This window comes from Nonomuraea sp. PA05, from assembly GCF_008086045.1.
In the GTDB taxonomy this organism is placed as follows: domain Bacteria; phylum Actinomycetota; class Actinomycetes; order Streptosporangiales; family Streptosporangiaceae; genus Nonomuraea; species Nonomuraea monospora.
This window is the reverse complement of sequence record NZ_VSEY01000037.1, coordinates 1-55,660: the sequence shown is the minus strand read 5'-3', so window position 1 is coordinate 55,660 and position 55,660 is coordinate 1. Positions and strand designations below refer to the sequence as shown.

General features: G+C 69.3%; 56 protein-coding genes and 1 pseudogene (1 of these 57 cut by a window edge). 28 read left to right on the top strand and 29 right to left on the bottom strand.

The window, feature by feature from the left end:
• Together FXF51_RS43800 and FXF51_RS43795 are read right to left on the bottom strand one after the other, a co-directional pair.
• A protein-coding gene (locus tag FXF51_RS43800; RefSeq protein WP_148440702.1) for a tRNA adenosine deaminase-associated protein crosses the window boundary here: on the bottom strand, positions 1 to 386 show its 5' portion. 91 nt of this gene lie to the left of the window's left edge; the window shows 386 of its 477 coding nt (coding positions 1-386); the start codon lies at positions 384 to 386; its stop codon lies off the left edge, out of view.
• Between the two features lie 18 nt (positions 387 to 404).
• Complete coding sequence (locus tag FXF51_RS43795) at positions 405 to 920, bottom strand: tRNA adenosine deaminase-associated protein (protein WP_411268426.1); 516 nt, start codon at positions 918 to 920, stop codon at positions 405 to 407.
• 193 nt (positions 921 to 1,113) lie between these two features.
• Between FXF51_RS43795 and upp the strand changes: the two genes are divergently transcribed.
• The 5 genes from upp to FXF51_RS43770 all read left to right on the top strand — a co-directional run bounded on the left by upp (position 1,114) and on the right by FXF51_RS43770 (position 5,121).
• Positions 1,114 to 1,752, top strand: coding sequence for a uracil phosphoribosyltransferase (gene upp / locus FXF51_RS43790; protein ID WP_148440700.1), 639 nt, complete (start codon positions 1,114 to 1,116; stop codon positions 1,750 to 1,752).
• A 143-nt stretch (positions 1,753 to 1,895) separates the two neighbouring features.
• Positions 1,896 to 2,120 carry a hypothetical protein gene (locus tag FXF51_RS43785; RefSeq protein WP_148440699.1) on the top strand — a complete coding sequence of 75 codons (225 nt, stop codon included), beginning with the start codon at positions 1,896 to 1,898 and terminating at the stop codon, positions 2,118 to 2,120.
• Between the two features lie 252 nt (positions 2,121 to 2,372).
• Positions 2,373 to 2,906 carry a PH domain-containing protein gene (locus FXF51_RS43780; RefSeq protein ID WP_148440698.1) on the top strand — a complete coding sequence of 178 codons (534 nt, stop codon included), beginning with the start codon at positions 2,373 to 2,375 and terminating at the stop codon, positions 2,904 to 2,906.
• Positions 2,907 to 3,002: 96 nt separating this feature from the next.
• Positions 3,003 to 4,346 carry a helix-turn-helix domain-containing protein gene (locus FXF51_RS43775; RefSeq protein WP_148440697.1) on the top strand — a complete coding sequence of 448 codons (1,344 nt, stop codon included), beginning with the start codon at positions 3,003 to 3,005 and terminating at the stop codon, positions 4,344 to 4,346.
• Positions 4,347 to 4,446: 100 nt separating this feature from the next.
• Positions 4,447 to 5,121 carry a FadR/GntR family transcriptional regulator gene (locus tag FXF51_RS43770; RefSeq protein WP_148440696.1) on the top strand — a complete coding sequence of 225 codons (675 nt, stop codon included), beginning with the start codon at positions 4,447 to 4,449 and terminating at the stop codon, positions 5,119 to 5,121.
• Here the strand turns inward: FXF51_RS43770 and FXF51_RS43765 are convergent.
• Positions 5,108 to 5,965: an SDR family oxidoreductase gene (locus FXF51_RS43765; protein ID WP_148440695.1), complete on the bottom strand. Its 858-nt coding sequence runs from the start codon at positions 5,963 to 5,965 to the stop codon at positions 5,108 to 5,110. The two genes, FXF51_RS43770 and FXF51_RS43765, sit on opposite strands and share 14 nt — an antisense overlap.
• Before the next feature lie 100 nt (positions 5,966 to 6,065).
• Here FXF51_RS43765 and FXF51_RS43760 point away from each other — a divergent pair, with 100 nt between their 5' ends.
• On the top strand, positions 6,066 to 6,515 hold the full coding sequence (locus FXF51_RS43760; RefSeq protein WP_148440694.1) for a MarR family winged helix-turn-helix transcriptional regulator: 450 nt from the start codon (positions 6,066 to 6,068) through the stop codon (positions 6,513 to 6,515).
• A gap of 11 nt (positions 6,516 to 6,526) precedes the next feature.
• Here FXF51_RS43760 and dnaN read toward each other — a convergent pair whose 3' ends face one another.
• The 3 genes from dnaN to FXF51_RS43745 all read right to left on the bottom strand — a co-directional run bounded on the left by dnaN (position 6,527) and on the right by FXF51_RS43745 (position 9,783).
• A complete protein-coding gene (gene dnaN / locus FXF51_RS43755) occupies positions 6,527 to 7,624 on the bottom strand; it encodes a DNA polymerase III subunit beta (protein WP_148440693.1) in 1,098 nt (365 codons plus the stop codon).
• 81 nt (positions 7,625 to 7,705) lie between these two features.
• Positions 7,706 to 8,356 (bottom strand): response regulator transcription factor, encoded by a 651-nt coding sequence (locus FXF51_RS43750; RefSeq protein ID WP_148440692.1) that lies wholly within the window; start codon positions 8,354 to 8,356, stop codon positions 7,706 to 7,708.
• A complete protein-coding gene (locus tag FXF51_RS43745) occupies positions 8,356 to 9,783 on the bottom strand; it encodes a sensor histidine kinase (protein ID WP_148440691.1) in 1,428 nt (475 codons plus the stop codon). The genes FXF51_RS43750 and FXF51_RS43745 overlap by 1 nt, the downstream gene beginning before the upstream one ends.
• 109 nt (positions 9,784 to 9,892) lie before the next feature.
• Here FXF51_RS43745 and FXF51_RS43740 point away from each other — a divergent pair, with 109 nt between their 5' ends.
• Both FXF51_RS43740 and FXF51_RS43735 read left to right on the top strand, forming a co-directional pair.
• Complete coding sequence (locus FXF51_RS43740; RefSeq protein WP_148440690.1) at positions 9,893 to 10,798, top strand: ABC transporter ATP-binding protein; 906 nt, start codon at positions 9,893 to 9,895, stop codon at positions 10,796 to 10,798.
• The gene (locus FXF51_RS43735) at positions 10,795 to 11,523 is read left to right on the top strand and encodes an ABC transporter permease (RefSeq protein WP_148440689.1); all 729 of its coding nucleotides are present in this window, start codon (positions 10,795 to 10,797) and stop codon (positions 11,521 to 11,523) included. The genes FXF51_RS43740 and FXF51_RS43735 overlap by 4 nt, the downstream gene beginning before the upstream one ends.
• A 35-nt stretch (positions 11,524 to 11,558) precedes the next feature.
• Here FXF51_RS43735 and FXF51_RS43730 read toward each other — a convergent pair whose 3' ends face one another.
• Positions 11,559 to 12,473, bottom strand: coding sequence for an SMP-30/gluconolactonase/LRE family protein (locus FXF51_RS43730; RefSeq protein WP_148440688.1), 915 nt, complete (start codon positions 12,471 to 12,473; stop codon positions 11,559 to 11,561).
• A gap of 56 nt (positions 12,474 to 12,529) precedes the next feature.
• Between FXF51_RS43730 and FXF51_RS43725 the strand changes: the two genes are divergently transcribed.
• Entirely contained in the window at positions 12,530 to 12,961 is a 432-nt protein-coding gene (locus FXF51_RS43725; RefSeq protein WP_148440687.1) for an Lrp/AsnC family transcriptional regulator, read from the top strand.
• A gap of 21 nt (positions 12,962 to 12,982) precedes the next feature.
• Positions 12,983 to 13,480, top strand: coding sequence for a redox-sensitive transcriptional activator SoxR (gene soxR, locus FXF51_RS43720; RefSeq protein WP_148440785.1), 498 nt, complete (start codon positions 12,983 to 12,985; stop codon positions 13,478 to 13,480).
• Here the strand turns inward: soxR and FXF51_RS43715 are convergent.
• Positions 13,477 to 13,932: a universal stress protein gene (locus FXF51_RS43715; RefSeq protein WP_148440686.1), complete on the bottom strand. Its 456-nt coding sequence runs from the start codon at positions 13,930 to 13,932 to the stop codon at positions 13,477 to 13,479. The two genes, soxR and FXF51_RS43715, sit on opposite strands and share 4 nt — an antisense overlap.
• A gap of 176 nt (positions 13,933 to 14,108) precedes the next feature.
• On the opposite strand from FXF51_RS43715, the gene FXF51_RS43710 reads away from it, so the two are divergent.
• Complete coding sequence (locus FXF51_RS43710; RefSeq protein ID WP_148440685.1) at positions 14,109 to 14,594, top strand: GtrA family protein; 486 nt, start codon at positions 14,109 to 14,111, stop codon at positions 14,592 to 14,594.
• A 33-nt stretch (positions 14,595 to 14,627) separates the two neighbouring features.
• On the opposite strand, the gene FXF51_RS43705 is transcribed toward FXF51_RS43710, so the two are convergent.
• The 3 genes from FXF51_RS43705 to FXF51_RS43695 form a co-directional block, all read right to left on the bottom strand.
• Positions 14,628 to 17,366, bottom strand: a complete 2,739-nt coding sequence (locus tag FXF51_RS43705) for a helix-turn-helix transcriptional regulator (RefSeq protein WP_222871729.1) — start codon at positions 17,364 to 17,366, stop codon at positions 14,628 to 14,630.
• Positions 17,367 to 17,584: 218 nt separating this feature from the next.
• The gene (locus FXF51_RS43700; protein ID WP_222871728.1) at positions 17,585 to 18,823 is read right to left on the bottom strand and encodes an FAD-dependent monooxygenase; all 1,239 of its coding nucleotides are present in this window, start codon (positions 18,821 to 18,823) and stop codon (positions 17,585 to 17,587) included.
• A gap of 100 nt (positions 18,824 to 18,923) precedes the next feature.
• Positions 18,924 to 21,572: a replicative DNA helicase gene (locus tag FXF51_RS43695; RefSeq protein WP_187414908.1), complete on the bottom strand. Its 2,649-nt coding sequence runs from the start codon at positions 21,570 to 21,572 to the stop codon at positions 18,924 to 18,926.
• 296 nt (positions 21,573 to 21,868) lie between these two features.
• Between FXF51_RS43695 and FXF51_RS43690 the strand changes: the two genes are divergently transcribed.
• A complete protein-coding gene (locus FXF51_RS43690; RefSeq protein WP_148440683.1) occupies positions 21,869 to 23,170 on the top strand; it encodes an MATE family efflux transporter in 1,302 nt (433 codons plus the stop codon).
• A 67-nt stretch (positions 23,171 to 23,237) separates the two neighbouring features.
• Positions 23,238 to 24,710, top strand: a complete 1,473-nt coding sequence (locus tag FXF51_RS43685; protein ID WP_262380225.1) for an APC family permease — start codon at positions 23,238 to 23,240, stop codon at positions 24,708 to 24,710.
• Here the strand turns inward: FXF51_RS43685 and FXF51_RS43680 are convergent.
• The 7 genes from FXF51_RS43680 to rpsF all read right to left on the bottom strand — a co-directional run bounded on the left by FXF51_RS43680 (position 24,707) and on the right by rpsF (position 29,113).
• A complete protein-coding gene (locus FXF51_RS43680) occupies positions 24,707 to 25,450 on the bottom strand; it encodes an amino acid ABC transporter ATP-binding protein (protein ID WP_148440682.1) in 744 nt (247 codons plus the stop codon). The two genes, FXF51_RS43685 and FXF51_RS43680, sit on opposite strands and share 4 nt — an antisense overlap.
• A complete protein-coding gene (locus tag FXF51_RS43675) occupies positions 25,447 to 26,313 on the bottom strand; it encodes an amino acid ABC transporter permease (RefSeq protein WP_148440681.1) in 867 nt (288 codons plus the stop codon). The genes FXF51_RS43680 and FXF51_RS43675 overlap by 4 nt, the downstream gene beginning before the upstream one ends.
• Positions 26,310 to 27,104 carry an ABC transporter substrate-binding protein gene (locus FXF51_RS43670; protein WP_262380224.1) on the bottom strand — a complete coding sequence of 265 codons (795 nt, stop codon included), beginning with the start codon at positions 27,102 to 27,104 and terminating at the stop codon, positions 26,310 to 26,312. The genes FXF51_RS43675 and FXF51_RS43670 overlap by 4 nt, the downstream gene beginning before the upstream one ends.
• A 310-nt stretch (positions 27,105 to 27,414) precedes the next feature.
• Positions 27,415 to 27,861 (bottom strand): 50S ribosomal protein L9, encoded by a 447-nt coding sequence (gene rplI / locus FXF51_RS43665; protein WP_148440679.1) that lies wholly within the window; start codon positions 27,859 to 27,861, stop codon positions 27,415 to 27,417.
• Positions 27,862 to 27,875: 14 nt separating this feature from the next.
• Positions 27,876 to 28,112, bottom strand: a complete 237-nt coding sequence (gene rpsR / locus FXF51_RS43660) for a 30S ribosomal protein S18 (RefSeq protein WP_020543048.1) — start codon at positions 28,110 to 28,112, stop codon at positions 27,876 to 27,878.
• A gap of 64 nt (positions 28,113 to 28,176) precedes the next feature.
• Positions 28,177 to 28,743 carry a single-stranded DNA-binding protein gene (locus tag FXF51_RS43655; protein ID WP_148440678.1) on the bottom strand — a complete coding sequence of 189 codons (567 nt, stop codon included), beginning with the start codon at positions 28,741 to 28,743 and terminating at the stop codon, positions 28,177 to 28,179.
• A gap of 79 nt (positions 28,744 to 28,822) precedes the next feature.
• The gene (gene rpsF / locus FXF51_RS43650) at positions 28,823 to 29,113 is read right to left on the bottom strand and encodes a 30S ribosomal protein S6 (RefSeq protein WP_026214314.1); all 291 of its coding nucleotides are present in this window, start codon (positions 29,111 to 29,113) and stop codon (positions 28,823 to 28,825) included.
• Between the two features lie 191 nt (positions 29,114 to 29,304).
• Between rpsF and FXF51_RS43645 the strand changes: the two genes are divergently transcribed.
• Positions 29,305 to 29,622, top strand: a complete 318-nt coding sequence (locus tag FXF51_RS43645; RefSeq protein ID WP_262380223.1) for a hypothetical protein — start codon at positions 29,305 to 29,307, stop codon at positions 29,620 to 29,622.
• A 43-nt stretch (positions 29,623 to 29,665) separates the two neighbouring features.
• Here FXF51_RS43645 and FXF51_RS61275 read toward each other — a convergent pair whose 3' ends face one another.
• Positions 29,666 to 29,842, bottom strand: a complete 177-nt coding sequence (locus FXF51_RS61275) for a hypothetical protein (RefSeq protein WP_187414907.1) — start codon at positions 29,840 to 29,842, stop codon at positions 29,666 to 29,668.
• Between the two features lie 77 nt (positions 29,843 to 29,919).
• On the opposite strand from FXF51_RS61275, the gene FXF51_RS43640 reads away from it, so the two are divergent.
• Positions 29,920 to 30,663 carry a deoxyribonuclease IV gene (locus tag FXF51_RS43640; RefSeq protein ID WP_187414906.1) on the top strand — a complete coding sequence of 248 codons (744 nt, stop codon included), beginning with the start codon at positions 29,920 to 29,922 and terminating at the stop codon, positions 30,661 to 30,663.
• Between the two features lie 73 nt (positions 30,664 to 30,736).
• Here the strand turns inward: FXF51_RS43640 and FXF51_RS43635 are convergent, their stop codons facing one another.
• From FXF51_RS43635 to FXF51_RS43620, 4 genes are all read right to left on the bottom strand, one after another.
• Positions 30,737 to 31,801: a mannosyltransferase family protein gene (locus tag FXF51_RS43635; protein ID WP_148440677.1), complete on the bottom strand. Its 1,065-nt coding sequence runs from the start codon at positions 31,799 to 31,801 to the stop codon at positions 30,737 to 30,739.
• Positions 31,798 to 33,120: a glycosyltransferase family 87 protein gene (locus FXF51_RS43630; protein WP_148440676.1), complete on the bottom strand. Its 1,323-nt coding sequence runs from the start codon at positions 33,118 to 33,120 to the stop codon at positions 31,798 to 31,800. Before FXF51_RS43630 ends, FXF51_RS43635 begins: the two co-directional genes overlap by 4 nt.
• Positions 33,117 to 35,642 carry a transglycosylase domain-containing protein gene (locus FXF51_RS43625; protein ID WP_148440675.1) on the bottom strand — a complete coding sequence of 842 codons (2,526 nt, stop codon included), beginning with the start codon at positions 35,640 to 35,642 and terminating at the stop codon, positions 33,117 to 33,119. Before FXF51_RS43625 ends, FXF51_RS43630 begins: the two co-directional genes overlap by 4 nt.
• Positions 35,643 to 35,873: 231 nt before the next feature.
• Positions 35,874 to 36,260, bottom strand: a complete 387-nt coding sequence (locus tag FXF51_RS43620) for a DUF5318 family protein (RefSeq protein ID WP_148440674.1) — start codon at positions 36,258 to 36,260, stop codon at positions 35,874 to 35,876.
• Positions 36,261 to 36,393: 133 nt separating this feature from the next.
• On the opposite strand from FXF51_RS43620, the gene FXF51_RS43615 reads away from it, so the two are divergent.
• A complete protein-coding gene (locus FXF51_RS43615; protein WP_148440673.1) occupies positions 36,394 to 36,990 on the top strand; it encodes a PadR family transcriptional regulator in 597 nt (198 codons plus the stop codon).
• Between the two features lie 13 nt (positions 36,991 to 37,003).
• Positions 37,004 to 38,083, top strand: coding sequence for an inositol-3-phosphate synthase (locus FXF51_RS43610; protein ID WP_148440672.1), 1,080 nt, complete (start codon positions 37,004 to 37,006; stop codon positions 38,081 to 38,083).
• Positions 38,084 to 38,364: 281 nt separating this feature from the next.
• Here FXF51_RS43610 and idi read toward each other — a convergent pair whose 3' ends face one another.
• Positions 38,365 to 38,949: an isopentenyl-diphosphate Delta-isomerase gene (gene idi / locus FXF51_RS43605; RefSeq protein ID WP_148440671.1), complete on the bottom strand. Its 585-nt coding sequence runs from the start codon at positions 38,947 to 38,949 to the stop codon at positions 38,365 to 38,367.
• A gap of 98 nt (positions 38,950 to 39,047) precedes the next feature.
• Between idi and FXF51_RS43600 the strand changes: the two genes are divergently transcribed.
• Positions 39,048 to 40,334, top strand: coding sequence for an MFS transporter (locus FXF51_RS43600; RefSeq protein WP_148440670.1), 1,287 nt, complete (start codon positions 39,048 to 39,050; stop codon positions 40,332 to 40,334).
• On the opposite strand, the gene FXF51_RS43595 is transcribed toward FXF51_RS43600, so the two are convergent.
• A complete protein-coding gene (locus FXF51_RS43595; protein ID WP_148440669.1) occupies positions 40,314 to 41,714 on the bottom strand; it encodes a CCA tRNA nucleotidyltransferase in 1,401 nt (466 codons plus the stop codon). The genes FXF51_RS43600 and FXF51_RS43595 overlap by 21 nt on opposite strands.
• A gap of 148 nt (positions 41,715 to 41,862) precedes the next feature.
• Here FXF51_RS43595 and FXF51_RS43590 point away from each other — a divergent pair, with 148 nt between their 5' ends.
• The 8 genes from FXF51_RS43590 to trxA all read left to right on the top strand — a co-directional run bounded on the left by FXF51_RS43590 (position 41,863) and on the right by trxA (position 50,833).
• A complete protein-coding gene (locus FXF51_RS43590; RefSeq protein ID WP_148440668.1) occupies positions 41,863 to 42,387 on the top strand; it encodes an aminoacyl-tRNA deacylase in 525 nt (174 codons plus the stop codon).
• A gap of 53 nt (positions 42,388 to 42,440) precedes the next feature.
• Positions 42,441 to 44,558, top strand: coding sequence for a DUF6049 family protein (locus tag FXF51_RS43585; RefSeq protein WP_148440667.1), 2,118 nt, complete (start codon positions 42,441 to 42,443; stop codon positions 44,556 to 44,558).
• Positions 44,555 to 46,159, top strand: coding sequence for a murein biosynthesis integral membrane protein MurJ (murJ, locus tag FXF51_RS43580; protein WP_262380221.1), 1,605 nt, complete (start codon positions 44,555 to 44,557; stop codon positions 46,157 to 46,159). Before FXF51_RS43585 ends, murJ begins: the two co-directional genes overlap by 4 nt.
• A 166-nt stretch (positions 46,160 to 46,325) precedes the next feature.
• A complete protein-coding gene (locus FXF51_RS43575; protein ID WP_148440666.1) occupies positions 46,326 to 47,852 on the top strand; it encodes a protein kinase family protein in 1,527 nt (508 codons plus the stop codon).
• A 15-nt stretch (positions 47,853 to 47,867) separates the two neighbouring features.
• The gene (sigM, locus tag FXF51_RS43570) at positions 47,868 to 48,503 is read left to right on the top strand and encodes an RNA polymerase sigma factor SigM (RefSeq protein WP_127937855.1); all 636 of its coding nucleotides are present in this window, start codon (positions 47,868 to 47,870) and stop codon (positions 48,501 to 48,503) included.
• The gene (locus tag FXF51_RS43565; protein ID WP_187414905.1) at positions 48,493 to 49,428 is read left to right on the top strand and encodes an anti-sigma factor family protein; all 936 of its coding nucleotides are present in this window, start codon (positions 48,493 to 48,495) and stop codon (positions 49,426 to 49,428) included. The genes sigM and FXF51_RS43565 overlap by 11 nt, the downstream gene beginning before the upstream one ends.
• 146 nt (positions 49,429 to 49,574) lie before the next feature.
• On the top strand, positions 49,575 to 50,507 hold the full coding sequence (gene trxB, locus FXF51_RS43560) for a thioredoxin-disulfide reductase (RefSeq protein ID WP_148440664.1): 933 nt from the start codon (positions 49,575 to 49,577) through the stop codon (positions 50,505 to 50,507).
• 11 nt (positions 50,508 to 50,518) lie between these two features.
• Positions 50,519 to 50,833: a thioredoxin gene (trxA, locus tag FXF51_RS43555; RefSeq protein ID WP_148440663.1), complete on the top strand. Its 315-nt coding sequence runs from the start codon at positions 50,519 to 50,521 to the stop codon at positions 50,831 to 50,833.
• Between the two features lie 84 nt (positions 50,834 to 50,917).
• On the opposite strand, the gene FXF51_RS43550 is transcribed toward trxA, so the two are convergent.
• On the bottom strand, positions 50,918 to 51,535 hold the full coding sequence (locus FXF51_RS43550; protein WP_148440662.1) for a GNAT family N-acetyltransferase: 618 nt from the start codon (positions 51,533 to 51,535) through the stop codon (positions 50,918 to 50,920).
• A 176-nt stretch (positions 51,536 to 51,711) separates the two neighbouring features.
• Between FXF51_RS43550 and FXF51_RS43545 the strand changes: the two genes are divergently transcribed.
• Both FXF51_RS43545 and FXF51_RS43540 read left to right on the top strand, forming a co-directional pair.
• Positions 51,712 to 53,037 (top strand): PLP-dependent aminotransferase family protein, encoded by a 1,326-nt coding sequence (locus FXF51_RS43545; protein ID WP_411268425.1) that lies wholly within the window; start codon positions 51,712 to 51,714, stop codon positions 53,035 to 53,037.
• A gap of 325 nt (positions 53,038 to 53,362) precedes the next feature.
• Entirely contained in the window at positions 53,363 to 54,322 is a 960-nt protein-coding gene (locus FXF51_RS43540) for a D-alanine--D-alanine ligase (RefSeq protein ID WP_148440660.1), read from the top strand.
• 299 nt (positions 54,323 to 54,621) lie between these two features.
• Here the strand turns inward: FXF51_RS43540 and FXF51_RS63950 are convergent.
• The 3 genes and pseudogenes from FXF51_RS63950 to FXF51_RS43525 all read right to left on the bottom strand — a co-directional run.
• Positions 54,622 to 54,816 (bottom strand): annotated as a pseudogene (locus FXF51_RS63950) (hypothetical protein); the annotation flags it as partial.
• A 36-nt stretch (positions 54,817 to 54,852) separates the two neighbouring features.
• Positions 54,853 to 55,080, bottom strand: coding sequence for an IS3 family transposase (locus FXF51_RS43530; RefSeq protein WP_187414904.1), 228 nt, complete (start codon positions 55,078 to 55,080; stop codon positions 54,853 to 54,855).
• Complete coding sequence (locus tag FXF51_RS43525) at positions 55,062 to 55,481, bottom strand: transposase (RefSeq protein WP_148440658.1); 420 nt, start codon at positions 55,479 to 55,481, stop codon at positions 55,062 to 55,064. The genes FXF51_RS43530 and FXF51_RS43525 overlap by 19 nt, the downstream gene beginning before the upstream one ends.
• Positions 55,482 to 55,660 lie beyond the last annotated feature (179 nt).

Genomic DNA, 55,660 nt, shown 5'->3' with positions numbered 1-55,660 from the left:
AGCTCCAGCAACTCCTCCGAGCTCACACCCAGATCGCTCAGCAACTCGAAGTCACCCGCCGGACGCACGCCCAGCCCGTTGCCGTCCTTGTCGGGCGCGACCCCGGCGAACTCGGCGAACAGCTCGCCCAGGGTGTCGGAGACGATGGCGTGCACGTCGGAGAGGAACACGCGCGGCTCGTCCTCGCCCCGGTAGCGCGCGATGGCGAACCATTCGTCCTCGACCTCGACACAGAGCAGGGCCAGTTCGTCGCCCGCGAGGCCCAGCGCCTCCGTGACCGCGTCACCGAAGTCGTCGACGATCTCGGCGTCCCCGAGATCGACCTCGGCCCCGCTCCAGCCGCCGGAGGTTCTGACGAAGGCCGCAGAAAAGGTGTTGGACGCCATGTCCGCGCTCCTGGGGGGTCAGCCGAAGACCGATTCGATGGCACGCTCGAACGGCTCGGAGAAGCCGAGCCGCGCGGCGATGCTGGACAGCACATCTTCGGGCAGCAGATCGATGTCGCCGGAGAGGATGCCCAGCTCCATCTCGTCCAACCCGAGATCGGCGAAGATCGACAGATCTCCCGCGGGCAGCACGGTCTCCTCGTCCTGGAGGATCTCGTCGAGCTCCTCCTCGTCCGGCACGGGGACGTCGAGGTACTCCAGAACCTGCTCCGCCAGCGGGAAATCCCACGAGGCGGCGATGTCGGACAGGAACACGTCCACCCGGTCGCCCAGGACCCGCAGCGCCACGAAGAACTCGTCGCCGACGGCGATCAGGCCGATCGTGCCGCTCTCGCTGGGCTGCTGCTTGAGGGCATGGATCAGCCCCTCAAGATCGGACGTCAACGTCACCGGCAGCAGCTCGGCCTGCCAGCAACCGTCCTCGCGATAGACCACGATGGCGAAGTCAAGAGCGTCCTCGTCTGTCATCGCCATCCCCACCCGACCTCTGACACGACAGATATCACCAGCACCCAATCGTTCCAGACCTGACCACCAGGCGTGTGCCTCTCCGACCAAATTGTGATCAAAACCAAAGATGTGAAGTGGCCGCGACCCTGTGTAACGCTCCAAGGCCGCAGGTGAGGGGGTCCTCAGCACGGTGTGTCAGGAGATAGCGTGGTGACCCATGGAGACCCTCGTCGTCGATCATCCGCTCGTGGCGCACAAGCTCACCACGCTGCGCGATGTCCGCACCGACTCGCCGACCTTCCGCAGGCTCGCGGACGAGCTGGTGACGCTGCTCGCGTACGAGGCCACGCGTGACGTGCGGGTCACCGACGTCACCGTGGAGACGCCGGTCTCACCGGCCAGGGGTGTGCGCCTGGCCAAGCCGTACCCGCTGGTGGTGCCCATCCTGCGGGCCGGTCTCGGCATGCTCGACGGCATGACGAGGCTGCTGCCCACGGCCGAGGTCGGCTTCCTCGGCATGATCCGCAACGAGTCCACGCTCCAGGCGGAGACGTACGCCACGCGTCTGCCCGACGACCTGTCCGGCCGGCAGTGCTACGTGGTCGACCCGATGCTGGCCACCGGCGGCACGCTGGCGGCGGCCGTGCAGTTCCTCTTCGACCGGGGCGCCGTGGACGTCACCGCGCTGTGCCTGCTGGCGGCGCCCGAGGGGCTGGCGTACATGGACAAGGTGTTCGCCAACTCCGGCAAGCCGATCCGCGTGGTCACCGCGGCGCTCGACGAGCGGCTGAACGAGAACGGCTACATCGTGCCGGGCCTCGGCGACGCCGGCGACCGCCTCTACGGCGTGGTCTGACCCTCTTCACGGCGTCGCCTGAGCGTCCGTTCCCGCAGAGAAGTCTTTTTTCGTCACACTCGGTCATTGCTTCGTTACATACTGTGGTTGGGTGGGTACGAAGAGGCGGGAAGGCAACTTCCGCATGCGCGTGGGGGAGCACGATGACCGATCACACCGAGACGGATCCGACTCCGTACGCGGACGTGGAGACGGTGCTGTGCGACGAGTTCGCCGGCATTCACTCCGCGACCACCGTAACGCGCTGCGTGGAGGCGGCGCACTACGGCGCGCTGGAGGTCACCGGCTATGCCCACCCGAGCCTTGTCGAGCGCATCGCGCGCAAGCACCTTCACGTGCTGGCTCTGGTGGCCAGTGAGCGTGGCTAAGCAAGATCCAAACTAACCCGCCAAGTCACCTTTACCCGGGCACTCGGGTGGGTAATGTAGTTGGCGGGTGGAGTGGGTAAGTGGCACGGAGGCGACGGTGCAGGTCAAAAAGGTCCTCACATACGGTGGTATCGCATTTGTTGCGTACTACCTGTTCGCGCGACCAGCTGACGCCGCGGACGCGGTGAGAGGAGCGTTCGACACGGTGTTCAACGCGGCCGACTCGCTGGCACAATTTGTGAACAGCCTCTCATGAGACTTGTGACCCACGGGGACTCAGCTCCATCGTCGGTCAACCGCTACCTCCTCCCCCACGAACAACAGGTCATCATGGTGCGGCGGCATCCTGCCATCCTGCTGCGCCCGGTCGCCGAGGTGCTCGGCGGCCTCATCATCGCCGCGCTTCTCAGCAAGTTCTTCGGCGGCGGCGAGGCGGGCGGCACGGCACTCGTCGTCGTCTGGTGGCTCTGGCTCCTGCTGCTGATCCGTTTCGTATGGAAAGTCGCGGAGTGGTCGGTCGATTACTTTGTGGTGACATCGAAGCGGATGTTGCTGACCACGGGTCTCATCACCCGCAAGGTCGCGATGATGCCCCTGGGCAAGGTCACCGACATGAGCTTCCAGAGATCTCTGCTCGGGCGCATGCTCGGTTACGGTGAGTTCATCCTCGAGTCGGCCGGCCAGGATCAGGCTCTGTCAACGGTCGAGTACATTCCGTATCCGGAAACGCTCTACCTTGAGGTCTGTCAGATGCTTTTTCCCAGCAAGGACGACAGCGACGATTAATCTCGGCGTGGCAAATTCTTCACGCGGGGATACCAGATTCGGCTACTTCATGCAATCATTGCGTGTTGTTGACCCTTCCCCGCCTTGAGAGATGAGATGCCGAGTCAGGGAACCATCGGTGACCGCGTCCGAGGACTGCGGCTGAACAGGCGGATGTCTCAGGCCCAACTGGCCGGACCCGACCTGTCGGACAGTTATGTCTCGCTCATTGAGTCGGGTAAGCGCACGCCGACTCCTGTGGTGGCCCGGCTCCTGGCCGAGCGGCTGGGGTGCACGACCGAGTTCCTCCTTCACGGGATCGAGCCTCGGCAGCGCATCGACACCGAGCTGGGCCTGCGTCACGCCGAGCTGGAGTTGCAGCACGGAGACCCGTCCATCGCCGCCGACCGCTTCACGGAGATCGTGAAGGCCGCCGACGAGGAGAACGCCATGCTGACCGCGCAGGCGCGGTTCGGCAGGGCGCGTGCGCTGGAGGCCCAGGGCAGGCTGGGTCAGGCCGTGGAGGCGTTCGAGCGCCTCAGGAGAGAGGCGGCTGCTCACCCCGAGCGGCTGGCCGACCTGCCGCTCACGATCGCGCTGAGCCGCTGCTACCAGCGGGCGGGCGACCGGCTGCGGGCCCGCGACCTGGCCGCCAGCGCGCTGGCCCAGGCCGAGCGGCTGTCCATCACGCGGGGCGAGCTCGCCACCGACCTGGCCGCCGCGCTGATCGAGGCGCGCAGCGAGAGCGAGAGCGACTCCCCAGAGCTCGGCTACGTCCGGCGGGTATTGGACCTGTCAGGCGTACCTGAAGTTGTGGACCGTTCCGGTGAGATCCAAGCCCTGTGGCACGCCAGTGCCGCGGCGGCGGCGGGCGAGGACTCGGCGCTGGCCGTGCGCCTGGCCGACGACGCCATCGGAGCCGGTCGGCAGGCCAGGCTCGCGCTGCAGCTCGCCAGGACCGCCATGCACTGGTCCAGGATGCCCGCGGCGCCGATCGAGGAGGCGGAGCGGCTCGTCGCGAGCGCGGTCAGGGCGTTCGCGGTGTTCCCCGGCACCCTGCGCGAGCACGGCGAGAGCTTGATCGTGCACGCGCGGGTCAAGCTGCGGGCCGGCGACGCGACCGGCGCGGGCGAGCTGGCGGCCACGGCGCTGGGGCTCTCCCACGACCGCTCGGGCACGACGCCCGCCGAGGCCCACCTCGTGCTGGCGACCATCGCGCTCGACTCCGGCGACGACGCCTCGGCGCACCTGCGTCACGCGCACGAGCTGCTGGTCACGCTCGACCGGCCGGTGTTCGGCTCCGACCGGCAGGCCGCGCGCTGCTGGCGTGAGCTGGGCGACCTGTACGGCAGGGCGGAGGCCAGAGCACAGCAGACGGCCGCATATCGTAAGGCCCTCGAAGCGGCCGGAGTTCGCTCCGCCATGGCAGGGGTGACGGTAGACGCCACAGTGTCCCGCTGAACCTCCGGGAGCTCCAGATTTGGTGTTTTGAGTCTGGAATAATTAGGGTCTACCAGTCATTGACTCATAGGATGACTGGTTTCCCCGGAGGAGGCGGACTGTGAGTCTGCGTACGGCGCAGCGGGCTTCGCTCGTCGACCAGGTGATCGATCAGCTCAAGGAGCAGATCACATCAGGGTCGTGGCCGATGAACGGCAAGATTCCGACCGAGACCGTGCTCGCCGAGCAGCTCGGAGTGGGTCGCAACACCGTTCGTGAGGCCGTACGCGCGCTCACGCACGCCGGGCTGCTGGAGTGCCGTCAGGGGGACGGCACTTACGTCCGCGCGACCAGCGAGCTGTCCGGAGCGATGCTCCGGCGGCTGCGCCAGGCCGAGCAGCTCGAGATTCTCGAAGTCCGCCGCGCGCTGGAGGTGGAGTCGGCCCGCCTGGCCGCCACCCGGCGCAACGAGGAGGACATCAGGCGCATCGAGGCCGCGCTGGCCGAGCGTGAGCGGGCCTGGGAGCTCGACGACCCCGACTTCTTCGTCGAGGCCGACCTGGCCTTCCACATGGCCGTCGCGCACGCCACCCACAATCTCGTCCTCATCGACCTGTACGAGGACTTCTCCGCGGCGCTGCGGGCCAGCATCACCGCCGCTGGAACGTCGCTCAACAAGAGCTACATCCCGCACGACGCGATCGCCAGGGCCATCGCCGCCGGTGACGCGGCGGCGGCCGAGCGGGCCGGGCACGCCTGCATGGAGCACATCCTCATCGCGCTCACCGAGTCGTAGGCCTCACCTGCTCGGCGTGGTCGCGCGCGAAGGCGTCGAACGACCTCGCCGGGCGGCCCATCACCTTCTCGAAGTCCTGGGTCGTGTAGTCGCCCCAGCCCTTCGAGTACGCCGTCAGGTACTCCCCCGTGACCTTGGCGTCCCATTCGGGCATGCCCGCCTCCAGCATCGAGCGCACGCCGGCCTCCACGGGCACCGGCTGATAGGTGATCGGCGTGCCGTACACCTGCGACAGGTCTGCGGCCACCGTGCTCAGCGAGATGCTGGCCGGGCCCGTGAGAGTGTAGGTGGCGCCCCGGTGCCGCGTGGGCGCGCGCAGGACCTCGGCCGCGAAGTCGCCGATGTCGCGCACGTCGACCATGCCGATCCTGCCCTCGCCCAGCGCGCCGTACAGGGTGTCGCCGTTGACCGAGCCGAAAAGGTTCTGCATGAAGAAGGCCGGGCGCACGATGGTCCAGTCGAGGCCGGAGGCCGCCAGTTCCACGTCCGACAGGGCGTGCAGGCGGCCGTTGCGCGTGGGGGCGTCGTGCGCGGCGCCGATGGCCGACATGCGCACCACGTGCTCCACTCCCGCCTGCCGCGCCGCCCAGACGGCGTTCATGCTGCGGTGCGGCGCGAGCGGCCCCATGGCGGTCAGCAGCCACAACGCGCGCACCCCGCGGAACGCCTCCTCCAGCGTCCCCGGCTCGTCGAGGTCGCCGACCGCGATCTGCACGCCTGACGGCGCCTTGGCCGGGTCGCGCACCAGCACCCGCACGTCGGCGGCGCCTCCAGGAGAGCTTTCGAGGGAGCGCAGCACGGCGCGCGAGACGGTGCCGCCCGCACCGGTGATCAGGATGGTCATGACAGAGTCCCTTCCTCCGCGGACACGCGGATGTCATGCCTCAGAGAATATAGTAAGAATCAGTGACTATCAAGATTAGTGACTAAACTGGGAGTGTGTGGTGCGCAGGAGCCAACGCAAGCAGGAGGAGCCGGACCTCGGCATCCTGTCCAGCCGGACGCTCTTCAGCCTCCAGCGGGAGCTGTTCACGAAGCTGAGCGAGCAGGGGCATCCCGAGGTGCGGCCCCGGCACGGAGCCGTCCTGGCCTACCTGGATGAGGAGGGCAGCCGGGCCACCGACCTGGCCGCGCAGTCGGGCCAGCACAAGCAGGTGATCGGCACGCTGGTGGACGAGCTGGTGGCGCTCGGCTACGTGGAGCGGCAGCCCGACCCGGCCGACCGGCGGGCCAAGCTGATCGTGCCGACCGCGAAGGGGCTCGACCACATGGCCAAGTCGGACGCCGTCCTCGCCGAGATGGAGGCCGCGCACGCCGAGGCCGTGGGCGAGGAGGCGTACGCGGCTTTCAAGCGGGTCTTCACGCTGGTCGTGCGGCGTCAGACCGGCTCATGAGGATGAGGTGATCAGGTCTGGCGCAGCGACATGACGAGGTAGCGGAAGGACGGCTCGGCGTCGCCCGGCACGTCCTGGATGAGGGCGGGCCTGGTGGGCGACTCCATGTTGATGCGTGCAAGGTCGCTCTCGATGCCCGTCAGCCCGTCGAGCAGGAACTGCGACTGGAACGCGATCTGGATGTCGTCGCCGCGCAGCTCGCACGGGACCACCTCGGCGCCGCGCCCGATGTCTCCCCCGCCCGCCTGGATCAGCACCTGCCCCTGGCTGAACGACAGCCGGATCGCGGTGTTGCGCTCGGCCACCAGGGCCACCCGCTTGATCGCCCCGACGAACGGCGCCACCGCCACGTCGGCCCTGATCGACCAGTCGGCGGTCAGCCGGGCGCGGTAGTCGATGAACTGCTCGTCGAGCAGCCGCACGGTCGTGCTGCGCCCGACGCTCTCGAACCCGGCCACCCCGTCGCCCATCGCGATGGAGACCTCGCCGCCGCGCAGCGACTTGGCCACCTCGACCAGCACCCGCGCCGGAACCATGGCCGAGACGGCGACGTCGGGGGCGGCCGGGCGCCAGGCGAAGTCGCGGGCGGCGATGCGGTAGCGGTCGGTGGCCGCCATCGCCACCGACTCGCCCTCGATGTCGACCCTGATGCCGGTGAGCATCGGCAGCGTGTCGTCGCGGCTCGCGGCCGGCGCCACCTGGCCGACCGCCGAGGCGAACACGCCGCCGCCGATGGCGCCGATGCTCTCGGGCATGGACGGCATGGTCGGGAAGTCCTCGACCGGCATCGTGATGAGCCCGAACTCGGCGCTCCCGCAGGTCAGCACCGCCTCCGGCCCTTCGGTGACGATCTCCACGTCGTCGGCGGGCAGGCTGCGGCTGATCTCGGCCAGCAGCCGCCCGGGGATCAGCACCCGCCCCTCCTCGGCGACGTCGGCGTCGATCGCGGCCCGAGCGGACACGTCGTAGTCGAACGCCGACAGGGTCAGCTCCTCGCCCGCCTCCAGCAGCAGCCCGGAAAGGACAGGCACCACGGGGCGGCTGGGCAGGATTCGGGCAGCCCACGCCACTGCTTCTGCGAGAACATCACGGTTAACCCGGATTTTCACCTGAAACCACCTCTTCGTCGCACCGTGCCTCTATGAAAATAGCCGCTGCGACTGACAACTCCGGGCGGTTCAGGGAGGCGATCAGCGACTGTTGAGGTAGGCGAGCACGGCCAGCACGCGCCTGTTGTCGTCGTCCGACGGGGCCAGGCCGAGTTTGGCGAAGATGGAGGCCGTGTGCTTGGCCACGGCGCTCTCGCTCAGGTAGAGCCGCTGCGAAATGGCCGCGTTCGAGCGTCCCTCGGCCATCGCCTCCAGCACCTCGCGCTCGCGCGGCGTGAGCGCGGCCAGTGGCTCGTTCCTGGCGTTCCTGGCCAGCAGCTTGGCGATCACCTCCGGGTCCATGGCGGTGCCGCCCTCGGCGACCCTGCGTACGGCGTCCACGAACTGCTCGGCGTTGAAGACCCGGTCCTTGAGCAGGTAGCCGATCCCGCCCGAGCCGTCGGCGAGCAGCTCGCGCGCGTAGAGCTGCTCGACGTGCTGGGACAGCACGAGCACGGGCAGCCCCGGAAGCTGCTTCCTGGCCGCCAGCGCGGCCTGCAGCCCCTCGTCGGTGTGCGTGGGCGGCAGCCGCACGTCCACGACGGACACGTCGGGGCGCAGCTCCAGCAGGCCCTTCAGCAGCTCGGGGCCGCTCTCCACGGCCGCGACCACCGTGAAGCCGTGCGCCTGGAGCAGGTGCACCAGGCCGTCTCTGAGCAGGTAGAGGTCTTCGGCGATCAGTACGCGGTTCATCAGCACCAGGGTTTCGTCGGGGTGGCCTCCGCCATGAATTTCTCGCGGTTGTGCGAGGCGGGGATGCGGATGGCCATGACATGCATGATGACACCCAGCGCGATCATGCCCAGGATCACCGGCCACTGCCAGGGGCCCGGCAGGTGCAGGGCCAGGAACCAGGTCTTCTCCTGCACCCCGAACGTCTTGAAGATGCCCGCCACCAGCCCCTGGGGGAACGTCGGGCACCAGGCGGTGGCCCACAGCGCCATGACCGTGATCGACTTCCAGCGCGGCAGCTTGGACAGGTCCTGCGCCCACGGCACGGGCAGCACCTTGGGCAGCTCCATGCTGACGGTCGTGGGGCCGCCCGGCGGGCTGTGCAGGGCGAGGACGCCGTCGAAGGCGGCCAGGCGCCGCTCGATGCCGATCAGGCCGCTGCCCTTGCCCGGGTCGGCGCCGCCCATGCCGTCGTCGCTCACGCTGACGAGCAGGCCGGCCCCGTTGGCGCTGATGTCCACCGTCGCGGTGCGGGCGTCGCCGTGCCTGGCGGCGTTCGACAGCAGCTCGCTGACCGCGAAGTAGACCGCCGCCTCCACCGGCGGCTCAGGCCGGTGCGTCAGGGTGACGTCCACGGTGACGTCGAGGGGGCTGTCCATGGCCAGCGCGCGCACGGCGTCGGCCAGGCCGCGCTCGGCCAGGACGGGCGGGTGGATGCCGCGGATGACCCTGCGCAGTTCCGTGAGGGTCTCCGAGGAGGCGTCCCTGGCCTTGGCCAGCAGGGCCTTGGCCGCCTTCGGGTCGCTCTCGACGAGCTGCTCGACGGCGCCGAGCGTCATGCCGATCGCCACGAGCCTGGCCTGCGTGCCGTCGTGCAGGTCGCGCTCGATCCTGCGCATCTCGGCCGCCTGGGAGTCGGCGGCCAGGTGGCGGGTGCGTGTGAGGTGGCTGACCTGGCCGGCCAGGCGGCTGGCGGCGGTCGCGTCCAGCAGCTTCTTGCTCCACAGGCCGTACACGCGCAGGCCCCGCGCGGGGAGCAGGAGGAGCAGCGGCGCCAGCGTCACCTTCACCAGCGGGTCGAGCAGCAGCCAGACCTCGTCGCGCCACGTCGCCGGGTCGCTGACCAGCCACTTCCAGCGATTGTTCCAGGCGGGCACGCGGGGCGTCTTGTAGAGGGTGCGGTCCGAGCGGTACATGCCGTCGGCCTGCGGGACCGGCGGCGGAGGCGCCGGCAGGTACGGCGGCTCGATCTCGATGCCGGTCCAGTTGCGGACCAGCCTGCGGTTGAGCTCGGCCAGCTCCCTGACCATCATCGTCTGCGGCGGGAACAGGAAGACCATGCCGAGCGCGAAGGACAGGAGCAGCATGAGCCCTGTCACGCCCATCATGGGGATCTGCACGACGACGAGCGCGAGCAGCGTCGTGACGTGACCGTACCTTCGCAGCATGCCCCCAGTCTGCGTCAACCGGGCATGCGCCGACACTGCACCTAGATACACCCTTGCCGGGCATCCAGCCGGATTACCCGGCAGGCGGCGCGCTCCTAGCGTCGTGACCATGAAAATCATCGAGGTCAGGAACCTGCGCAAGCAGTACCCGAAGCACCTGGCGGTCGAGGATGTCTCGTTCGAGGTGGCCGAGAGCGAGATCTTCGGCATCCTCGGGCCCAACGGGGCGGGCAAGACCACCACGGTCGAGTGCGTGGCGGGCCTGCGCAAGCGGGACGGCGGGCACATCCGCGTGGCCGGGCTGGACCCGCGCGACGACAGGGATGAGCTGCGCCGCGTGCTGGGCATGCAGCTCCAGAGCTCCGCGCTGCCCGACAAGATCAAGGTCTGGGAGGCGATGGACCTGTACGCCTCCTTCTACCCCGACCCCGCCGACTGGCCGGAGCTGCTGGAGCGGGTGGGCCTGTCCGCCAAGCGGGACACGCTGTTCAAGGACCTGTCCGGCGGGCAGCGCCAGCGGCTGTCCGTCGCGCTGGCCCTGGTCGGCCGGCCGCGTGTGGCGGTGCTCGACGAGCTGACCACCGGCCTCGACCCCCAGGCCCGCAGGGACACCTGGGAGCTGGTCGAGCAGGTGCGCGACACGGGCGTGACGATCGTGCTGGTCACCCACTTCATGGAGGAGGCCGAGCGGCTCTGCGACCGGCTCGCGCTCATCGACGCCGGCAAGGTGGTCGCCACCGACACGCCCGCCGGGTTCATCGAGCAGGCGGGCGGCGGGCAGCGGGTGAGCTTCCGGCCGTCGGCGGCGTTCGACGACTCCGTGCTCCTGGCCCTGCCCGAGGTGCGGGAGGTCACCAGGAACGGCCAGACCGTCACGGTCAGCGGCTCGGGGAACCTGGCCCCCGCCGTCACCCTCGCCCTGGCACACCACCAGGTCGTCCCCGGGGACCTGCGCATCGAGCAGGCCACCCTCGACGACGCGTTCCTCGCGCTCACCGGAAGGAAGCTGTCATGAAGCTGCTCGTGATGGAGACCAAGCTGCACCTGCGGGACTGGCCGACGCTGCTGTTCACGATCGGGCTGCCGGTCGGGCTGCTGATCGTGCTGGGGTTCAGCATCCCCGGCTTCACCGAGCAGCAGGAGGGCGGCCAGCGGATCGTCGACACGCACATGCCGAGCGTGATGGTGCTGCTCTCGCTGCTGACGCTGTCGTGCAGCGTGCTGCCCGCGGTGCTGGCCACGTACCGGCAGCAGGGGGTGCTCAGGCGGATGTCCACCACGCCCGTGCATCCCGCGCGGGTGCTGGGGGCGCAGCTCCTGATCAACCTGGCGGTCGGCACCGTGGCCACGATCGTGATGATCGTGGCCGGCTGGCTGGCGTTCGGCGCCGCGCCGCCGCGGCAGTGGGCCTGGTTCGTCCTGGTGTTCCTGCTCGGCACCGCCGCGCTGCTGTCGATCGGGCTGGTCATCGCCGCGCTCGCGCCGAGCGCCAAGTCCGCGCCCGGTATCGGATCGATGGTGATGTTCCCGCTGATGTTCCTCGGCGGCGTCTGGGTGCCGCGCGAGGTCATGCCGGACGCGTTGCGCGTGGTCAGCGACTTCTCCGTGGCCGGGCCGTTCGCCCAGGCGCTCAAGGACACCTGGGGCGGTCAGCCGCCGCAACTCCTGCATCTGGTCGTGGTGGCCGCGGGGCTGGCCGTCTTCGGCGGGCTGGCCGTTCGCTCGTTCCGATGGGAGTAGCCGGGCCCACCGCCGCGGGGGCGCGGAGGGAGGCGTCAGCGCCCGGCCCACACCGGGCGCGCTCCTGTCACGTTGGTCATCAGCGAGTACAGCGAGGACGAGGCCGTGATGAACAAGCGGTTGCGCTTGAGCCCGCCGAACACCAGGTTGGCCGTGAACTCGGGCAGCCTGAGCCGGCCGAGCAGCGCCCCGTCCTGGTCGTAGCAGAGCACCGCCTTGCCGGCCGCGACCCACACGCGGCCGGTGTCGTCGAGCCGCATGCCGTCGTAGTTGTCCTGCTCCCCGCCCTCGGCGAAGACCTTCCCGCCGCCGAGCGTGCCGTCGTCGCCCACCTCGAAGACCCGCAGGTGCCTGGCCCTGGTGTCGGCCACGTACAGCCGCCGCTCGTCGAGGGAGAAGGCCAGGCCGTTGGGCCGGACGAAGTCGTCGGCCACGATCCGCACCTCACCCGTCACCGGGTCTGCCCGGTAGACGTGGCAGCCGTCGATCTCCTGCTCGGCGGCCACGCCCTCGTAGTTGCTGAGGATCCCGTACGGCGGGTCGGTGAACCAGATGGAGCCGTCGGAGCGGACCACCACGTCGTTGGGGCTGTTGAGGCGCCTGCCCTGCCACCGGTCGGCGATCACGGTGATCGAGCCGTCGTGCTCGGTGCGGGTCACCCGGCGCTCGCCCTGCTCGCACGAGATGAGCCGGCCCTCGCGGTCGAGCGTGTTGCCGTTGGTGTAGCCGGACGGCTGCCTGAACGGGCCCACGGCGCCGGTCATCTCGTCCCAGCGCAGCATGCGCTCGTTGGGGATGTCGCTCCAGACCAGGAAACGGCCGGCGGGGAAGTACACCGGGCCCTCCGCCCACCGGGTGCCGGTGTGCAGGATCTCGACCTTGTCGTCGCCGCCGATCGCGCCGAACCGCTCGTCCAGCACCTCGAACTCTGTGGGGATCGTGTCCGTCATACCGCACACCATACGGGGTTCAGGTGATTGGCGGTATGACCGGATAGCATTCGGTTGTGGATGACATCGACAGGATGCTGGTCGGGTTGCTTCAGGAGGACGCGACGCGGTCGTACGCGGTGCTCGGCAAGGCCGTGGGGCTGTCCAGCGGGGCGGCGCACGAGCGGGTGCGCAAGCTGCGCGAGCGCGGGGTGATCAGGCGGACCACCGTCGAGGTGGATCAGGAGGCGCTCGGGCGGGCGGTGACGGCGTACGTGCTGGTGGACGGCGGGTCGTGGATGGGCGACGCCGGCCAGGCGCTGGCGGCCGTGCCCGAGGTCGAGGAGGCGCACGTCATCGCGGGGCCCGCCACGCTGCTGCTGAAGGTCCGCACGACCGGCACCCGCGAGCTCCAGGACGTGCTGCGCCGCATCTTCCAGGTGGACGGCGTGACCGGGACGCAGACCGTCGTCGTGCTGGAGACGCTGTTCGAGCGAACCCTCAAGTAATCTCCAGGTATGACGAAGGGAATGACGAGGGTCGCCTGGAACACCAAGGAGCTGACCGTCGGCCAGCTCGCGGAGCGCAGCGGCGTGGCGGTCTCCGCCCTGCACTTCTACGAGGCCAAGGGCCTCATCAGCAGCCGGCGCACCGCCGGCAACCAGCGCCGCTACAGCCGCGACAGCCTGCGCAGAGTCGCCTTCATCCGGCTCGCGCAGCGCATCGGCATCCCGCTGAAGGTCATCAAGGACGCGCTGGCCGAGCTGCCCGACGAGCGCACGCCCACCCGCGAGGACTGGGCCCGGCTGTCGGCCGCCTGGCGCGGCGAGCTGGACGACCGGATCGAGCAGCTCCAGCGGCTGCGCGACGACCTGACCGACTGCATCGGGTGCGGCTGCCTGTCGCTGGACCGGTGCCCGGTCGCCAACCCGTACGACCGGCTGGGCGACGAGGGGCCGGGGGCGCGGCGCATCGACACCCGGCTCTGCCCGCCGCAGCAGACCTGCTGCGTCCCCGCGCCTTCTTAGCGGGCGGGCTTGGCCGGGGGCGGGACGATCAGGGTCGGCCGGTGCGCGTGGTGCAGCACGTGGTTGGAGACACTGCCCAGCAGCACCGACCGCACCCCGGCCAGCCCACGCGACCCCGTCACGATCACCGAGGCGTCGATCTCGTCGGCCACGTCCACGATCGTCTTCCAGATCGACTCGTTGTCGGCCACGGCCCGGTAGGAGACGTCGCTCAGCCCGGCGGCCACCGCCAGCTCAGCGCCCTCCTGAGCGTGCTGCTCGGCCTGCGCCTTCGCCTCGTTCTCCGTGCCGGGGTCGATCGCGCCCGCGGCCAGCGGGTACTTCTTGAGCTGCACGAGCAGCGGCTCCCACACCGTGACGATCACCGTGGGCTCGGCCGTGAGGTGCTTGGCGGCGAACTCGATCGCGGTGCGCGCGTCGGCCGAGCCGTCGTAGGCGACGAGGATGGTCATGGCGTACTTCCCTTCGCTTCAGTCACTCGTTAGAGCACCGGGGCGATCACCTGCCATTCCTCTGTCAACTGTCTGGTCGGTCACATGTGCGGGTGATACGCGTGAGAAGATCTGGGGTGCTTCGAATAGCAAGGGCAGTACTCGCACGATTGCCGCGACCGCTGCACGCACTTGTCATGCGGCACCGTGAGCTGCTGAAGTTCGCGGTGGTGGGTGGAACGACGTTCCTGGTCGACAACGCGGTCTTCTACGGGCTGAAGCTGACCTTCCTCGAACCCAAGCCGGTGACCGCGAAGATCATCGCGGTGCTGGTGGCGACGATCGTGTCCTACGTGCTCAACCGCGAATGGTCGTTCCGTGCCAGGGGCGGCCGCGAACGCCGACATGAGGCTGCGCTGTTCTTCCTGGTCAGCGGCGTCGGTCTGGTGCTCAGCTCCGCGCCGCTGTGGATCTCCAGGTACGTGTTCGGCCTGGAGACCCCCGAGGTGGGCCTGGTGACCCAGGAGATCGCCGACTTCGTCAGCGCCCAGGTCGTCGGCACACTGGTCGCCATGGTCTTCCGCTTCTGGGCCTTCAGGAAGTGGGTCTTCCCCGATGAGCAGGCCCCGTCCGGCCGCGTACGGCTGGTTCCCACCGCCGGTTCCAGGGATCGGGCGGCTTGAGGCAGGGGCGTCCGCTGGACCCGCACGCCGGGTTCACGACCGCTCGTGGCCATTGGCGGACAGCGCCTGGGAGAGCTGGTGGCGGGAGGTGATGCCGAGTTTGGCGAACACCTTCCTCAGGTGGTATTCGACGGTGCGCGGGCTGAGGAACAACTGGGCGGCGATCTCCGGGTTCGACAGACCTGTCCTGGCCAGCCGGGCGATCTGGCCCTCCTGAGGGGTCAGCCCGTCCGAGTTGTCGGGGGTGCGCTTGCGGGCCGTCTCGCCGGTGGCCAGCAGCTCGTTGTGGGCTCGCCCGGCGAACGCCTGCATGCCGATCGTGCTGAACATGTCGTGGGCGGCGCGCAGTTGCGTCCTGGCGTCGGTCCGCCTGCCTTCACGGCGTAACCACTCGCCGTAGAGCAGGTGTGCACGGGCGAGTTCGGTGCGAATGCCGGTGCGGCCCAGCAGATCCACCGCCTCGCGATACCGGAGCTCGGCCTCCTCGCCCTCGCTGAGCAGCGCCTGGGACCGCACGTAGAGCCCCGGCCCCCAGCCACCGTCACCGATGGCGATCGCCTCGGCCAGCCGGTCGAGCGCCTCGGCGGCCTGCCGCGTCTGCCCGGTTCTGCCGGCCGCCTCGATCAACTCGGACAGTGCCCACATGGAGACGTGCATCTCAGGCGCGCCGGGGGCCGCTTGGGCGGCCAGCGCCGCGGCAAGGGCCTCCTCGTGGCGGCCGAGCCCGTTGTTGAGCACGGCCTTCACCCACTGCGCGAACTGTTCTCCCACACCCTGGCCGGAAGCCCTGGCCTGCGCGGTCGCCCGCTCGATCAGCGGGGCGGCCTCGGCCTCCATCCCCCGGAACGCGGTGAGCATCATGACCCCCGTGGCCAAGCCGCGGCCTCCCGTCGCCGTCGCGATCGCTTCTGCCTCCGCGACCAGCGAAGCGGCCTCCGCGAGATCACCGCGCCAGGTCTCCAGGACGGCCATCGCGTTCACCCAGATCCCCAGCGGGCCGAGCAGGCCCGCCTCGCGGCAGTGCCGGAGCTCGCGGGACTGCATCGTGTACCAGCACTTCTCGTCCCACAGCGCCGACGCGGCGACGGCTGCCATCGGGCTCCATCGCAGGCGCTCCGCCAGGGTGATCTCACCTTCGGCGAAGACCCAGGCCGACCGTCTCAGCAGGGGCGCGGCCGCGGCACGTCCCTCAGTGACCAGGACCGCCAGCGCGTCCAGCAGCAGATCCGGCGGCCGGGGCGCGCCCGGGAGCGGCGAAGCCGATCGCGCGGCCCGGGAGATCTCGTGCAGGTCGTCGGCGCCCGCGAACCGCCCGGCGAACAGCGCGGCATACCAGGCCTCCAGGTACGTCTGCCGCGCCAGCGCGGGGTCCAGCGGCTCCAGCCGCTTGGCCACCCTGGCCAGGATCGGCGGAGCGTCGCCGCCCATGCTGGTGGCGAAGGCGATCTGCCCGTGCACCAGGTCGACGCGGGCCTGCTGGAGCTCGTTCAGCGGTCCCGCCGACGCGATGGCGAGCAGGCCGGACGCCGCGTCGAACCCGCCGGCCATGACGTTCGCCTGCGCGGCGGCCAGGGCCCGCTCGGACTGCAGACCGGGATCGCTCGTCAGCTCGACCGCGCGTTGCAGGAACGCCGCTGCCGCGGCCATGCCGCCGCGGGCCTGCGCACGGTCCGCCGATCGCGCCAGCTCCGCGGCCACCTCCTCGTCGGGCCCGGCCGCTGCCGCGGCCAGGTGCCAGGCCCGCCGATCCGGGTCCTGGTCGCGGTTGGTCGCCTCGGCCAGCGCCCGGTGCGTCACCCGCCGCTCCTGTGGCGACGCCGCCGAGTACACCGCCGACCGTACGAGCGGATGCCGGAACCGCACCACCGTCCCCATGTGCAGGAGCCCGTCGGACTTGGCGGCATCCGCGGCGGAGGCCGGGATGCCGAGCTGACCGGCCGCCCGCCAGAGCAGCACCGGGTTGCCGGTCGGCTCGGCCGCGGCGACCAGCATCAGCGCCCGCGTCTCGACCGGCAGCGCCTCCAGCCGATGCTGGAAGCCCTGCTCGATCCGGGCCGGTAGCGGCTGCGCCTCGACCAGCCCGAACCCGCCCGCCAGTTGGATGGGGCTCAACCCGCGCGGCAACTCGAGCAGCGCCAGCGGGTTGCCGTTCGTCTCGGCCAGGATCCGGTCCGTGACTCGTTCGTCCAGTTGGAACGGGACCACCGAGCGCAACAGCGTGAGGGACTCCCGCGGCGGCAGGCCGCGCACCTCCAGATCCGTCAGTCCTCGGAACTGCTCTCCCGGCTCGCGCGTGGCGAAGATCAGCCCCACCGGCTCGGCCAGCAGCCGTCGCGCCACGAACGCCAGCACCTGCGACGACGACTGGTCCAGCCACTGCGCGTCATCGACCACACACAGCAGCGCGCGTTCCTCCGCCGCCTCCGCCAGCAGGGTCAGCACCGCGAGCCCCACCAGGAACCGATCGGGCGCGCCCCCTTCCCGCAGGCCGAAGGCCGCTTCCAGCGCACCGCGCTGCGGGCCGGGCAGACGGTTGAGGCGGTGCAGCAGCGGCGCGCACAACAGATGCAGGCCGGCGAACGCCAGCTCCATCTCCGACTCGACGCCCGCCGCTCGCTCCACGCGGATGCCGGCAGCGGCCTCCACCACATGCCCCAGCAGCGCCGACTTGCCCACCCCCGCCTCGCCACGCAGCACCAGTGCCCGCCCGCGTCCGTCCCGCAGATCCCCCAGCAGGCCGTCGAGCACCGCACGTTCACGCTGCCGGTTCAACAGCGGCGGCCTTGGATCAGATAACGTCGCCATGACCTTTCCGCCCCCATATAGCCGCCGGCCCAGGCGGCGTGGTGAAGCCAGCGGGCCATCGGGCGCGCGCCGGGGATGCCAATGCCGAGAGCAAGATGATAATCGCTACGGCACTGGCGGCCGAGCGCCTCAGGCAGGCTTGTCACGTGGCGCCGCGAGCTTCTCTGTCCGTTCGGCCGACCAGATCATCGGTAGTCGGGCAGCTCGACGCCGTTGATCGCCCGCTCGATCAGCTCGGTGAACCATTCGCCGGCGAAGTCGGGGCTCGGCACGGCGTCCGGCCCCGGGACGGCGAGGCTGTGTACGTGCAACCGGCCGATCTCCTGATTGGCCTCCACGAACGAGCGCATCCGAGTCTCGTAGCCGGCGAACCCTGCCTCCGGGTCCCACCCGGCGGCGGCCAGCTCTCCGGCCAGCAGGTAGGCGCCGACCAGGGCCAGTCCGGTGCCCGCCCCGGACATCGGCGACGCGCTGAACGCCGCGTCCCCGAGCAGCCCCACCCGTCCACTCGACCAGCGGTCCATCACCACCTGAGCGACCTGGTCCAGATAGAAGTCCGGGGTGTCGTCCACGTGCGCGAGGATGCGCTGGGTCAACCAGCCGAAACCGTCCATCCGCTCGCGCAGCAGGCGCTTCTGCGCCGCGACGTCGCGGTGGTCGACGTCGAAGTCGGCCGCGGGGAAGGAGAACATGGCCATCGCCCGGGTGGCATCGGGGACGGGCCGCAGGCCGGCGGACCGTCCGGCCTCCTGATGGTCGATCATCCAGCGGTCCACTCCGAACTCGTTGGGCACGCTGTAGAAGGCCAGCACGAGCCCGAGATGGCGGACGAAGTGCTCGCGCGGCCCGAAGACCATCGCTCGCAACTGCGAGTGCAGCCCGTCGGCCCCGATCACCAGGTCGAAGCGCCGCCGGTCGCCGCCTGCGAAGACCACGTCAACCCCGTCCGCGTCCTGGCCGAGCTCGGCGATCCGGTCGCCGAAGACGTACTCGACGCCGTCGCGGGTGTCGTCGTAGAGCACCTGGGACAGGTCTCCGCGCAGGATCTCGATGTCCGCGATGAACCCGTCGCCACCGTGGTCGTCGGCGCGGAAGGTCTCCAGCACCTGCCCGTCCGCGTCCACGATGTGCGCGCCGGCGGTGTCGGTGCACGCCGCGCGCACCGCCGCGTCGAGCCCCATGCGCCCGATGACCTCCTTGGCGACCCCGCGCGCGTCCACCGCCTGCCCGCCGGGACGCAGCCGGGGAGCCCGCTCCACCACGGTCACCTCGGCTCCCCGCCGGCGCAGCCAGTGGGCCAGCGCGGGGCCCGCGATGCTCGCCCCCGCCACCAGCACCCTGGGACCGCTCGCCCGGGTCCCCTGCTCGCCGGTCCGGACGGTGTGCTCCTGCTTGGAGTCGCCGACGCTCATCACTGCCTCCATGGGCTTCCTCCCGCGCTGAACGTTCCCAGCGCGGGCCCACCGCTGTCGGTGTGTTCAGCCGTATGGACCACGGGTCCGTACGGAACTCATCGGCACGCGGCTAGTGCTGGGCCATGTCCACGAAGCGGCTGTAGTGACCCTGGAAGGCCACCGTCACGGTGGCGGTGGGGCCGTTACGGTGCTTGGCCACGATCAGGTCGGCCTCGCCCGCTCTGGGCGATTCGGGCTCGTAAGCGTCTTCGCGGTGCAGCAGGATGACCATGTCCGCGTCCTGCTCGATCGAGTTGTGCAGGCTGATGCCGTTGGCGACGAAGTTGTGCGTGCCCAGCACGGTCGCGTCGTATACGGGCTGCTCCCCCAGCGGGACGATCTCGGAGATCTCATCCCAGAAGACGTCATTTGTGGCCAGTAGTTCGAGATCGGAGTCCTCGAGGACGGCCGCAATCCTGCCCAGCCGTTCTCGGCTGGGCGCGTGCTTCCAGAGGGTGGTGCCGCAGTACCGCGTCCCCATGGCCGCGGCGGACTCGGGCTGACTCATCTTCCGTTCGATCAACGTCGCCTTCACACGGGACCAGACCTCCTTCGGCACAGTGTCGAGATTGGTGTTTCCGGTGATGTCACGCAGCAGCATCGCGCATTCCCGTGCCGAGGCGCCCCTGCCACCGTGCACGCCGACCTCATCGAGGAAGCGGAGCTGGTTCTCCGCCCCGTGGACGTCCAGGTGGTAGCAGACACGGTGATCGCCCTCGCGGACCTCGCTGATCCTGGTCATGACGTTGAACCGCAGCAGCAGCCGGGCCACGTCGTCCACCAGACGGCGGCTCGTGGACGAGTAGGAGATCCGTGCCTGGTTTCCCCGCTGATCCCACCAGACGCACCCGTCCGTCGCCCACAAGTGGCGCAGGAACAGCGCTGTCTGCCGTTTGGGCAGTGCGAACAGACCGGCGGGCAAGAATTTCTGATCACTTCGCAGCCCGAACAGGCCGAGACCGTCGAGCCAGGCCGCGATGGGGTTACGCCTGCCGTGAGTCAGCCGGTAGGGGGCCGGCAGCCTGAGCGTGGTGCATCGAGCCGCTTCGTCCTCGTCGCGGACCGCCGTGATGCCGAAGCGGCGGGCGGCCGCTTCCGACACGGCGGCGAGATTCGCCTCATCGGTGCTGCTGTAGCGGATGGGCTGCCGTCGCACGAAGGACCCGTGACCGATCAGGTGCGCAAGCACGACCAGCTCGTCCTCGTCCCATGCCACGAGGTTCAGTGGTGCGGGCACGTGCCTGAGCACCGCGACCCTGGCACCCGGGCCAAGGTCTTCGAGAGCCTGCCAGCCCTCGTAGGTCAGGAACGGGTGGTTGGCCGTGGCTTCCACCTCACGCCCCGAACGAAGGCGCACTCGATGAACCGGCTTCACACCGCTGGGAAAGACATGTGTCATCGTGCGCGGAACCAACTTGAGCCGGTCGTCCAATGACCAGACGGGAATGTCCCGTGCCCCTGACTCCAGCAGCTCTGCCAGCGAAAGCTCGGCGCCCGTGTCAGCGCGCATGATCCGGGTCGCGGCGGTCAGGCAGCCGGATTCGCGAAGGTCGCTGACCGCGGGGCGCTTGTCCGTGCGCTGCTCGGGACCACGGTTGAGCTGCGAGATCGCGATGACAGGCACCTCCAGCTCCTTGGCCAGCAGCTTGATGGCACGGGAGATCTCGGAGACCTCGTTCTGGCGGCTCTCGGTCTTCTTCGGCGAGCTCATCAGTTGGAGGTAGTCGATGACCACGAACCTCAGGTCGTTGCGCTGCTTGAGCCGCCGGCACTTGGCCCTGATCTCCATCATCGACATGTTGGGCGAGTCGTCGATGAACAGCGGGGCCTCGGCCACCTCGCTCATCCGGCGGGCCAGGCGGGTCCAGTCGTCGTCGCCCATCATGCCGGAGCGCATGTGGTGCAGCGCCACGCGGGCCTCGGCGGACAGCAGACGCATGGTGATCTCGTTGCGGGACATCTCCAGGGAGAAGATGACCGTGGTCATGCCGTTCTTGATCGCAGCCGAACGGGCGAAATCGAGCCCCAAGGTCGACTTCCCGATGGCGGGACGAGCCGCGACGACGATCATCTGGCCCGGGTGCAGGCCGTTGGTGAGCTGGTCGAGGTCGGCGAAGCCGGTCGGGACGCCGACCATCTGGCCGCCACGGCTGCCGATGGCCTCCAGCTCGTCGAGGGCGCCAGGCATGATGTCGGCCAGCGGCGCGTAGTCTTCCGAGGTGCGGCGCTCGGTGACCTGGTAGATCTCGGCCTGGGCGCGGTCGACGAGTTCGTCGACCTCTTCGTTCTGGCCGCCGTAGCCGAAGGAGACGATGCGGGTGCCGGCCTCGATGAGGCGGCGCAGGATGGCCTGCTCGCGGACGATCTTGGCGTAGTAGCCGGCGTTGGCCGCCGTGGGGACGACGGCCGTCAGGGTGTGCAGGTAGGCCGCGCCGCCCACCCTGGCCATCTCGCCGCGCTTCTGCAGTTCGTCGAAGACGGTGACGGCGTCGGCGGGCTCGCCCCGGCCGTACAGGTCGGTGATGACGTCGTAGACCATCTGGTGGGCGGGCCGGTAGAAGTCGTCGGAGCGCAGGATCTCCACGACGTCGGCGATGGCGTCCTTGGACAGCAGCATGCCGCCGAGGACGGACTGCTCCGCCTCGATGTTGTTGGGCGGTGTGCGTTCGAAACCCGGGCCTCCGCCGGAGCCTCCGCCGGCCTCTTCGTCAATGCTCACCCGCGCCCCCTCGAACAACTTGCAGGCGGTCGCACCACCCCCACTTGTAGTCGACCGGTCTGACAGTTTCCCGGAGTAACGCGCCGTCGGCAACGTGACCTGTGGACAACCCTGTGGCCGACTTGTGGATGACCTGTGGATGAACGCCCTCAGGGTGTGAACGGCCTGTGGACGGAGCCTGGGGATAACTCTTGCGGATATCCACCGAAGCCACTCTGACCAGGGCGAACAGTGTCCACCGGTTGTGGAGGAAAGAAAGTTGGCCCGACACGCCGCGTAAGGCTCATAATGGACGAATGCCCATTACATCCAGAGATCGGGAGATTCTCCGGCTGGCCGTGCCCGCCTTCGGCGCGCTCGTGGCCGAGCCGCTCTTCCTGCTCGCCGACTACGCCATCGTGGGGCACGGCCTCGGCACCACGGCGGTCGGCGCCCTGGGTGTGGCGGGGACGGTTCTGACGACTCTGGTGAACCTGTGCGTGTTCCTGGCGTACGGGACGACGGCGTCCGTGGCACGCCAGTCGGGGGCGGGCGACCACCTGCGGGCCATGCGCAGCGGTGTGGACGGCATCTGGCTGGCACTGGCACTCGGCGTGGCCGTGATCGTGGCGTGCTGGCCGCTGGCTCCGGCGATCGTGGAGCTGTTCGGCGCGGTGGGGCCGCAGGCGGCGCAGGCCGTGACGTACCTGCGGATCAGCCTGATCGGCGCGCCCGGCATGCTGGTCGTGCTGGCGGGCACCGGTGTGCTGCGCGGGCTGCAGGACACGGTGACGCCGCTGGTGGTGGCCGTCGGCTCGTTCGCGCTGAACGCCGCGCTGAACGCCTGGTTCGTGCTGGGGCTGGGCTGGGGCATCGCCGGGTCGGCGTGGGGGACGGTGCTGGCGCAGACGCTCGGCGCGGCCGTCTACCTCGTGGTGGTGGCCCGCGCGGCGGTGCGGCTGGGGGCGCCGCTGACGCCGTCCGTGGCGGGGGTCAAGCAGGCGGGGACGGTCGGTTTCGCGCTGTTCATCCGGACGTTGTGCATGCGCGTCGTGATCCTGGCCGCCACGGTCATCGCCACCAGGATGGGCGAGGCGGAGCTGGCCGCGTACGCGCTGGCCACCCAGGTGTGGACGCTGCTCGCCCTGGCCCTGGACGCGATCGCCATCGCCGGGCAGGCCATCACCGGGCGCTCGCTCGGCGCCGGCGACGTCGAGGCCACCCAGGCCGCCACGAAGCGGATGGTGTGGTGGGGCATCTGGTCGGGGGTCGTGCTCGGCCTGCTCGTGCTGGCGGCCAGGCCGCTGCTGCCCGGCCTGTTCGACGCCGATCCGCGGGTCGCCGGGCTGCTGCTGGACCTGCTGTGGCCGGTGGCGCTGCTCCAGCCGCTCTGCGGGGTGGTGTTCGTGCTGGACGGCGTGCTCATCGGCGCAGGCGACCAGCGTTACCTGGCCTGGGCCGGGGTGTGGACGACACTCGCCTACCTGCCCGCCGCCCTGGTCGCCGCCGGGCTGGGCGTGGTGGCCCTGTGGTGCGCGCTGGGGGTGTGGATGCTGGCCCGCCTGCTCACCCTGGTCCGCCGCGCCAACGGAACCGCCTGGCTGGTAACCGGCACGTGATGGATTCGTGCTTGTTGTTGTCCAAGTAGTGAGACATTGTGGGCGAGTTCCCTGAGCGGGGTGTTCCTTGTCCACAATTCTGCGACGACTGCCGCCTTCGGAGGCGACCGGGCTGCGCACCGGCGCCCGGCACAGCCTGGCCGAGGTCTACCGGCCGGCCGACCTGGTCGTGCTCGGGCTCGGCGTGATGATCGGCGCGGGCATCTTCAGCATCGCCGGGGAGCAGGCCGCCACCACGGCCGGCCCCGGAGTGATCCTCTCCTTCATGATCGCGGGCATCGCGTGCCTGCTGGCCTGCCTGTGCTACGCCGAGCTGTCCTCCACGATGCCGACCTCCGGCAGCGCGTACACCTTCGCCTACGTCATCTTCGGCGAGGTCTGGGCGTGGATCATCGGCTGGGCGCTGATCCTGGAGCTGCAGTTCGCCGCCGCGGTGGTGGCCAGGGCGTGGGCCGCGATCACGGTCGGCGCGATCGCCAACTTCGGCGTCCAGGTGCCCGCCGCCGACCTGGTCCAGGACGTCCTCGTGTTCGTGATCCTGGTGCTGCTCACGGGCATCGTGGCGCTGGGCGCCCGGGTCGGGCTGCGCGCTCTGTGGATCATGGTGTCGGCCAAGCTGCTGGCCATCGGCGCGGTCATCGTCGTGGGTCTGACCCACCTCGACGTGGCCAACTTCGGGGACTTCTACGTGCCGCCGAAGACCCTCGACACCGCTCCGGCGACCGTGCTGGAGATCTTCGTCGGGGAGAGCCAGGCGTTCGGCTGGTTCGGGATCTTCTCCGCGGCCTCGGCGATCGCGTTCGCCTACATCGGGTTCGACATCGTGGCCACCTCTGCCGAGGAGACCGCGAACGCGCCCAGGGCCGTGCCCAAGGGCATGATCCGCAGCCTGGTGGTCGCCACCGTCCTCTACCTCGCGGTGGCGCTGGTCATGGTCGGCATGGTGTCGTACACGGAGATCTCCGTCGAGAGACCGCTGGCCAGCGCCTTTCGCGCGGTCGGCGTGGACTGGATGGTGCACGTCATCGACGCGGGCGCGGTGCTCGGGCTGACCACGGTGATCCTGGTGCTGATCGTGGGGCAGACGCGGGTGCTGTTCTCGATGGCCCGCGACGGGCTCATCCCTCGCCGCCTGGCCACGGTGAGCCGCCGCTACCACACGCCCACGCGCGTCACGCTGGTGATCGGGCTGGTGGCGATCGTGCTGGCCGAGTTCGTGCCGGTGCTGACGATGCAGCAGCTCGTGGTGATCGGGACGCTGTTCGCGTTCATGTTCGTGGCCGCCGGGGTGATCGTCATGCGGCGGCGCATGCCGCACCTCGACCGCGGCTTCCGCGTGCCGCTGTCACCGCTGCTGCCCGCGCTGTCGCTGCTGGCCACCCTCTGGCTGATGGTGAACCTGCGGGTGCTCACCTGGGCCTGGTTCGCCCTGTGGATGGCGTTCGGCCTGCTCGTCTACCTCGTGTACGGCCGCCGCCACAGCCTCCTGGCCCGCCCCAGCGCCCCCTCCAGGCACCCCCACGGCCGCCACCGGCGCTAGAACCGCCCCGACTCCACCACGCTGCGCAGGAACTCCCTGGTACGCGGATGCTCGGGCGCGGAGAAGATCTGCTCGGGCGGGCCCTTCTCCAGCAGCACCCCGCCGTCGAGGAAGCACACCACGTCCGAGATGTCGCGGCAGAAGCCCATCTCGTGCGTCGTCAGGACCATCGTCATGCCCGACTCCTTGAGCTCCCTGATGATCCCCAGCACCTCCACCACCAGCTCGGGGTCGAGCGCCGAGGTCACCTCGTCGAGCAGCATCAGCCGCGGCTGCGTGGCCATCGCCCGGATGATCGCCACCCGCTGCTGCTGGCCGCCGGAGAGCTGGTCGGGGTAGGCCTTCGCCTTCGCCGCCAGCCCGAACCTGGCCAGCAGCGCATGAGCCTGCTCCTCCGCCTGCGCCCTGGGCACGCCGTGCACCTGCCTGGGCGCCAGCGTGATGTTGTCCAGCACCGTCATGTGCGGGAACAGATTGAACGCCTGGAAGACGATGCCGAGCCGCCTGCGCACCTGGTCGACGTTCACCCGGGGGTCGGTGAGCTCCTCGCCGTCGAGGTAGATCGCGCCGTCGTCGACCGTCTCCAGCAGGTTGACGCAGCGCAGCAGCGTGGACTTGCCCGAGCCCGACGCCCCGATGAGGCTCACCACCTCGTGCGGCCGCACCTCCAGGTCGATGCCGCGCAGCACGCTGTGGCCGTGGAAGTGCTTCCACACCCCTTCGATGGTCAGCACGTTCATGCTCCGCGCCTCCTGCGCGTCCGGTCCGCCAGGTGGTCGGTGAGCCTGGCCATGGGGATCGTGAGCAGGATGAACAGCAGCGCCGCCGCCAGGTAGGGCGTGTAGTTGAACGTGCTGGCCGCATGGATCTGAGCCTGTCTCAACGCCTCCAGCGGCCCGATGGTGGCCACCAGCGCCGTGTCCTTCTGCAGCGAGACGAAGTCGTTGAGCAGCGGCGGCACGACCCTTCTGGTGGCCTGCGGCAGCACCACGAAACGCATGGTCTTGACGTGGCCGAGCCCCAGCGAGCGCGCCGCCGCGATCTGGCTGGGATGCACCGACTCGATGCCCGAACGGAATACCTCGGCCACGTACGCGCCGTAGGAGAGCGTCAGCGCGATGATGCCCAGCGTCGCCAGGTCGGAGGGGATGCCCTGCAGCCTGAGCGCCGGCAGCCCGAACCCGATGAGGTAGATCACCAGGATCGTCGGCACGCCGCGGAAGACGTCCGTGTAGAGCGTCGCCAGGGCGCGGATCGGGAAGAAGGCGGGCGTCTTGATGCCTCTGGCCAGCGCCACCAGCAGGCCGACGACGAGGATCAGGACCTCCGCGATGAGGAAGATCTTGATGTTGAGCACGAAGCCGCTCAGCACGTCGGGCAGCGCCTTGGCGAACTGCTCGCCGTTGAAGAACGTCTCCCGCACCCGCGACCAGCCCGGCGAGCTGGTCACTCCCCAGACGACCAGGACGATGAAGACCACCGTCGAGGCCGTCGCGATCGAGGCCGAGCGGCGGGCGCGTGAGCGGCGGATCCGCTCACGCTCGCTCTGGCGCTCGGACTTGACCCACTCGCCGTGGCGCTCGGACTTGGCCCACTCGCTCATCGCAGCTCGGGAGCGCCCGCCGCCGAGCCCAGCCACTGCTGCTCGATCTTGGTCAGCTCACCCTTGGACTTCAGCGCGTCCACGGCCTTGTCCACGCAGGGCTTGAGCGCGCTGCCCTTCTCCATCACCAGGCCGAACTCCTCCGGCGTGCCGCCCGTGGAGCCGAACTGGCCGACGATCTTGGACTTCTCCACCTGGGCGGCCGTCACGTAGAACGCCGTCGGCAGGTCCACGACCACCGCGTCCACCTGCTCGTTCTTCAGGGCGTTCACGACGTCGATCTGCTCGTTGTAGACGTTGGGGTCGTCGGCGGGCTGGATGACGTTCTTGACCGCGTCGAGCGAGGTCGTCCCGACCTGCACGCCGATCTTGGCGTCCTTCAGCTCGGCCAGGCTCTTCGCCCCGGCGTACTTGCTTCCCTCGACGGCGACGACGGCCTGCTTGACCGTGTAGTACCCCTTGCTGAAGTCCACCGCCTTGGCCCGGTCAGGCGTGATCGAGACCTGGTTGACGTCGAAGTCGAACTGCTTCTCCCCCGGTGCGAACGCGGCGTCGAACTTCACCGTGCTCCACTGCACCTCACTGCGGTCGAAGCCCAGCTCCCCAGCGACGGCGAACGCCACGGCGCTCTCGAACCCCTGCCCGTTACTCGGGTCGTCGTCCTTGAACCACGGCTCGTAGGCGGGCTTGTCGGTCCCGATCGTGAGCTTGCCAGGGGTGAGAAGCTGCAACTGCTCCTTGGCACAGGCGGTGGAGGTCGTAGGCGCGGCAGTGGTGGCCGTGTCATCCACAGGCGCACAACCGACAACGGCCACGGCCAACGCGAGCAGCAGCAAAGGGCGAACGGCCATGGCCTTGCCTCCAGGGGGAACGTGCTAAAGAACGAACGGCATTCTACGCCGCCCGAATAGGGAATCCCGCCCAAGGGTGCCCTTCACCACGGCAATCGGCCCACTTTGGGCTCGCGTGACGGCGGCCCGGCGGTGAAGGGTCAGAGGCCGTTTCCTGGAGGGCCATCAGCCGAAGTAAGGCGGGTGGCAGGCCACGGCTTGCCGTAAAAACAAGAAGGCCCCCGCACAAAGGCGGGGGCCATCAAGTGAATCAGCCTGCGACGACCTCAACGTCAATGCCGGCAGCCACTTCGGGGTGGAGGCGGACGCTGACGCGGTGGGAGCCGACGCTCTTGATCGGGTTGACGATCTCGATGCGGCGGCGGTCGAGGATCGGGCCGCCGGCGGCCTTGACGGCGTCGGCGATGTCGCCCGTCGTGATCGAGCCGAACAGCCGGCCCGACTCGCCCGCGCGGGTGGTCAGCTTGACGCGCAGCGCGCCGAGCTGGCCGGCGACCTCCTTGGCGGTGCCGAGGTCGCGGATCTCGCGGGCGTCGCGAGCCTTACGGATGGTCTCGATCTGCTTCTCGGCGCCGCGCGTCCAGCGCATGGCGTAGCCGCGCGGGATGAGGTAGTTACGGCCGTAGCCGTCCTTGACCTCCACGACGTCGCCGGGGGTGCCGAGGCCGGAGACCTCGTTGGTGAGGATGAGCTTCATATCGACAGGCCTCCTTAGCGCGCGGTGCTCGTGTAAGGCAGCAGGGCCACCTCACGGGCGTTCTTGATCGCGGTCGCCACGTCACGCTGGTGCTGGGTGCAGTTGCCCGTCACCCGGCGCGCACGGATCTTGCCGCGGTCGGAGATGAACTTCCGCAGCAGCGCCGTGTCCTTGTAGTCGACGTAGGAGATCTTGTCGTGGCAGAACAGGCAAACCTTCTTCTTGGGCTTGCGCAGTGCCGGCTTTGCCATCGTGGTGCTCCTTTCAGAGCCCCGCCTTCAGGGCGGGAATGGACTCGGGCTTTTCGGACTGGATTTAGAAAGGCGGCTCGTCGCTGAAGTCGTTGCCGCCGCCGCCGAAGCCGCCGCCGCCCTGCTGGCCGCCGCCGCCTCCGCCGTAGCCACCGCCGCCACCGCCCTGGAAGCCGCCGCCCTGAGGCGGGGCGGGCGAGGCGGAGGCCCACGGGTCGTCGGCCGGGCCGCCACCGAAGCCGCCGCCACCGCCGCCACCCTGACGGGAGGTGCGGTTGACCTTGGCCGTGGCGTTACGCAGGGACGGGCCGACCTCGTCGACCTCGACCTCGTAGACCGTGCGCTTCTCGCCTTCCTTGGTCTCGTAAGACCGCTGCTTGAGCCGCCCCTGCACGATGACCCGCATGCCGCGCTGGAGGCTCTCGGCGGCGTTCTCCGCCGCCTGCCGCCAGACGTTGCAGGTCAGGAAGAGGCTCTCGCCGTCTTTCCACTCGTTGGTCTGTCGATCCATGAACCGCGGAGTGGACGCGATGCGGAATCGAGCCACCGCTTGCCCCGTCGGGGTGAAGCGCAGCTCCGGGTCGTCGACCAGGTTGCCGACGATGGTGATTACGGTGTCGCCTGCTGCCATGGCTAGCGCTCGCCTTCCTGCACGCCTTCGCTTGGATTACGGCTCAGAGTACGGGGCTCCTCCGACAAAAAGCCGGAGGTTAGTGCACGTCGGGACGCAGGACCTTGGTGCGCAGAATGCCCTCGTTGAGGTTCATCTGCCGGTCGAGCTCCTTGACCGTCGCGGGCTCCGCGGACAGGTCGATGACGGCGTAGATGCCTTCGGACTTCTTGTCGATGTCGTAGGCGAGACGGCGACGGCCCCAGACGTCGACCTTCTCCACGGTGCCGCCGTCGTTGCGGACCACGGTGAGGAACTGGTCGAGGGACGGCGCGACAGTGCGCTCATCGAGCGAAGGGTCCAGAATGACCATTACTTCGTAACGACGCATGCGGGACTCCTACCTCCTCTGGACTCTTGCGGTCACGACACTCTGCCGTGACAGGAGGACGCTGACGTCTTGGCCCGGGCGGCCCCTTTCGGCACCCGGGGCGATGGGGCACCCATCACAACGCAGCGTGCCCCAGGTTACCAGCCGCAGGTAGGTGGGAAGGCCTGTAGGAAACCAAGGGGGTGGTGGCTGTGCCACATGTGCTTCAGCCCTCCGAATCGGAGCGGTTCAAGCTCACGCTCAACCCGGATGGTCGTCCGCACCCGGTCGAGAACATCCTGGCCATCGTCACGCTCGTGTGCGGTGTGGTCGCCTTCGTGGCCACGTTCTGGACCTCGGCGCACATGATCGCGTCCTGGGTCGGCACGCTGGGCTTCGGCGTCGGCCTCTACTCGCAGTACATCTCGGCCACGACGCCGCAGCGCTCGCTCAACATCATCGGTCTCGTGGGCTCGTTCGTCGGCGCCGCGCTGGGCATCGCCCACGGCGGCTTCCTCCCCCATCCATGAGCAACGGCCCCGGTTCCACCGGGGCCGTTCTGTTCTATGCGCCTCACCCGATGTGCAGGTCTATGCCGAGCAGGACCAGGAACCAGAGGAACACCGAGAGCAACGCCTCAGCGAGGTCCCTGAGCAGCCCGGGCGTGATGTAGTCGTACACCCAGGCGACGTAGATGCCGATGATGACGTAAACGAGGACGATGAGCGCTCGTAAGCGCCAGCGGCTCATATGTTGTCTCCTCAGGAGTAGGGGGTGTCCCCGCGACTGCCCTGAGCTGCTTCCACCAAACGGATAAGCTCGGTGACATGGTGCTAATCGGAGCTCACGTCGATCAGGACGACCCCGCCGCCCACGCCGCGGAGGTGGGGGCCGAGGTGGTGCAGTTCTTCCTCGGCGACCCGCAGGGCTACGACAAGCCCGTGCTGCCGGCCAAGCCGGTCGAAGGGGTGGACATTTACATCCACGCCCCCTACCTGGTCAACGTGGCGACGACCAACAACCGCATCAGGATTCCCAGCCGCAAGCTGCTGGAGCAGCACCTGAAGGCGGCGGCGAGCCTCGGCGCCAAGGGCCTGATCGTGCACGGCGGCCACGTCAACAAGAGCGACGACCCGCAGACCGGGTTCGACAACTGGCGCAAGGTGTTCGAGCGCATGGAGTGCCCGATCCCGGTGCTGATCGAGAACACCGCGGGCGGCGGCAACGCGATGGCGCGCAAGCTGGAGCGCATCGCCCGGCTGTGGGAGGCGCTCGACGGGTTCGACGTGGGCTTCTGCCTCGACACCTGCCACGCCCACGCCGGCGGCGAGGAGCTGATCGACCTGGTCGACCGGGTCAAGGCCATCACCGGCCGCATCGACCTGGTGCACTGCAACGACTCGCGCGACGACTTCGACTCCGGCGCCGACCGGCACGCCAACCTGGGCAAGGGGAAGATCGACCCCGAGCTGATCCTGGCGGTCTGCCGGGCGGCCGGCGCGCCGATCGTGGTGGAGACTCCCGGCGACGGCCAGGCGGACGACATCGCGTTCCTGAGGAAGAACCTCTAGCGATTACACACAGCCTGTGGATAACTTCCCTGGATTACCGAGACGGAAAAGTGGGTAAGGGGCGTGACCCGAGTCAGCCCGCCCACGCCCCGTTCAGGAACCGGAAGGCGTTGACCAGCATCAACGGCCCCGAGATCGTCCCGTAGAGCACGATCACCCACGTCCGCCGGGTCGCGAACCGCGCGACCACCACCCACAGCGGGAACCACAGCAGCAGCGAACGCGGGATCGACAGGTAGTACGCCGACGTCATCAGCGCCCCCGCCTGCGCGCCCGTGTAGACGGCCTCGCTCCACCGGCGCAGCACCAGCAGCCACACCAGCGCGGCCACGGCCACCACGACGCCGACGATCTCCATCCGGAAGGCCACCGCGAAGTCGCCCGAGCCCATGGCCGAGCGCCAGGTCGTCGCCCACGCCTCCCACGGCCAGGCGAAGTCGCGCCCCCACCCGGCCTCCTGCGCGTGCTTCCACGCCAGCCAGTCGCCGGTCCTGCCGTACTGGTAGTACGAGTACGCCACCAGCGGCACGAACGGCACGGCCAGCCACCCGGCCCGCCGCGGCGACTCCTTGCGCATCGCGAACTCCACCACGAGCGCGACCGCGAGGAACAACCCCGTGATCCGCACACAGGAAGCCCCCGCCGCCAGCAGCGCCGCCGACGGCCAGTTCCCCTGCCTGGCGGCCAGCCACGCCGGGATCGCGAAGGCCAGGAACAGCGACTCGCTGTAGCCCGCGGACAGGAACACCGCCATCGGGAAGAGCAGCAGCGCCAGCACGGCCATCCACCCGGAGGCGCCCTCCACCTCGGCCAGCCTGGCCAGCGCCGTCATCGCGACCGCCCCCGCGGCCAGCGAGACCAGCAGCCCGGCCGCCGCCCAGTCGGGCACCACGAGGTGCACCAGCCGCAGCGCCGCGGGCAGGCCGGGGAAGAAGGCGGGCAGCCCGTCGTCCGGCGGCTTGCCCGGCTCGCCGTCGTAGCCGTACTGGGCGATCGTGATGAACAGCGTGGCGTCCCACTTGTGCCACTTGTCGAGGTATCCGCCCATCGCCGCGCCGAGGAGCGTGGCGAGGAGCAGCCCGGCCCGCGAGCCGAACCACAGCAGCAGCGCGTCCCTACCGGCCGAGCGAGTGATCATCTGAAGGCGGACTGGAGCGTGAACCGGTCGGGGGCGTCGTCGAACACGCCGCCCGCCTGGTCGTCGAGGTCGGCCTGCCGCACCGCGTCCTTGTCCGGCCGCAGCACGTCACGCACGACGAACGCCATCATGATGGCGATCGTGATGATGCGGCCCCACACGGCGGTGAAGTACGTGTCATCGCCGATGCCCAGGTCGTCCCGGTTGAGCGGCGACTGGGCCACCAGGTACAGCCAGATCGCGACGAAGTACCAGACCTCCGCGAGCTGCCACAGCACCAGCGGCTTCCAGTTGGGCCTGGCCAGCACCGCGAACGGCACCAGCCACAACACGAACTGCGGCGACCACACCTTGTTCGTCATCATGAACGCGGCCAGCGCCAGGAAGCAGATCTGCGCCAGCCTGGGCCGGCGCGGCGCGGCCAGCGTCAGCACCGCGATGCCCACGCACATGATCGCCAGCGACACCATGCCGAGCGTGCTCACGTCGGCCTCGCCCAGCACGGGCCAGCCCTTGTTCTGGAAGAACAGCCACGGCGAGCCCCAGTCGACCCCGCGGTCCTGGGAGAAGACGTAGAACCTGCGCCAGCCCTCCCAGGCGAAGACCATGAACGGCACGTTCACCACGAGCCAGGCGCCCAAGGCCGAGCCCATCGTGACGAGGAACGGCCGCCACCGGCCGGTGCGCCACGTCAGCAGGAACAGCGCGCCGACGAACATCAGCGGGTAGAACTTGGTCGCGATCGCCAGCCCCAGCAGCACCCCGGCCGCCACCTGGCGCTGCCGCTTCCAGGCCAGCAGCATGCCCATGGACAGCGCGCCGGCGACCAGGTCCCAGTTGATGTAGGCGGCCAGCACCACGGCCGGCGAGATGGCGTACCAGAGGGCGTCCCAGCGCCGCGTCGGGCCCGCCACCGCGGCCATCAGCAGCACGCCCGCCACGAGGCAGGCGCCGAGCAGGATCACCGTCAGGTCGTAGAAGCGCACCGCCTGGGCGACGTGGTCCGGCTCCAGCGCGCGGGCGATCCAGCTGAACAGCTGCATGACCTCGCCCAGCACCACCGGGTACTCGACCTGCTTGTCGAACGGCACGTCGGCGAAGTAGGGGTTCTGGGTGGCCAGCGCCCTGTCGAAGTACAGGGGGTAGATGTCGCTGTAGCAGAAGTTGGTGTAGGTGGTGACCTGGTCGTTCCACCCGCCGGTGCGGCACGGGAGCCGCACCACGTACGCGAGGGTCGCCCCCAGGGCGGCGATCAGCCCCAGGGGCAGGTAGGGAACGGCCCGCGCCACGAAGGGGGCGCGGGCCTCGGTGCTCGTCACTGGTCCTCTGGCCTGGTGGCCCTCGGCTGCGTCCCGCTGGATCTGGGCTCGGGCACGGAGCCCTGCCCGGCCAGGCCCACGTCGTTGGGGTCGCTGTTGCCGAAGTCGTCGTCGGTGCCGTCGTCCACGTTCACGTCGTCGTCGGGGATGGTGACGTCGTTGTCGTCACAGCCGATGAGGCAGTCGTCGGAGCCGTCGTCGAACGGGTTGTCCGAGCCGAACGGGTTCTCGTCCTCGGGCGTGGGCGTCGGCGTGGGCGTCGGGCTCGGCACGATGTTCTCGGGGACGCCGACCTCGGCCCGGTCCGGGAACTGCTCGACCGGCAGGCTCTCGTGGGCGAGCTGCATGAACTTCTGCCAGGCGATGGTGGGCGGGCCCGCGCCCTCGAAGCCGAGCGAGACCTCCTTGACGCTGGTGTAGGGGTTGTTCCCGTCGTACTTCTTGCTGCCCTTGCGGGTGATCGGGCAGTTGGAGTGCTGCGGCGGGACGACCTTGCCCGTCTTGGTCACGCACTGCTCGCGGTAGAACCCGACGGCGGTGGAGACCTGCGGCGTGTAGCCGACGAACCAGGCCTCCTTCTCGTCGTTGTTCGTGCCGGTCTTGCCCGCGGCCGGCCTGGTGCCCAGACCCTTGCCCGCCGCGGTGCCGCCCGCCTGCAGCACCGCCTGCATGGCGACCGTGGCGTCGGCGGCGACCCCCGGGTCGACGACCGTCTTGGCGACGGCCTGCTCCGGGTAGGCGACCTTGCCGTTCTGCTTGACCTCCTGGACGACGTGGTACTTGGTGTACTTGCCGCCGTTGGCGAAGATCGAGTAGCCCGCTGCCTGCTCGACCGGCGTCACCAGCGCGCTGCCGATCGCGAACTGGAAGTGGTGCTCCTCCACGTCCTGTTCCATGCGCTTCTGGTCGAAGCCGGCCGCCTCGACGAGGTTCTTGACGTCGTCGAGGCGGCCCGGCAGCGCGTACGCCATCGACACGTAGGCGGTGTTGACGGAGGCCGCGGTGGCCTTGACCACGTCAACGGACACGCCGACGTTGTGGCTGTTCTTGATGCCGCCCGCCTGCTGGCCCGGCAGCTCCTTCGGCACCGTCTGGTTGCCCGGCACGTAGCTCTTGAGCGAGTAGCCGGCCTGCAGCCAGGCCGCCAGCACGTACGGCTTGAACGCGGACGCGGCCTGCTTGGTGGACTGGAAGGGCTCGTTCCACGGGTCGGTGAGGAAGTCGTCGCCGCCGTAGAAGGCGAGCACCCGCCCGTTCTTCGGGTTCACCGCGGCCAGGCCGCCGTGGAACTCCGTGCTCATGCCGTAGGCCTGCATGGTGCTCTTGACCGCGGTCTGCGCGGCCTTCATGAGCTTCTTGTCGAAGGTCGAGACGATCTTGTAGCCGCCGGACTTGATCTCGTCGACGGTCAGGCCGCGGCCCTCGAGCTCGTTCAGCACCTCCTCGACCATGTAGCCGTTGAGGCCGCCCAGGTCGTCGTTGCCGGCGGAGGCGAGCGTCTTCGGGAACTTGGCGGTCTGCGGGAGGTTGCCGTACTTCTCCGGCCACAGCTCGGCCATGTTGTTGATGACCTGCTTGAAGCGCTCCTGGAGCGCCGCGGAGTTGTGGTCCCAGTTCGGCTGCTGGATGCGCGCGGCGAGATAGGCGCCCTGCTCGGGGGTCAGCTTCGCGGCGGTGACCTTCTTGCCGGGGAAGTACGCCTTCGCGGCGGCCTCGACGCCGTACGCGCGGCCGAAGTTGATGGTGTTGAGATAGGTCGAAAGGATGTCCTCCTTCGACATGGTCTCGTCGAGCTTGACCGCGACGAAGATCTCCTTGACCTTGCGCTGGATCGACACCTCCTGGCTGAGGCCGTCGTAGTAGCCGCGGGCCATCTGCTGGGTGATCGTCGAGGCGCCCTGGAGCTGCTGCCCCGTGGCGGTCATCCACACCGAGCGGGCCATGCCGGAGATGGAGATGCCGGAGTCTTCCCAGAACGTCTTGTTCTCGATGGCGACCGCGGCGTTCCTGACGTCCTCGTCCATCCTGGCGAAGGGGACGATCTCGCGCTTGAAGCCGAGCTGGGCGATGACGTTCTTGCCGTCGCGGTAGTAGATGGTGCTCTGCTGGGCCGTCGCCTCGCTCTGGGCGGAGGTCGGCACGGGGGTGTTGGCGTACGCGACCATGATCATGCCGAACAGGCCGGCCGCGAGCACCACGGCGCCCGCCACGACGATCTTCCAGCTCGGCACGAACCTGCGCCAGCCGCCGCGTCCGTCGCCGTCCTTCTTCGTCGGCGGGCCGGGAGGCTCGGGCGGCTGCCCGGAACCGCGCCTGCGCGAACGGCGCGGCGCGTCACTGATGATCGTCTCCTGATTACCCAGCGTGCGCGTATCCTGGCTTCGCGAGCGCTGCGGCGGCTGCTGCCCGTAGGGATCGTCCGGCCCGGGGCGCGGCTCAGGCCGGCGCGGCTCGGTGCGCGGCTCGGGCCTGCGTGGCTCGGGCCTGCGCGGCTCGGGCTGGTCGTACGGCTGCGCAGCCATCGCGCCCGTCTGCTCGTAGGCCGCTTCAGGACGACGGGGCGGCTGGGCCGCACCCCAACCCGGCTCGCCGGTTTGAGGTGGAGAACTCTGGGGCACAGAACGGGATGAGCTGGATCGACGGCGCCTTCCAGGGCGGGCCGTCCCCTCATTCATGCTGCTACTCACACGTCCTCACAACGTCGTCGGAACATAAACGGCGGTCGGGCGTGAACTCTTCGCCGCCCTCGGTCTTCACGCTTGTCCGGCGAGATCAGGCGGTCCGTTCCCGAGGACGTACGAAACCGTCAGGTGATTCCAGGAACAACCTTGGCAGACCTCGACAACGTACACCCGGAACTCATCGTAATCATGAGCCATGGCGGCGAGTTCTGATGTGACCTTTGCCTGACCGGCATGCCTACCGAGGGAATCCCCGTAGACATAGGTCACGTTGGTGACGTTCTCCTGTTCGCACACCGGGCAGGGGCGTTCGGTCGGCTCGCCGAAGTGGCGCGCCGCCCGGAGGAGGTAGGGCTGTGCGTCACAGACGTCGCGGCGCGAGGAGCGCCCCGAGCGCACGGAGCGGACCACCGCCCGCTTCGCGAGGCCGTAATCCACCACCCTTCTCTGTGACCACATGAGCGCCAGACTACGGCGTTTTACGGGTTCATCCCAACGCCTTGGCAGATTCATAGATTGCAGCCATATAGCGCACCGACGTATCTTGGAGATGTATCGGCTCGATACATCGACGCGAGAGGGGGCGGTTCCAGTGGCCAGCGGACAGGGCAGGGTTCTGGAGCTGGCCGTGCTCGGGTCGCTGCACGAGACGCCGCTACACGGCTACGAGCTGCGCAAACGGCTCAACGCCTTGCTGGGGATGTTCCGTGCGTTCTCCTACGGGTCGCTGTACCCCTGTCTGCGATCGCTTCTGGCTCAGGGCCTGATCGTGGAGGAGCAGCCCGCTCCGACCGCGATCGTCGGCGGCAGGTCGAAGATCGTCTACAAGCTGACCGCCGAGGGCAAGGAACGCCTTCAGGACATGCTCACGCAAGCCGGTCCATCCGCATGGGAGGACGAGAGCTTCGGCGTGCACTTCGCCTTCTTCCGCCACACGGAGGCCGAAGTGCGGCTGCGCATTCTCGAAGGCCGCCGTAGCCGGCTCGAGGAGCGCCTCGACGCGGTGCGTACTGCGCTGGCGCGCACCAGGGAGCGTCTCGACAGTTACACGCTCGAGCTGCAACGTCACGGGCTCGAGTCCGTCGAACGCGAGGTGCGCTGGTTGAACGAGCTGATCGCAACGGAGCGTCGGGCCTCGTCCTCCGCGGAGGAGAGTCCCGAGAGAGATACCACGTCAACTGATGAGTAAGGGAGCGAGTGCGATGGGTTCGGTTCGCGTGGCCATTGTCGGTGTCGGCAACTGCGCGTCGTCGCTGGTCCAGGGCGTTCACTACTACAAGGACGCGGACCCGGACACACGGGTCCCGGGCCTCATGCACGTGAAGTTCGGCGAGTACCACGTCGGCGACGTCGAGTTCGTCGCCGCCTTCGACGTGGACGCCAAGAAGGTCGGCCGCGACCTTTCAGAGGCCATCGTCGCCAGCGAGAACAACACGATCAAGATCTGCGACGTTCCCCCCACGGGGGTGACGGTGCAGCGCGGCCACACCTTCGACGGACTTGGCGAGTTCTACAGCGAGATCATCGAGGAGTCCGACGAGGCGCCGGTCGATGTGGTCCAGGTGCTGCGTGACAACCAGGTCGACGTCCTCGTGTCGTACCTGCCGGTGGGGTCGGAGGAGGCCGACCGCTTCTACGCGCAGTGCGCGATCGACGCCAAGGTGGCGTTCGTCAACGCGCTGCCGGTCTTCATCGCCTCCGACCCCGAGTGGGCGGAGAAGTTCACCGAGGCGGGCGTGCCGATCGTCGGCGACGACATCAAGTCGCAGGTCGGCGCCACCATCACGCACCGGGTGATGGCCAAGCTGTTCGAGGACCGCGGGGTCGAGCTGCTGCGCACGTACCAGCTCAACTTCGGCGGCAACATGGACTTCATGAACATGCTGGAGCGCAAGCGGCTCCAGTCCAAGAAGATCTCCAAGACGCAGTCGGTCACCTCGCAGATCCCGCACGAGATGGGCAAGGCCGACGTGCACATCGGGCCGTCGGACCACGTGCCGTGGCTGGACGACCGCAAGTGGGCTTACGTGCGGCTGGAGGGGCGCTCGTTCGGCGACACTCCCCTGAACCTGGAGTACAAGCTCGAGGTCTGGGACTCGCCGAACTCGGCCGGCATCATCATCGACGCCGTGCGGGCGGCCAAGATCGCCCTTGACCGGGGGATCGCCGGGCCGATCCTGTCGGCTTCCTCGTACTTCATGAAGTCGCCGCCGGAGCAGTACTCCGACGACGAGGCCCGGGAGTACGTCGAGAAGTTCATCCGGGGTGAGGTCGAGCGCTGACCTGCTCATCCCCGTGGCGCCGTGCCCCCGCTTCCCTGCGGGGGCACGGCGCTTTCACGCCCTTACGGCGCTTTTCACGCCCTTGAGACGCTTCCCCGTGCTTGCGGCGCCTTCACGGGGGCTTTGGGATGCTCCACGCGCGTGCGGCGCGGGCGTGCGGCGCGGGCGTGCGGCGCGGGCGTGCGGCGCGGGCGTGCGGCGCGGGCGTGCGGCGCGGGCGTGCGGCGCGTCTGCCGACGGCACTTCGCGGGCGGGCGGCGCTTTGACGTGCCGGACGGGGTCTACGGGCGGGCGGCCGGTGGCAGGTCGGCCGAAGAGGCGGGCTGCCAGGTGAGCGGGTCGGAGCCCAGCTCGGCCAGCAACGGCACCTGCTCCCTGCACCACGGCGAGATCGCCAGCAGCCCGTTCCCTGCCCCCTCGGCGAACTCCTTCCACGGCATCCACCGCGTCTGCGCCACCTCGTCGGGGTTGGGCGTGACGGCCGAGTCGACGGTGACCCGGTAGACCGGGCAGAGCTCGTGCTCGACGATGCCGTTGGCCATCTCGGCGCGATAGGAGAAGGCGGGCAGCATCAGGTCGGCGTGCCCGGCCGTGAGGCCCAGCTCGTAGGAGAGCCGGCGCAGCACCGCTCGGTCGACGGGCTCGCCGGGAAGCGGGTGACCGCAGCAGCTGTTGGTCCAGACGCTCGGCCAGGTGATCTTGTGGTCGGCTCTCTTGGTGAGCAGCACGCGGCCTTCGCTGTCGAAGACGTAGCTGGAGAACGCCAGGTGAAGGGGTGTCTCCCGGCCGTGCACCGACGTCTTGGGCGCGGTGCCGAGCGCCTGGCCGGACGGGTCAACCAGCACAACGTGTTCCTCAGTCGTCACGCTATGAAGCGTACGAGATCATGTGCACCGCTCGGAACCCCATGCGCACCCGCTGCACCAGCATCCTAGGACAGGTGACGCGGAGCTAGGCTGGCGGCGTGTCTTTCGTCGCCGATCTCCGCGTGGTCCTGCGGGGCCGGGACTTCAGAAGGCTGTTCAGCACCCGGCTGGTCTCCCAGTTCTCCGACGGGATCTTCCAGTTCGGGGTGACCGGGTTCGCCTTCTTCAGTCCCGAGAGCCAGACCACCGCCCTCGAAGTCGCCGCCGGGCTTGCCGTGCTGCTGCTGCCGTACAGCGTGCTCGGGCCCTTCGTGGGCGTCTTCATCGACCGATGGTCGCGGCGGCAGATCCTCGTGGTGGCGCCCTTCATCCGCGGCACGCTGTTGCTGGTCGCCGCCGGGCTGGTCGCCGCCGACGTGCCCGACGCGTGGTTCTACGGCGCGGCGCTGGCCGTGCTGGGGGTCAACCGGTTCTTCCTGGCGGCGCTCGGCGCCTCGCTGCCGCACGTGGTGCCGCCGGAGCGGCTGATCTCCGCCAACGCGGTGGTGCCCACCTCGGGCACGGTGGCCACGTTCATCGGGGCGGGCCTGGGCTTCCTGCTGCGGGAGGTCTTCGGCGGCGAGGACGCGGGGGTGGCGCTGCTGCTGGTCACGTCCGGCGTGGTGTTCACGCTGAGCGCGCTGGTGGCCCGGACGATGGACCGTCAGCTGCTCGGCCCGTGGCCCGACCCCAACCGGCCGCAGGCGCGTCAGGCGCTGCGCAACGTGGTCACCGGGCTGGCCGACGGCGCCAAGCACCTGGTGCGGCACCGGGTCGCCGCCGCGACGATGGGCGCGATGGCCACGCACCGGTTCCTGTTCGGCATGTGCACCGCGCTCGGCATCATCCTCTACCGCTACTACTTCACCGACGGCGACGCCGACGCGGCGCTGCGCGGCATCGGCCTGGTGGTGGTGGCCGCGGGCGTCGGCACCGCGCTGGCCGTGGTGGTCACCCCGTACGCGACCGAGCGGTTCGGGATCGAGCGCTGGGTGCAGATCGCGCTGGTCGCGGCCGGGGTGCTGACGGCGGGGCTGGTGCTGCCGTTCCAGGAGTGGGGGCTGCCGCTGGCCGGGTTCGTGCTGGGGCTGGCCGGGCAGAGCGTCAAGATCTGCGCCGACACGACCGTCCAGCGCGACGTGGAGGACATCTACCGGGGCCGCGCGTTCTCGATCTACGACATGCTCTTCAACGGCATGTACGTGCTCGCCGCGGCCCTCTCGGCGGCCATCCTGCCGCCGGACGGCAAGTCGTACGCGGCCGTGGTGATCATCTCGCTCGGCTACCCCGTGGCGGCGTTCGCCTACCGGATGATCACCACGCGGTCACGCGCCGACGTCGTTTGACCTGGCCCACTCCAGCAGCGCCGCCGTGGCGCTCTCCTTGCCGAGCATGCCCTTGTCGAGCCTGAGGTCGAGCAGGAACTTGTAGGCCCGCCCCACTACCGGCCCAGGCCCGACCCCGAGCACCTGCTGGATCTCGTTGCCGTCGAGCTCGGGGCGGATCTTGGCCAGCTCCTCCTCCTCGGCGAGCCTGGCGATGCGCTCCTCGAGGTGGTCGTAGGTGCGCGACAGGGCCGCCGCCTTGCGCTTGTTGCGGGTGGTGCAGTCGGCCCTGGTCAGCTTGTGCAGCCGGTCCAGCAGGTGGCCGCCGTCACGCACGTAACGGCGAACGGCGCTGTCGGTCCACTCCCCCGTGCCGTAGCCGTGGAAGCGCAGGTGCAGCTCGACCAGCCGGGAGACGTCGGACACCACGTCCTTGGGGAACTTCAGCTCGGTCATGCGCTTCTTGGTCATCTGCGCGCCGACCACCTCGTGGTGGTGGAAGGAGACCCGCCCGCCCGCCTCGTGGCGGCGCGTCTTCGGCTTGCCGATGTCGTGCAGGATCGCCGCCCAGCGCAGGATGCGGTCGGGCTTGCCGTCCTCCTCCTGCGCGATGGCCTGGTCGAGGACGGTGAGCGAGTGCTCGTACACGTCCTTGTGCCGGTGGTGCTCGTCGATCTCCAGGCGCAGCTTGGGCAGCTCGGGCAGCACGTGGGCGGCGAGGCCGGTGTCGACCAGCAGGCGCAGCCCCTCGCGCGGGTTGGCGCCGCAGATCAGCTTGTCGAGCTCGTCGCGGATGCGCTCGGCGGAGACGATCTCGATGCGCTCGGCCATCGCGGTCATCGCCGCCACGGCCTGCGGATCGACGGCGAAGCCGAGTTGCGAGGCGAACCTGGCGGCGCGGAGCATGCGCAGCGGGTCGTCGCCGAAGGACTGCTCGGGCGTGCCCGGCGTGCGCAGCAGCCGGCCGCGCAGGTCGGACAGGCCGCCGTACGGGTCGACGAACTCGTGGCCCGGCAGGCGGACCGCCATCGCGTTGACCGCGAAGTCGCGCCGCTCCAGGTCGGCGTCGAGCGTCTCGCCGTACATCACCTCGGGCTTGCGGGACTTGGGGTCGTACGACTCGCTCCGGTAGGTGGTGATCTCGATCAGCCAGCTCCCCTTGCGCAGGCCCACCGTGCCGAAGTCGATGCCGATCGTCCATACGGAGTCGGCCCAGTCCCTGACGATCTCCAGCACCCGCTCGGGGCGCGCGTCGGTGGTCAGGTCGAGGTCGTTGCCGATGCGGCCGAGCAGGAGGTCACGCACGGGACCGCCGACGAGGGCCAGCTCGTGGCCCTTGTCGGCGAACAGGCGGCCGAGCTCGTCGGCCACCGGTGCGATCTTGCGGAACAGGTCGGTCATGGCCTGCTGCTGGCTTTCGGTCAAGGTTGAGTCGGACAAACTGAGTCGGCCTTCTGCTTCCGGAACATATCCCCCGAGCCACACCAGGTCCGGGTTACCGTCGGTCAAGGGACCGTCGGGGGCCATGGATTCAAGCAAGGAGGACTATATGAAGGACGCCCTCGCGATCCACCGCTGGCTCCTCGCACACCAGGTCCATCATGAGATCGTACGCCTTCCGCGTCCCATGACATGCGCGGAAGAGCTGCCGGAGACGGTCTCCGCCGCCCCTGAGCGGTGCCTGACGGTCACGGTGCTCGAAGTCACGACCTGGGTCGGCCGCGAGGTCGTCATCGGGGTCACCTCCCCCGTCTCCTCGCCGCCCCGGCCCGGAGCCGTCGGCGGATTGCTCGGCGCGCGCCAGGTACGCCCCGCGCCCGCCCACGTCGTCAACGCCACCACCGACTACGCCTGCGGGCTGGTGTGCCCGCTGCTGCTGCCGGAGTCGCTGCCGATGTTCATCGACGACCGGCTGCTGGCCGACACGGGGCCGCTCTACACCGCCACCGGCGAGCGTCACACGGCGCTTTCCCTGCGTGCTCTCGACCTGCTGGCCGTCCTGCCAGGCAAGATGGTCGACCTGCGCGGCTCGCGCCCGCGAGGATCGCGCGTGGCGGTCGCGCGACGGCACTGAGCCCGTACCATTGCGGGCGTGCGTCGTCGTCGTAGTCCAGGTCGGGCATCCGCGTGATTCGTAAGGCCACGCTGCTCGCCGCGCTGTCCGCCGCGTTGCTCGCCCCCCTGGTGGCGGTGACGCCGGGTTCTGCTGCCGCGAAACCGGCGCTGACCACCGTGCAGCGGCAGGGCTACACGGTGACGATCTCGTCGATCACGCCAGAGGCCCCCAGAAACCTGACCGATGAGATCAAGATCACCGGTACGGTGCGCAACGACACGGGGGCGCCCGTGACCGGGCTGCAGGTGCGCCTGCGCTACAGCAACCAGAGGCTCACCGACCGCGCCGCCATGGCCGTCTACCAGAACGACCAGAGCACCCAGACGCTCCCGCAGAACGTCTCCACCCGCAACTCCTACATGGACCTGGAGCCGCTCGCCGCGGGCGGCACGGCGCAGTGGACGATCACCGCGACCCCCGTGCAGCTCGGGCTGAGCCAGTTCGGCGTCTATCCGATCGCCGTGGACGTCGCCCAGTACTCCGTCCCGCAGGCCGCGCAGCGCACGTTCCTGACGTACGCGCCGGCCACGCCGCAGAAGCTGCCGCGCAACAAGATCGCCATCGCCCTGCCCGTCATCGACCAGCCGCACCGCGCGACCGACGACGCCGCGTTCGTGGACGACAAGCTGAGCCAGTCGCTGGCGGGCCGTGGCCGCCTGGCCGACCTGGCCCGCATCGCGCAGTCCGCGCCGTCCACCGTCACCTGGGTGTTCGACCCGGCGCTGCTCGACGACGTCAACCGGATGACCAAGGGCTACAGCGTCAAGACCAAGGACGGCGACGAGAAGAAGCCCGCCAGCGCCGAGGCCGCCCAGTGGCTGACGACCATGCGCAGCGCGCTGGCCGCCTCCCCCGTGGTCGCGACCCCGTACGCCGACCCCGACGTGGCGGCGCTGGCCCACCAGGGGCTCGACACGCAGACCCACCGGGCCGTCGAGCTGGGCGGGCAGACGGCCAGGACACTGCTCAACCGCAACGCCAAGACCAATCTCGCCTGGCCCGCCGACGGCGTGCTCGACCCCGACGCGCTCGACCTGCTGTCGGTCAGCGACGTCGACACCGTCCTGCTCAACGCCACCAACCTGCCGCCGCAGCAGGCCCTCCTCACCACCCCCGACGCCGCGGCGACCCTCGACTCGGTCAACGGCCCCGTCACCGCGCTGGTCGCCGACGCCGAGCTGAGCCGCCTGTTCGAGCCGGGCACCGGCACGTCCGTCGCGCTCAGCACGCAGCGCTTCGTCGCCGAGACCGCGATGATCGCCTCCGAGCCCGGCCAGGTCACGCCGAGGTCGCTGGTCATCGCCCCCTCGCGGCGCTGGAACCCCAACCCCGCGCTCGTCACCGCCCTGGTCAAGGCGGCGGGCCGGCTGCCGTGGCTGCAGCCGGCCACGCTGGAGTCCATCAAGCCGGCCAAGACCTCCACCCCGCGCGCCGGCCTGACCTACACCGACCAGGACCGCAAGGAGGAGCTGAGCCGCAAGTACCTCGACCCGGTCAAGGACATCTGGTCGAAGTCGCAGCTCACCTCGCTGATCATGCAGCAGAAGGCGCAGTCCCGCTTCGACGCGGCGGTGCTGCGGCTGACCTCCTCCGCCTGGCGCAACAGCACGCGGGCGGGCCGCTCGGTGACCAACGAGGTCAAGAAGGCGGTGGACGGCAGGCTCGCCGAGATCAAAATCACCGGCGCCAGCCCCGACTCCCCGAAGACGCTCGCGGGCAGCAACGGCGTGGTGCCGATCAGCGTGAAGAACGAGCTCGGCGTGCCCATCGAGCTGTACATCGACATCAAGTCCGACAACCCCGAGCTGCTGACGGTCAACTTCGCGCAGCCCGAGCCGCTGACGATCGGCGGCGGGCAGAGCGGCACCGTGCAGGTCCAGATGAACGCCGCCCCCGACACCAGCGGCGACGCGACCGTGACCGTGCAGCTCAAGACCGCCGACGGGCAGCCGTACGGCAAGCCACAGCGGCTGACGATCCGCACGACCGGCTACACGGGGATCGCCCTGGTGATCGTGGGCGCGGCGCTGACCGTGATGCTCGCCGCCGTGGTGACGCGGCTGCTGCGCCGCAGGTCCCAGCGCAAGCTCGCGCGTGCCGCCAAGAACCGGGAGAGTGAGACCGTATGAGCCGCATGCTGCGGGCCAGCGCCATCATGGCGGCGGGCACCATGGTGTCCAGGGTCACGGGCTTCGTGCGGACGATGGTCCTGGCCTACGCCATCGGCACCGCCGCGCTGGGCGACGCCTACAACGTGGCGTACGCGATCCCGTACGGCATCCTCGACCTGCTGCTCCTCGGCGTGCTCAGCAGCGTGATCGTGCCCATGGTGGTCCGCGCCCAGCAGCACGACGAGGACGGCGGCCGGGCCTACGAGCAGCGGCTGCTGACCATCGCCACGGGCACGCTGATCGTGGTCGCGGTGCTCGCCGTGCTGGCCGCGCCGCTGCTGATCGACCTCTACAGCGACTGGGCGCCGGGCAGCAGGCAGTACGAGGTGGCCGTCATGCTGGCCCGCTTCATCCTGCCGCAGCTCGCCTTCTTCGGCGTGGGCGCGGTGGCGGGCGCCATCCTCAACACCCGCGACCGCTACGGCGCCCCCATGTGGGCCCCGGTGCTCAACAACGTCGTCGTCATCGTGGTGTTCCTGCTCTACGCCGCGATCGGCACGGGCAGCGACATCACCAAGGTCACCAACACCGACCTCGCGCTCCTGGGCCTGGGCACCACGGCGGGCATCGTGGCGCAGGCGGCGGTGCTCATCGTGGCGCTGCGGCGGGTCGGGTTCTCCTTCGTGCCCCGCTTCGACCTGCGCAACGCCCGCCTGGGCGAGATGGGCAAGGCCGGCGTGTGGACGATCGGCTACGCGGTGGTCACCCAGCTCGGCTTCATGCTGACCGTCAACCTGGCCAGCTCGGCGGGCGACGCGGTGAAGGGGCACGGTGTCAGCCCGTACACGCTGGCCTTCCAGCTCTTCCAGCTCCCCTATGGCGTCATCGGCGTCTCGGTGATCACCGCGATGCTGCCGCGGATGAGCCGGGCCGTGAGCGAGGGGCGCTTCGAGGACGTGCGCGGCGAGTTCGGCTCGAACGTGCGGCTGATCTGCTCGCTGATGGTGCCCGTGTCGCTGCTGCTCATGGTGCTCGGGCCGGCGATCACCGTGCCGATCTACGGCCACGGCGCCAACAGCGTCGCCGACGCCGTCTACATCGGCAACGTGCTGCAGGTGTACGGGTTGGCGCTGGTGCCGTTCGCGATCTTCCAGCTCCTGCTGCGGGTCTTCTACAGCTTCGGCGACACCCGTACCCCCGTGTTCATCGGGGCCGGGACGACGGCGGTCAACGCGGTGCTCATGGTGCTGCTGTACCTGATGCTGCCGGCCGCGTACGCGGTGATGGGGCTGGCGCTGGCGTACGCGGTCGCGTACGGGCTGGGTGCGATCCTGGCCTGGTGGCTGGCCAGCCGCCGGGTCGGCGGCCTGGGTGGCTGGGCCGTCGGCATGTCGATGACCCGGATGTACCTCGCCGCCCTGCCCACGGCGGTGCTGGCGCTGGCCGCGGTCTGGCTCGTGACGACCGTCTTCGGCGGGCTCGATTTTCTCAATTCGGTCATAGTGCTCGCCATCGGCGGCGGACTGGGTATGGTGCTCTATCTCGGCGTGGCCCACAGAATGCGCATCCCGGAGGTCAACTCGATCGTTGGGATGGTCGCGAGGCGGGTAGGTCGGTAAAGAACGCGGGCGGAATCTACTCGGCACTACCATGGAGCCCGACACGCGCGAATGGAAGCAGGAGGGGCGTGGGCGGATCCACCCGGCATAGCGTGCCTTCGTGGGACACGGCCACGCAGGTGAGTCGAACCATGAGCACGCCCGATCGGCCAAGCGGAGTGAGCCAGTGAGCAGCACGTCGGCCGTCGAACCCGGCACCCGTCTCGCCGAGCGTTTCCGGCTGGAGGACCGCGTCAGCGAGTCCGACGGCGCCACGTTGTGGAAGGCGATCGACGAGATCCTTGCCCGCCCTGTGGCGGTGCACACCTTCGCACCAGACTTTCCCCGGGTCCACGAGGTCGTCACGGCCGCCCGCGCGGCCAGCCGGCTGACCGACCCGCGCCTGACCCAGGTGTTCGACGCCGCCGAGGACGACAAGAGCGCCTACGTCGTCAGCGAGTGGGTCACCGGCGAGACGCTGACCGACCTGCTGGCCAACGGGCCGCTGGAGCCCGAGCGGGCGGCCGGGCTGGTCGCCGAGGCCGCCGAGGCGCTCGCGCACGCCCACGAGGCGCAGCTCTACCACCTGTGCCTGCGCCCGTCCCACCTGATGTGGACGAACGGCAACACGGTGAAGGTGCTCGGCGTGGCCGTGGACGCGGCCATGTGGGGCCTCACCACCGACCAGCCGGCGCTCGACGACGCCGAGGGGCTCGGCCGGCTGCTGTACGCGGGCCTGACCGGCCACTGGCCCGGTGACGAGGAGGAGGGCGGCCTGCCCGCCGCCCCCATGACCGACGGCCACTTCTGCACGCCCCGCCAGGTGACCGCGGGCGTGCCCGGCTACCTCGACACGGTCACCGTGCGGGCCTGCCTGCCGGAGTCGCGCAGGGGCCAGGGCGCGCTGTCCAGCCCCGCCGAGGTGGCCGAGTCGCTGGCCGACGTGGCCAGGCCGATGCCGATTCCGATCTCCTACCCCTCGACCCCCGCGGTCGCCTCGGCGTCCCACACCGAGGGCCTGGACATCGCCCACCGGCAGAAGGCCGCTCCCATGCCGCCGCTGCCGCCGGTCACGATGCCGCAGCGCCCGTCGGGCGGCGGCGGGGGCAGCACGGTCAACCGCGTGCTGATGACGCTGGTGGTGCTGCTCGTCATCGCCGCCGTCGGCGTCGGCGCCTGGACGATCGGCCGCAGCCTGGGCAGCCCGACCACGTCCGGCACGGCCTCCGCCGCCCCCACCTCGACCAAGTCGGCCACGGTCGCCGTCAACGCCGTCAAGCCGAAGAACGCCAAGGGCTTCGACCCGCTCGGCGACGGCGACGAGAAGAGCGACATCGCGAAGCTGGCCATCGACGGCAAGCCGGGCACGCTGTGGAAGACCGAGACCTACACCAGCGCCGACCTGGGCAGGCTCAAGGACGGCGTGGGCCTGCTGCTCGACATGGGCAAGTCCATGCAGATCAGTGACGTGGTGGCTACGCTGTCCGACGCGTCGGGCGCGACCGTCGAGCTGAAGGTGGGCGACTCCCCCGACCTCGACTCGCTGAAGACCGTGGCGACCGAGAAGAACGCCGCAGGTAAGACGACTCTCGCCCCCGAAGAGGCGACAAGCGGTCAGTACGTTTTGATCTGGTTTACGCGTGTTCCGACGGATGCAGGCACTTTTCATGGCACCATCTATGAGGTAGTGGTGCACTCTCCCGGATCGGCATAATCAGGAATCTCTCTTGTGAACTCCCCACCCGAGACACCCTCAGCAGCGGAGCGGCCGGCGGTCACAGACGCCGAGCTGCTGACCGCGCATATCAACGGGGATCCACACGCCTTCAGTGAAATCGTCAAAAGGCACCGCGACCGCATGTGGGCGGTCGCACTGCGTACGCTCGGTGACCCCGACGAGGCCGCCGACGCCGTGCAGGACGCCTTCGTCTCCGCATATCGCAAGGCCGCCACGTTTCGCGGCGAGGCGGCCGTCACGACCTGGCTGCACCGGATCGTGGTCAACGCCTGCCTCGATCGGATGCGCCGCAAGTCCGTCCGGCCCGTCGCCGACGACGAGCTGATCGAGGCGGCCGAGCGCGAGACGCCGCTGCCCGACCAGACGGTCGAGCGCGAGGTCTCGATGGAGGTTTCGGCCGCGCTGAAGCTGCTCCCCGCCGACCAGCGGGCCGCCCTGGTGCTGGTGGACATGATGGGCTATTCGGTCGAAGACGCAGCTCAGGTGCTACAGGTGCCCAGCGGCACCGTGAAGAGCCGCTGTGCGCGAGGCCGCGCGAAACTTGCCCCAATTCTTTCGCATCTGCGGAACCGATCGGACCTCAATCGCGTCTCATCCGCGAAGGGAGCAGAACTTCGTGACGGGTGATACGCACTACGATCTGGAAATCCTCGCCGAGCTGGCAGAGGGTCTCCTGGACGCAGGCACGGCGCGCCAGGTCCGCGAGCATCTCGCGGTCTGCGACCCCTGTGGGGAGCTTCTGGCCGACCTGGCGGCGGTTCGCGAGGTGCTGGCCGCGACCCCCACACCGGCCATGCCGATGGGTGTCGCACTGCGCATCGACAAGGCCCTGGCAGCCGAGGCTGAGTCCCGGCGTGGCGGGGGTGTCGGCCTCGTGGAAACGCCTGACTGGGATGAGCTCATGCGGGACGCCCCGTGGGAGCGGCGACCGGCCGTGGCCTCCTCGGCGGGTTCCGGGGCCGGTGACGTCCATGAGATCCCCGAGCCGGTACGTCTCGGCGTGGTCTCCGACGACGGCACCATCGTCCCCGCCAGGACCCGCACCATGCGGCGCCGGCGCTGGGCGATGCCCGCGGTCGCCGCCGCGGCGGCGGCCGTGGTGGTCGGCACGGCGGTGGCCTCCACGGGCCTGCTGGCGAGCGGCGGTGACAGCGGCACGAGCGTCGCACCACCGATCGCCCTGCCACCGGCGCAGCCATCCCAGTCTTCTGAGCCGACGAAGGACCGCCAGAGGGCCAGGGGCTACGCCGTGACCAACAGCGACCACAACTACAGCGACCCTGAGCTGAGGACCCCGCTGCAGAGCTTCCTGGCGCCTGCTCCTGCCGTGCTCGACACCTCCAACGGGGCCGACGGGGTCTCCAAGTGTGTCAGCGCGGTCTCCAAGCGTTCCAAGCTCGACGTGTTCGCGGTGGACCAGGGCCAGTACAACGGCCAGGAGGCGCTCATTGTGGCGTCCTGGAAGCAGCGGGCCGCCAAGAAGGTCCGCATCGACGTCGTCGACCCGTTCAACTGCAAGAACCTGCGTAAGCCCGCACTGGGCCGCTGGTAACGGTCGTCTGTAAGTCAGCCCACGTCAGAGCCCGCTTCGGCGGGCTCTTTCGTTTCTCACCGCGTTGCCGGGTAGGGCTGGGAATCAGGGCGGCCTAGGATTCGTTGACGCCGGTGCAATCAGCAGACGAGGAAGGCGTGACAGCGTTGAGCGACGTCCGTAACGTGATCATCATTGGTTCCGGCCCTGCCGGCTACACGGCGGCCGTCTACTCCGCGCGCGCCGAACTCAAGCCGCTCGTCTTCGAAGGCTCCGTGACCGCGGGTGGCGCGCTCATGAACACCACCGACGTGGAGAACTTCCCCGGGTTCCCCGACGGCATCATGGGCCCCGACCTCATGGACAACCTTCGCAAGCAGGCCGAACGGTTCGGCGCCGAGCTGGTGGCGGACGACGTCGTCGAGGTGGATCTGAACGCCAATCCCAAGGTGGTCAAGACCCACACCGACACCTACTACGCCAAGTCGGTCATCCTGGCGATGGGCTCCGGCTACCGCGAGCTCGGCCTGGAGAACGAGAAGCGGCTGTCCGGCCACGGTGTGTCCTGGTGTGCGACCTGTGACGGGTTCTTCTTCCGCAACAAGGACATCGTGGTCGTCGGCGGTGGCGACACCGCGATGGAGGAGGCCACGTTCCTGACCCGGTTCGGGCGCATGGTGACGGTGGTGCACCGCCGCGACGAGCTGCGTGCCAGCAAGATCATGCAGGACCGGGCGTTCGCCAACGACAAGATCCGCTTCGTCTGGGACTCCGAGGTCGTCGACGTGCTGGGCGAGACCAAGGTCGACGCGGTCAAGCTGCGCAACGTCAAGACCGGCGAGGAGTGCGAGCTGGCGACCGACGCGCTGTTCCTCGCGATCGGCCACGACCCCCGCACCGAGCTGGTCAAGGGCCAGATCGACCTCGACGAGGACGGCTACATCAAGGTGGCCTCCCCCTCCACGGCGACCAACATCGACGGCGTGTTCGCCGCGGGTGACGTCGTCGACCACACCTACCGCCAGGCCATCACCGCGGCGGGCACCGGCTGTGCGGCCTCGCTCGACTCCGAGCGCTGGCTCGCCAACAACGAGAAGTAAGGGAGCGCACCGTGAAGGCTGTCACCGACGCCACTTTCGCAGCAGAGGTCCTCAAGAGCGACAAGCCCGTGCTGGTCGATTTCTGGGCGGAGTGGTGCGGCCCCTGCCGTCAGGTCGCGCCCATCCTCCAGGAGATCGCCAACGAGCACGGCGACAAGCTGGAGATCGTCAAGCTGAACATCGACGAGAACCCTGAGGTGCCCCGTCAGTACGGTGTGCTCCAGATCCCGACGATGAACGTCTACAAGGGTGGAGAGGTCGTGAAGCAGATCATCGGCGCCAAGCCGAAGGCCATGCTGCTGCGCGAGCTCGAGGGCATCATCTAGGACGCCCAACGAGAAACGCCCCGCGGTCGTCACCGACCGCGGGGCGTTTCTCTTGTCCTCGCACTCTGCGGGGCTGTGGTGGCGTCAGACGGGACGTAGCGCCCGTTCCGGGCTCATGGAGCCGAGGAGGCGTTCGAGGGCCACCTCGACGTCCTCACGCCACGAGACCGCGCTCTTGAGCTCCAGCCGCAACCGCGGAAATCTCAAATGCGGACGAACGGTCTTAAACCCCACAGAAAGCAAGTATTCCGCTGGAACGACGCAACTAGGCTCTTCCCACTTGAGGTCTCCGAAAGCTTCAATGGCTTTCACGCCGCGCCGCGTCAGGTCCTTGGCCACCCCTTGAATGAGCATCCGGCCCAGCCCGCCGCCCGAGAACTCGGGAATGATGTGCGCGGTCATCAACAACACCGCGTCCGCGCTCACCGGCGAGGTCGGGAAGGCCACCGAACGGGGGGTGTAGAGCGGCGGGCTGTAGAGCACGAACCCGGCGGGCACGCCGTCAACGTAGGCGATCTTGCCGCAACTTCCCCACTCCAGCAGCGTGCCGGAGATCCAGGCCTCCTTCTCCAGGGTCGGATCGCCGGAATCCACCGCCCGCTCCCCGCTCATGGGGTCGAGCTCCCAGAACACGCACCTTCGGCAACGGCGCGGAAGATCTTCAACATTGTCCAGGGTTATGTTGACCAGCCGGCGCGACAACTACGGCCCCTATCGTTGACCCGGAAAAGCGCGCGAAAACCGCGTCTACAGGTGGCATCGTAGCCCAGTGAAGATGCCGCCACCGGACACCACGACGGGCGAGCCCGGCGACGGGCGACATGTCCGTCTGGCGTAATCTGGTATTTCAGCCCGATATGACACCTAGGAGGTGGGCCGTGACAGAAGAGCTGGATCACGGTCAGACACCCGCGACCCAAGGGTCGCGCATCGACGCTTACGTCGATCGGTACGCCGCGCGAGCTACCGGGATGGTCGCCTCCGAGATCCGAGCTCTTTTCGCCGTCGCGTCGAGGCCCGAGGTGGTCTCGCTCGCGGGCGGCATGCCGTACGTCACGGCTCTTCCCCTCGACATGGTCGGCGAGCTGGTCTCCGACCTCGTCACGCGGCGCGGCCCCGTCGCGCTGCAGTACGGCTCCGGCCAGGGCGACCCGCATCTGCGCGAGCAGATCTGCGAGGTCATGCGGCTGGAGGGGATTCACGCCGGGGCGAACGACGTGGTCGTCACCGTCGGTTCGCAGCAGGCCCTCGACCTGATCACCCGCATCTTCATCGATCCGGGCGACGTCGTGCTGGCCGAAGGCCCCTCCTATGTGGGGGCACTGGGAACGTTCGCCGCCTACCAGGCCAAAGTGGTCCATATCGCCATGGACGATCAGGGCATCGTGCCCGAATCGCTGGCCCAGACCATCTACGCCCTGGAGACCGCGGGCGCGCCCATCAAGTTCCTCTACACGATCCCGACCTTCCACAACCCGGGCGGCGTCACCCTGAACATCGCCCGCCGCCAGCAGGTGCTCGACATCTGCCAGCGGGCCGGGATCCTCATCATCGAGGACAACCCGTACGGGCTGCTCGGCTTCGACGGCGAGCCCATGCGCGCCCTACGCGCCGACAACCCCGACGGCGTGGTCTACCTGGGGTCGTTCTCCAAGACGCTCGCCCCCGGCTTCCGCGTCGGCTGGGCGCTCGCGCCACACGCCATCCGCGACAAGCTCGTGCTGGCCATGGAGTCGGCCGTGCTGTCCCACTCGTCGTTCACGCAGCTCGCGGTGGGCCAGTACCTCGCGACGCAGCCGTGGCACGAGCAGATCAAATCCTTCAGGGAGCTCTACCGCGAACGCCGCGACGCGTTGCTCGACGCGCTCGAATCCCTGATGCCGCCCGAGGTCACCTGGACCAGGCCCGGCGGCGGCTTCTTCGTCTGGGCCACCCTGCCAGAAGGGCTCGACTCCAAGGCGATCCTGCCGCGGGCCGTGGCCGAACGGGTCGCGTTCGTGCCCGGCACCGGGTTCTTCTCCGACGGCAGCGGGGCGCGGCACATGCGGCTGTCGTACTGCTTCCCCGAGCCCGACCGCATCCGTGAAGGGGTGCGCAGGCTCGCCGGGGTGATCGAGCAGGAGATCCAGCTCAGGGACACCTTCGGCACGGCCTCCGCCCGCGACCATCAGGGCGTCGACACGCCGGGGCCCGATCTGGCTTGATCCACCGGCAGGCCGGCGTCGCCCAGTGCGCGACGCCGGCCTCTCGCTTTCCCCGGCCTTTCGCTTTCGTGAGGTACGTGCACCCCTGCGTCCCCAGGTCCCTGAGGTACTTATCCCCTGCAATCCCCCGTCCCTGAGGTACGTGCACCCTGCGCCCTCACCTCCCTGAGGCACTTGCACCCTGCGCCCCAGGGCTTCCCGGATCCCTCCTTCCCGGAGGAGATGGCATGGGATCGCCGGAGAAAGCACCTCCCGTACACCATTAGCCCCGGCCGCCGGTACGGTTGGACAGCCTGCCATCAGCGGCGTCAGCAGAGGAGATGTGATGAGCGATCTGGGCCACGTGCTCGTGCTGGCCGGAGGCCTCTCCTACGAGCGGGAGGTGTCTCTGCGCTCGGGTCGCAGAGTCAGCGAGGTGTTGCGCGCCACGGGCACCGACGTGGAGACCCGCGACACCGACGCCTCCCTCGTGCCCTACATCCTCGCCGACCCGCCGGACGCCGTCTTCGTCACCCTCCACGGCGGCGCGGGCGAGGACGGCGCCATCCGCTCCGTGCTGGAACTCCTCAACGTGCCGTACGTCGGCGCCGACCCCGACGCCTGCCGCGTGGCCTTCGACAAGCCCACCGCCAAGGCCGTCGTCCGCTCCGTCGGCCTGCGCACCCCCGCCTCCGTCACCCTCCCCAAGGAGACCTTCCACGACCTCGGCGCCACCGTCGTCCTCGGCCGCATCGTCGAACGCCTCGGCCTGCCCCTCTTCGTCAAACCCGCCCGCGGCGGCTCCGCCCTGGGCGCCTCCTTCGTCCCCACCGCCGAAGAGCTGCCCGCCGCGATGGTCGGCTGCTTCGCCTACGGCGACACCGCGCTGATCGAGCGGTACGTGGAGGGCGTCGAGGTGGCCGTCTCCGTCGTCGACCTCGGTTCCGGGCCCGTCGCCCTGCCCGCCGTCGAGATCGTTCCCGACGAAGGCGTGTACGACTACGCCGCCCGCTACACCGCCGGCCACACCGAATTCTTCGCCCCCGCCCGCCTCTCCGCCGCCGCAGCCGCCGCCTGCGCCTCCACCGCCGTAACCGCCCACACCGCTCTGGGGCTGCGCGACATCTCCCGAACGGACCTCATCGTGGACGGGGATGGGGTGCCGCACTTCCTTGAGGTGAACGTGGCGCCGGGGATGACGGAGACTTCGTTGCTGCCCATGGCGGCTGAGGCGGCGGGCCAGGATCTCGGTGAGCTCTGCCGGACACTGCTCCAGAACGCGGCCTCCCGCTCCGCCGCTTCGTAGCGTGAGGTGAATGTCGGCACCCCTGGGCTGGTTATTCGGTGGGTTAGAGCTCGGGGTGGCGGCGGCCCATGACCGCAGTGCCGGTACACATGTGAAGTCCCGTTCCGAGCTACGCACCACTCCCCTGCCCGCGTGATGCCACGTACGCCGTGTTCGCCTTGCACACGCCCGCACACCCGCACACCCGCACACCCGCACACCCGCACACCCGCACACCCGCACACCCGCACACCCGCACACCCGCACCGAACGCCTACCACCGCCCAGGCGCCACCGAGTCCCCCGCGCGCGTCCGAGTGGAAGATCACCGGCCCGGTCGGCCGACGGTGGGCGCAGGCGTGCTGCAGAGCCTCCGCGACCAGGTCGGTGCGCAGGTGACCGGCCGTCGCCCAGCCGACCACCCATCGCGAGGCGATGTAGATGACGGTGGCCAGATACAGCCAGCCAGCCCTCCTCGGTCGGCACGTAGGTGATGTCGCCGCACCAGCGCGTATCGATGGCCGCCGTATCCGGCGTGAAGTCGCGCTCGATCAGGTCCGGCCGCGCAGGCTCGCATGCGGGTCGGGGACGGTGGTGATCTGGCGGCGCCGCCGATAACGCCCGTGCAGGCCGAGTACGCGCATCAGCCGGGCCACCCATCGCCGACCGCACTGCTGCCCGTTCCGCCGCAACTGCGCGTGCACCCGAAGCGCGCCATAGCGGCCCCGGAAGCGCGCGTGCACCTCGGAGATCTGCCCGGTCAGCTCGACATCGCGCATCGCACGCAGACCGGGCATCGCACTGCGGCGCGCGTAGAAGGCGGCACGGGAGACTCCCAGCAGCTCACACGCCCGCTTGACGCTGTGACCCCCTGCTTCTCCGCCTCGATGAACGGGTGCACGCTCACCGGGTCTGCCTCACGAAGAAGGCCATCGCCCGCTTCAGGACATCGACGTCCTCGCGCAGCCGCCAGTTCCTTTCGCGCACTGCTGGTCAGCCCGTCCCGCTGCCCCTCGTCGCCCTCGGCCTGGCGCACCCACTGACGCACCGCCGTCTCAGCCGGATCGAAGTCCTGAGCCACCTCACCGATCGACCGATCACCACGCCAACACAGCTCCACGATCTCGGCCTTGAACTCCAGCGTGAACGAGCGGCGAGGACGCGGCTTCTTCTTCCCCATGCTCCATCATGGACATCCTTCCGGGGACGAACCCCTGATCTCGGATGTCCGTCAAACCGGATCAAGCCCACACCGCACGTGCTCGCCCATCGGCCGCACGCACACCCACCTCACACAAGCCCGCTGCGAGCGCGCCGTCGCACCCACGTCCCCGCCCCGCATCCCCGCCCCCCCCCCCC

Coding starts and splice junctions, on each gene's coding strand:
- FXF51_RS43715 (WP_148440686.1), bottom strand. CDS start 13,932: ATGACCATCCTCGTCGCCTACGACGGCTCGGCCGACGCGCGCACCGCG.
- FXF51_RS43610 (WP_148440672.1), top strand. CDS start 37,004: ATGGGTTCGGTTCGCGTGGCCATTGTCGGTGTCGGCAACTGCGCGTCG.
- FXF51_RS43655 (WP_148440678.1), bottom strand. CDS start 28,743: ATGGCAGCAGGCGACACCGTAATCACCATCGTCGGCAACCTGGTCGAC.
- FXF51_RS43595 (WP_148440669.1), bottom strand. CDS start 41,714: ATGACCGACCTGTTCCGCAAGATCGCACCGGTGGCCGACGAGCTCGGC.
- FXF51_RS43620 (WP_148440674.1), bottom strand. CDS start 36,260: ATGTGGTCACAGAGAAGGGTGGTGGATTACGGCCTCGCGAAGCGGGCG.
- FXF51_RS43625 (WP_148440675.1), bottom strand. CDS start 35,642: ATGGCTGCGCAGCCGTACGACCAGCCCGAGCCGCGCAGGCCCGAGCCA.
- FXF51_RS43780 (WP_148440698.1), top strand. CDS start 2,373: ATGAGACTTGTGACCCACGGGGACTCAGCTCCATCGTCGGTCAACCGC.
- FXF51_RS43690 (WP_148440683.1), top strand. CDS start 21,869: ATGCCCATTACATCCAGAGATCGGGAGATTCTCCGGCTGGCCGTGCCC.
- FXF51_RS43680 (WP_148440682.1), bottom strand. CDS start 25,450: ATGAACGTGCTGACCATCGAAGGGGTGTGGAAGCACTTCCACGGCCAC.
- FXF51_RS43795 (WP_411268426.1), bottom strand. CDS start 920: ATGGCGATGACAGACGAGGACGCTCTTGACTTCGCCATCGTGGTCTAT.
- FXF51_RS43700 (WP_222871728.1), bottom strand. CDS start 18,823: ATGGAGGCAGTGATGAGCGTCGGCGACTCCAAGCAGGAGCACACCGTC.
- FXF51_RS43740 (WP_148440690.1), top strand. CDS start 9,893: ATGAAAATCATCGAGGTCAGGAACCTGCGCAAGCAGTACCCGAAGCAC.
- soxR (WP_148440785.1), top strand. CDS start 12,983: ATGACGAGGGTCGCCTGGAACACCAAGGAGCTGACCGTCGGCCAGCTC.
- FXF51_RS43750 (WP_148440692.1), bottom strand. CDS start 8,356: ATGAACCGCGTACTGATCGCCGAAGACCTCTACCTGCTCAGAGACGGC.
- FXF51_RS43730 (WP_148440688.1), bottom strand. CDS start 12,473: ATGACGGACACGATCCCCACAGAGTTCGAGGTGCTGGACGAGCGGTTC.
- FXF51_RS43710 (WP_148440685.1), top strand. CDS start 14,109: ATGCGGCACCGTGAGCTGCTGAAGTTCGCGGTGGTGGGTGGAACGACG.
- FXF51_RS43590 (WP_148440668.1), top strand. CDS start 41,863: ATGAAGGACGCCCTCGCGATCCACCGCTGGCTCCTCGCACACCAGGTC.
- rpsR (WP_020543048.1), bottom strand. CDS start 28,112: ATGGCAAAGCCGGCACTGCGCAAGCCCAAGAAGAAGGTTTGCCTGTTC.
- FXF51_RS43640 (WP_187414906.1), top strand. CDS start 29,920: ATGGTGCTAATCGGAGCTCACGTCGATCAGGACGACCCCGCCGCCCAC.
- FXF51_RS61275 (WP_187414907.1), bottom strand. CDS start 29,842: ATGAGCCGCTGGCGCTTACGAGCGCTCATCGTCCTCGTTTACGTCATC.
- upp (WP_148440700.1), top strand. CDS start 1,114: ATGGAGACCCTCGTCGTCGATCATCCGCTCGTGGCGCACAAGCTCACC.
- FXF51_RS43540 (WP_148440660.1), top strand. CDS start 53,363: ATGAGCGATCTGGGCCACGTGCTCGTGCTGGCCGGAGGCCTCTCCTAC.
- FXF51_RS43530 (WP_187414904.1), bottom strand. CDS start 55,080: ATGCGCGATGTCGAGCTGACCGGGCAGATCTCCGAGGTGCACGCGCGC.
- FXF51_RS43735 (WP_148440689.1), top strand. CDS start 10,795: ATGAAGCTGCTCGTGATGGAGACCAAGCTGCACCTGCGGGACTGGCCG.
- rplI (WP_148440679.1), bottom strand. CDS start 27,861: ATGAAGCTCATCCTCACCAACGAGGTCTCCGGCCTCGGCACCCCCGGC.
- FXF51_RS43765 (WP_148440695.1), bottom strand. CDS start 5,965: ATGACCATCCTGATCACCGGTGCGGGCGGCACCGTCTCGCGCGCCGTG.
- FXF51_RS43745 (WP_148440691.1), bottom strand. CDS start 9,783: ATGCTGCGAAGGTACGGTCACGTCACGACGCTGCTCGCGCTCGTCGTC.
- FXF51_RS43775 (WP_148440697.1), top strand. CDS start 3,003: ATGCCGAGTCAGGGAACCATCGGTGACCGCGTCCGAGGACTGCGGCTG.
- murJ (WP_262380221.1), top strand. CDS start 44,555: ATGAGCCGCATGCTGCGGGCCAGCGCCATCATGGCGGCGGGCACCATG.
- FXF51_RS43635 (WP_148440677.1), bottom strand. CDS start 31,801: ATGATCACTCGCTCGGCCGGTAGGGACGCGCTGCTGCTGTGGTTCGGC.
- FXF51_RS43785 (WP_148440699.1), top strand. CDS start 1,896: ATGACCGATCACACCGAGACGGATCCGACTCCGTACGCGGACGTGGAG.
- FXF51_RS43525 (WP_148440658.1), bottom strand. CDS start 55,481: ATGGGGAAGAAGAAGCCGCGTCCTCGCCGCTCGTTCACGCTGGAGTTC.
- FXF51_RS43675 (WP_148440681.1), bottom strand. CDS start 26,313: ATGAGCGAGTGGGCCAAGTCCGAGCGCCACGGCGAGTGGGTCAAGTCC.
- rpsF (WP_026214314.1), bottom strand. CDS start 29,113: ATGCGTCGTTACGAAGTAATGGTCATTCTGGACCCTTCGCTCGATGAG.